The organism is Novosphingobium sp. PhB55 (genome assembly GCF_004368805.1).
Taxonomy (GTDB): domain Bacteria; phylum Pseudomonadota; class Alphaproteobacteria; order Sphingomonadales; family Sphingomonadaceae; genus Novosphingobium.
The window spans coordinates 502,613-553,587 of the sequence record NZ_SODQ01000003.1; the positions used below are offsets into that span (position 1 = coordinate 502,613).

72 protein-coding genes and 1 tRNA gene (2 of these 73 running past the window's edge) are annotated in these 50,975 nt (G+C 64.6%); 28 read left to right on the forward strand and 45 right to left on the reverse strand.

Features of this window, described 5'->3' with window-relative positions; genetic code table 11:
* The 8 genes from EDF57_RS09905 to EDF57_RS09940 form a co-directional block, all read left to right on the forward strand.
* Window positions 1–697 carry the 3' portion of a flagellar motor switch protein FliG gene (locus tag EDF57_RS09905; RefSeq protein ID WP_132268655.1) on the forward strand. 338 nt of this gene lie to the left of the window's left edge, so the window shows 697 of its 1,035 coding nt (coding positions 339–1,035); the start codon falls outside the window, past its left edge; its stop codon occupies window positions 695–697.
* 121 nt (window positions 698–818) lie between these two features.
* Window positions 819–1,607 carry a FliH/SctL family protein gene (locus tag EDF57_RS09910; protein WP_243840985.1) on the forward strand — a complete coding sequence of 263 codons (789 nt, stop codon included), beginning with the start codon at window positions 819–821 and terminating at the stop codon, window positions 1,605–1,607.
* Between the two features lie 380 nt (window positions 1,608–1,987).
* A complete protein-coding gene (gene fliF / locus EDF57_RS09915) occupies window positions 1,988–3,544 on the forward strand; it encodes a flagellar basal-body MS-ring/collar protein FliF (protein ID WP_207913063.1) in 1,557 nt (518 codons plus the stop codon).
* An 11-nt stretch (window positions 3,545–3,555) separates the two neighbouring features.
* Window positions 3,556–3,921, forward strand: a complete 366-nt coding sequence (gene fliN, locus EDF57_RS09920) for a flagellar motor switch protein FliN (protein WP_207913050.1) — start codon at window positions 3,556–3,558, stop codon at window positions 3,919–3,921.
* Entirely contained in the window at window positions 3,921–4,361 is a 441-nt protein-coding gene (locus EDF57_RS26205; RefSeq protein ID WP_134094049.1) for a helix-turn-helix domain-containing protein, read from the forward strand. The genes fliN and EDF57_RS26205 overlap by 1 nt, the downstream gene beginning before the upstream one ends.
* Before the next feature lie 23 nt (window positions 4,362–4,384).
* Entirely contained in the window at window positions 4,385–6,484 is a 2,100-nt protein-coding gene (flhA, locus tag EDF57_RS09930) for a flagellar biosynthesis protein FlhA (RefSeq protein ID WP_132268663.1), read from the forward strand.
* Window positions 6,485–6,603: 119 nt separating this feature from the next.
* Window positions 6,604–8,040, forward strand: coding sequence for a flagellar hook-length control protein FliK (locus tag EDF57_RS09935; protein ID WP_134094050.1), 1,437 nt, complete (start codon window positions 6,604–6,606; stop codon window positions 8,038–8,040).
* Between the two features lie 12 nt (window positions 8,041–8,052).
* Window positions 8,053–8,727 carry a flagellar hook capping FlgD N-terminal domain-containing protein gene (locus EDF57_RS09940; RefSeq protein WP_134094051.1) on the forward strand — a complete coding sequence of 225 codons (675 nt, stop codon included), beginning with the start codon at window positions 8,053–8,055 and terminating at the stop codon, window positions 8,725–8,727.
* 196 nt (window positions 8,728–8,923) lie between these two features.
* Here EDF57_RS09940 and EDF57_RS09945 read toward each other — a convergent pair whose 3' ends face one another.
* The 3 genes from EDF57_RS09945 to EDF57_RS09955 form a co-directional block, all read right to left on the reverse strand.
* Window positions 8,924–9,136 (reverse strand): hypothetical protein, encoded by a 213-nt coding sequence (locus EDF57_RS09945; protein WP_132268669.1) that lies wholly within the window; start codon window positions 9,134–9,136, stop codon window positions 8,924–8,926.
* Window positions 9,137–9,624: 488 nt separating this feature from the next.
* Window positions 9,625–10,242 carry a peptidylprolyl isomerase gene (locus EDF57_RS09950; protein ID WP_243840994.1) on the reverse strand — a complete coding sequence of 206 codons (618 nt, stop codon included), beginning with the start codon at window positions 10,240–10,242 and terminating at the stop codon, window positions 9,625–9,627.
* A 106-nt stretch (window positions 10,243–10,348) separates the two neighbouring features.
* Complete coding sequence (locus EDF57_RS09955; RefSeq protein ID WP_132268672.1) at window positions 10,349–11,053, reverse strand: GcrA family cell cycle regulator; 705 nt, start codon at window positions 11,051–11,053, stop codon at window positions 10,349–10,351.
* Between the two features lie 93 nt (window positions 11,054–11,146).
* On the opposite strand from EDF57_RS09955, the gene EDF57_RS09960 reads away from it, so the two are divergent.
* Entirely contained in the window at window positions 11,147–12,037 is an 891-nt protein-coding gene (locus tag EDF57_RS09960) for an ABC transporter permease (RefSeq protein ID WP_132268674.1), read from the forward strand.
* Between the two features lie 87 nt (window positions 12,038–12,124).
* Here EDF57_RS09960 and hspQ read toward each other — a convergent pair whose 3' ends face one another.
* Window positions 12,125–12,505, reverse strand: coding sequence for a heat shock protein HspQ (gene hspQ, locus EDF57_RS09965; RefSeq protein WP_132268793.1), 381 nt, complete (start codon window positions 12,503–12,505; stop codon window positions 12,125–12,127).
* A 152-nt stretch (window positions 12,506–12,657) separates the two neighbouring features.
* On the opposite strand from hspQ, the gene EDF57_RS09970 reads away from it, so the two are divergent.
* The 3 genes from EDF57_RS09970 to EDF57_RS09980 all read left to right on the forward strand — a co-directional run bounded on the left by EDF57_RS09970 (window position 12,658) and on the right by EDF57_RS09980 (window position 14,525).
* Window positions 12,658–12,747, forward strand: a tRNA-Ser gene (locus EDF57_RS09970).
* A gap of 169 nt (window positions 12,748–12,916) precedes the next feature.
* Complete coding sequence (locus EDF57_RS09975; protein ID WP_134094053.1) at window positions 12,917–14,218, forward strand: integrase arm-type DNA-binding domain-containing protein; 1,302 nt, start codon at window positions 12,917–12,919, stop codon at window positions 14,216–14,218.
* A gap of 73 nt (window positions 14,219–14,291) precedes the next feature.
* Window positions 14,292–14,525, forward strand: a complete 234-nt coding sequence (locus tag EDF57_RS09980) for a hypothetical protein (protein WP_134094054.1) — start codon at window positions 14,292–14,294, stop codon at window positions 14,523–14,525.
* 737 nt (window positions 14,526–15,262) lie between these two features.
* Here the strand turns inward: EDF57_RS09980 and EDF57_RS09985 are convergent.
* From EDF57_RS09985 to EDF57_RS10015, 7 genes are read right to left on the reverse strand one after another with little or no spacing between them, the layout of a single operon-like run.
* Window positions 15,263–15,667 (reverse strand): hypothetical protein, encoded by a 405-nt coding sequence (locus tag EDF57_RS09985; RefSeq protein WP_134094055.1) that lies wholly within the window; start codon window positions 15,665–15,667, stop codon window positions 15,263–15,265.
* Window positions 15,664–15,990, reverse strand: coding sequence for a hypothetical protein (locus tag EDF57_RS09990; protein ID WP_134094056.1), 327 nt, complete (start codon window positions 15,988–15,990; stop codon window positions 15,664–15,666). The genes EDF57_RS09985 and EDF57_RS09990 overlap by 4 nt, the downstream gene beginning before the upstream one ends.
* On the reverse strand, window positions 15,987–16,637 hold the full coding sequence (locus EDF57_RS09995; protein ID WP_134094057.1) for an N-acetylmuramidase domain-containing protein: 651 nt from the start codon (window positions 16,635–16,637) through the stop codon (window positions 15,987–15,989). Before EDF57_RS09995 ends, EDF57_RS09990 begins: the two co-directional genes overlap by 4 nt.
* A gap of 2 nt (window positions 16,638–16,639) precedes the next feature.
* Window positions 16,640–17,098 carry a hypothetical protein gene (locus EDF57_RS10000; protein WP_134094058.1) on the reverse strand — a complete coding sequence of 153 codons (459 nt, stop codon included), beginning with the start codon at window positions 17,096–17,098 and terminating at the stop codon, window positions 16,640–16,642.
* 2 nt (window positions 17,099–17,100) lie between these two features.
* Window positions 17,101–17,526, reverse strand: a complete 426-nt coding sequence (locus tag EDF57_RS10005; protein ID WP_134094059.1) for a hypothetical protein — start codon at window positions 17,524–17,526, stop codon at window positions 17,101–17,103.
* 4 nt (window positions 17,527–17,530) lie between these two features.
* On the reverse strand, window positions 17,531–17,827 hold the full coding sequence (locus EDF57_RS10010; protein WP_134094060.1) for a hypothetical protein: 297 nt from the start codon (window positions 17,825–17,827) through the stop codon (window positions 17,531–17,533).
* 2 nt (window positions 17,828–17,829) lie between these two features.
* Window positions 17,830–18,303, reverse strand: a complete 474-nt coding sequence (locus tag EDF57_RS10015) for a hypothetical protein (protein WP_134094061.1) — start codon at window positions 18,301–18,303, stop codon at window positions 17,830–17,832.
* Between the two features lie 142 nt (window positions 18,304–18,445).
* Here EDF57_RS10015 and EDF57_RS10020 point away from each other — a divergent pair, with 142 nt between their 5' ends.
* The gene (locus EDF57_RS10020; protein WP_134094062.1) at window positions 18,446–18,628 is read left to right on the forward strand and encodes a hypothetical protein; all 183 of its coding nucleotides are present in this window, start codon (window positions 18,446–18,448) and stop codon (window positions 18,626–18,628) included.
* Between the two features lie 8 nt (window positions 18,629–18,636).
* On the opposite strand, the gene EDF57_RS10025 is transcribed toward EDF57_RS10020, so the two are convergent.
* The 33 genes from EDF57_RS10025 to EDF57_RS25435 all read right to left on the reverse strand — a co-directional run bounded on the left by EDF57_RS10025 (window position 18,637) and on the right by EDF57_RS25435 (window position 43,575).
* Window positions 18,637–19,323 carry a hypothetical protein gene (locus EDF57_RS10025; protein WP_134094063.1) on the reverse strand — a complete coding sequence of 229 codons (687 nt, stop codon included), beginning with the start codon at window positions 19,321–19,323 and terminating at the stop codon, window positions 18,637–18,639.
* Window positions 19,323–19,628: a hypothetical protein gene (locus tag EDF57_RS10030; RefSeq protein ID WP_134094064.1), complete on the reverse strand. Its 306-nt coding sequence runs from the start codon at window positions 19,626–19,628 to the stop codon at window positions 19,323–19,325. Before EDF57_RS10030 ends, EDF57_RS10025 begins: the two co-directional genes overlap by 1 nt.
* Window positions 19,628–23,614 (reverse strand): phage tail protein, encoded by a 3,987-nt coding sequence (locus tag EDF57_RS10035; RefSeq protein WP_134094065.1) that lies wholly within the window; start codon window positions 23,612–23,614, stop codon window positions 19,628–19,630. Before EDF57_RS10035 ends, EDF57_RS10030 begins: the two co-directional genes overlap by 1 nt.
* A complete protein-coding gene (locus EDF57_RS10040) occupies window positions 23,614–24,039 on the reverse strand; it encodes a hypothetical protein (RefSeq protein ID WP_134094066.1) in 426 nt (141 codons plus the stop codon). The genes EDF57_RS10035 and EDF57_RS10040 overlap by 1 nt, the downstream gene beginning before the upstream one ends.
* Window positions 24,036–24,674, reverse strand: coding sequence for a hypothetical protein (locus tag EDF57_RS10045; protein ID WP_134094067.1), 639 nt, complete (start codon window positions 24,672–24,674; stop codon window positions 24,036–24,038). The genes EDF57_RS10040 and EDF57_RS10045 overlap by 4 nt, the downstream gene beginning before the upstream one ends.
* Window positions 24,675–24,676: 2 nt before the next feature.
* Window positions 24,677–25,279, reverse strand: coding sequence for a hypothetical protein (locus EDF57_RS10050; protein ID WP_134094068.1), 603 nt, complete (start codon window positions 25,277–25,279; stop codon window positions 24,677–24,679).
* Between the two features lie 2 nt (window positions 25,280–25,281).
* Window positions 25,282–28,107: a phage tail tape measure C-terminal domain-containing protein gene (locus EDF57_RS10055; protein WP_134094069.1), complete on the reverse strand. Its 2,826-nt coding sequence runs from the start codon at window positions 28,105–28,107 to the stop codon at window positions 25,282–25,284.
* Entirely contained in the window at window positions 28,094–28,315 is a 222-nt protein-coding gene (locus EDF57_RS10060) for a hypothetical protein (RefSeq protein WP_134094070.1), read from the reverse strand. The genes EDF57_RS10055 and EDF57_RS10060 overlap by 14 nt, the downstream gene beginning before the upstream one ends.
* A gap of 17 nt (window positions 28,316–28,332) precedes the next feature.
* Window positions 28,333–28,740 carry a hypothetical protein gene (locus EDF57_RS10065; RefSeq protein ID WP_134094071.1) on the reverse strand — a complete coding sequence of 136 codons (408 nt, stop codon included), beginning with the start codon at window positions 28,738–28,740 and terminating at the stop codon, window positions 28,333–28,335.
* Complete coding sequence (locus tag EDF57_RS10070) at window positions 28,740–29,195, reverse strand: phage tail tube protein (protein WP_134094072.1); 456 nt, start codon at window positions 29,193–29,195, stop codon at window positions 28,740–28,742. The genes EDF57_RS10065 and EDF57_RS10070 overlap by 1 nt, the downstream gene beginning before the upstream one ends.
* Window positions 29,196–29,212: 17 nt before the next feature.
* Entirely contained in the window at window positions 29,213–29,599 is a 387-nt protein-coding gene (locus tag EDF57_RS10075) for a DUF3168 domain-containing protein (protein ID WP_134094073.1), read from the reverse strand.
* Between the two features lie 2 nt (window positions 29,600–29,601).
* Entirely contained in the window at window positions 29,602–30,060 is a 459-nt protein-coding gene (locus EDF57_RS10080; RefSeq protein WP_134094074.1) for an HK97-gp10 family putative phage morphogenesis protein, read from the reverse strand.
* On the reverse strand, window positions 30,057–30,359 hold the full coding sequence (locus tag EDF57_RS10085; protein WP_166675227.1) for a head-tail adaptor protein: 303 nt from the start codon (window positions 30,357–30,359) through the stop codon (window positions 30,057–30,059). The genes EDF57_RS10080 and EDF57_RS10085 overlap by 4 nt, the downstream gene beginning before the upstream one ends.
* A gap of 26 nt (window positions 30,360–30,385) precedes the next feature.
* Window positions 30,386–30,958, reverse strand: coding sequence for a head-tail connector protein (locus tag EDF57_RS10090; RefSeq protein ID WP_134094076.1), 573 nt, complete (start codon window positions 30,956–30,958; stop codon window positions 30,386–30,388).
* A gap of 3 nt (window positions 30,959–30,961) precedes the next feature.
* On the reverse strand, window positions 30,962–31,210 hold the full coding sequence (locus EDF57_RS10095) for a hypothetical protein (RefSeq protein ID WP_134094077.1): 249 nt from the start codon (window positions 31,208–31,210) through the stop codon (window positions 30,962–30,964).
* An 86-nt stretch (window positions 31,211–31,296) separates the two neighbouring features.
* A complete protein-coding gene (locus tag EDF57_RS10100) occupies window positions 31,297–32,610 on the reverse strand; it encodes a phage major capsid protein (protein ID WP_208324829.1) in 1,314 nt (437 codons plus the stop codon).
* 25 nt (window positions 32,611–32,635) lie between these two features.
* Window positions 32,636–33,277 (reverse strand): HK97 family phage prohead protease, encoded by a 642-nt coding sequence (locus tag EDF57_RS10105; protein WP_134094078.1) that lies wholly within the window; start codon window positions 33,275–33,277, stop codon window positions 32,636–32,638.
* Window positions 33,274–34,548 (reverse strand): phage portal protein, encoded by a 1,275-nt coding sequence (locus EDF57_RS10110; protein ID WP_208324830.1) that lies wholly within the window; start codon window positions 34,546–34,548, stop codon window positions 33,274–33,276. The genes EDF57_RS10105 and EDF57_RS10110 overlap by 4 nt, the downstream gene beginning before the upstream one ends.
* Window positions 34,545–36,149 carry a terminase TerL endonuclease subunit gene (locus EDF57_RS10115; RefSeq protein ID WP_243840986.1) on the reverse strand — a complete coding sequence of 535 codons (1,605 nt, stop codon included), beginning with the start codon at window positions 36,147–36,149 and terminating at the stop codon, window positions 34,545–34,547. Before EDF57_RS10115 ends, EDF57_RS10110 begins: the two co-directional genes overlap by 4 nt.
* Before the next feature lie 105 nt (window positions 36,150–36,254).
* Window positions 36,255–36,815 (reverse strand): hypothetical protein, encoded by a 561-nt coding sequence (locus tag EDF57_RS25965; protein ID WP_243840987.1) that lies wholly within the window; start codon window positions 36,813–36,815, stop codon window positions 36,255–36,257.
* A gap of 119 nt (window positions 36,816–36,934) precedes the next feature.
* Window positions 36,935–37,120: a hypothetical protein gene (locus EDF57_RS10125; RefSeq protein WP_134094081.1), complete on the reverse strand. Its 186-nt coding sequence runs from the start codon at window positions 37,118–37,120 to the stop codon at window positions 36,935–36,937.
* Between the two features lie 6 nt (window positions 37,121–37,126).
* Window positions 37,127–37,498: an HNH endonuclease signature motif containing protein gene (locus EDF57_RS10130; protein WP_134094082.1), complete on the reverse strand. Its 372-nt coding sequence runs from the start codon at window positions 37,496–37,498 to the stop codon at window positions 37,127–37,129.
* A gap of 153 nt (window positions 37,499–37,651) precedes the next feature.
* A complete protein-coding gene (locus EDF57_RS10135) occupies window positions 37,652–38,206 on the reverse strand; it encodes a hypothetical protein (RefSeq protein WP_134094083.1) in 555 nt (184 codons plus the stop codon).
* A 226-nt stretch (window positions 38,207–38,432) separates the two neighbouring features.
* Window positions 38,433–38,759, reverse strand: coding sequence for a hypothetical protein (locus EDF57_RS10140; RefSeq protein ID WP_134094084.1), 327 nt, complete (start codon window positions 38,757–38,759; stop codon window positions 38,433–38,435).
* A complete protein-coding gene (locus tag EDF57_RS10145; protein WP_134094085.1) occupies window positions 38,756–39,244 on the reverse strand; it encodes a hypothetical protein in 489 nt (162 codons plus the stop codon). Before EDF57_RS10145 ends, EDF57_RS10140 begins: the two co-directional genes overlap by 4 nt.
* Window positions 39,245–39,260: 16 nt before the next feature.
* Entirely contained in the window at window positions 39,261–40,013 is a 753-nt protein-coding gene (locus EDF57_RS10150) for a hypothetical protein (protein ID WP_134094086.1), read from the reverse strand.
* Window positions 40,010–40,408, reverse strand: a complete 399-nt coding sequence (locus tag EDF57_RS10155) for a DUF1064 domain-containing protein (RefSeq protein ID WP_134094187.1) — start codon at window positions 40,406–40,408, stop codon at window positions 40,010–40,012. The genes EDF57_RS10150 and EDF57_RS10155 overlap by 4 nt, the downstream gene beginning before the upstream one ends.
* A gap of 169 nt (window positions 40,409–40,577) precedes the next feature.
* Window positions 40,578–41,615 (reverse strand): DUF2303 family protein, encoded by a 1,038-nt coding sequence (locus tag EDF57_RS10160; RefSeq protein WP_134094087.1) that lies wholly within the window; start codon window positions 41,613–41,615, stop codon window positions 40,578–40,580.
* An 18-nt stretch (window positions 41,616–41,633) separates the two neighbouring features.
* Window positions 41,634–42,056, reverse strand: coding sequence for a hypothetical protein (locus EDF57_RS10165; RefSeq protein ID WP_134094088.1), 423 nt, complete (start codon window positions 42,054–42,056; stop codon window positions 41,634–41,636).
* Window positions 42,057–42,126: 70 nt separating this feature from the next.
* Window positions 42,127–42,576, reverse strand: coding sequence for a hypothetical protein (locus EDF57_RS10170; RefSeq protein WP_134094089.1), 450 nt, complete (start codon window positions 42,574–42,576; stop codon window positions 42,127–42,129).
* On the reverse strand, window positions 42,573–43,067 hold the full coding sequence (locus EDF57_RS10175; protein WP_134094090.1) for a MarR family winged helix-turn-helix transcriptional regulator: 495 nt from the start codon (window positions 43,065–43,067) through the stop codon (window positions 42,573–42,575). The genes EDF57_RS10170 and EDF57_RS10175 overlap by 4 nt, the downstream gene beginning before the upstream one ends.
* Window positions 43,064–43,372, reverse strand: a complete 309-nt coding sequence (locus EDF57_RS10180; RefSeq protein WP_134094091.1) for a hypothetical protein — start codon at window positions 43,370–43,372, stop codon at window positions 43,064–43,066. The genes EDF57_RS10175 and EDF57_RS10180 overlap by 4 nt, the downstream gene beginning before the upstream one ends.
* Complete coding sequence (locus EDF57_RS25435; protein WP_166675228.1) at window positions 43,369–43,575, reverse strand: hypothetical protein; 207 nt, start codon at window positions 43,573–43,575, stop codon at window positions 43,369–43,371. The genes EDF57_RS10180 and EDF57_RS25435 overlap by 4 nt, the downstream gene beginning before the upstream one ends.
* On the opposite strand from EDF57_RS25435, the gene EDF57_RS10185 reads away from it, so the two are divergent.
* On the forward strand, window positions 43,574–44,263 hold the full coding sequence (locus EDF57_RS10185) for a LexA family transcriptional regulator (protein WP_166675229.1): 690 nt from the start codon (window positions 43,574–43,576) through the stop codon (window positions 44,261–44,263). The genes EDF57_RS25435 and EDF57_RS10185 overlap by 2 nt on opposite strands.
* On the opposite strand, the gene EDF57_RS10190 is transcribed toward EDF57_RS10185, so the two are convergent.
* Window positions 44,264–44,449, reverse strand: coding sequence for a hypothetical protein (locus tag EDF57_RS10190; RefSeq protein WP_134094093.1), 186 nt, complete (start codon window positions 44,447–44,449; stop codon window positions 44,264–44,266).
* Window positions 44,450–44,652: 203 nt separating this feature from the next.
* On the opposite strand from EDF57_RS10190, the gene EDF57_RS10195 reads away from it, so the two are divergent.
* The 14 genes from EDF57_RS10195 to EDF57_RS10260 form a co-directional block, all read left to right on the forward strand.
* Window positions 44,653–44,874 carry a hypothetical protein gene (locus EDF57_RS10195; RefSeq protein WP_134094094.1) on the forward strand — a complete coding sequence of 74 codons (222 nt, stop codon included), beginning with the start codon at window positions 44,653–44,655 and terminating at the stop codon, window positions 44,872–44,874.
* A 97-nt stretch (window positions 44,875–44,971) separates the two neighbouring features.
* Complete coding sequence (locus tag EDF57_RS10200) at window positions 44,972–45,235, forward strand: hypothetical protein (protein WP_134094095.1); 264 nt, start codon at window positions 44,972–44,974, stop codon at window positions 45,233–45,235.
* The gene (locus EDF57_RS10205) at window positions 45,232–45,510 is read left to right on the forward strand and encodes a hypothetical protein (protein WP_243840988.1); all 279 of its coding nucleotides are present in this window, start codon (window positions 45,232–45,234) and stop codon (window positions 45,508–45,510) included. The genes EDF57_RS10200 and EDF57_RS10205 overlap by 4 nt, the downstream gene beginning before the upstream one ends.
* Window positions 45,511–45,654: 144 nt before the next feature.
* A complete protein-coding gene (locus tag EDF57_RS10210) occupies window positions 45,655–46,707 on the forward strand; it encodes a hypothetical protein (protein WP_134094096.1) in 1,053 nt (350 codons plus the stop codon).
* A 58-nt stretch (window positions 46,708–46,765) separates the two neighbouring features.
* A complete protein-coding gene (locus EDF57_RS10215; RefSeq protein WP_134094097.1) occupies window positions 46,766–47,449 on the forward strand; it encodes a hypothetical protein in 684 nt (227 codons plus the stop codon).
* Window positions 47,446–47,628 carry a hypothetical protein gene (locus EDF57_RS10220; protein ID WP_134094098.1) on the forward strand — a complete coding sequence of 61 codons (183 nt, stop codon included), beginning with the start codon at window positions 47,446–47,448 and terminating at the stop codon, window positions 47,626–47,628. Before EDF57_RS10215 ends, EDF57_RS10220 begins: the two co-directional genes overlap by 4 nt.
* Window positions 47,625–48,854, forward strand: coding sequence for a DNA methyltransferase (locus EDF57_RS10225; protein WP_134094099.1), 1,230 nt, complete (start codon window positions 47,625–47,627; stop codon window positions 48,852–48,854). The genes EDF57_RS10220 and EDF57_RS10225 overlap by 4 nt, the downstream gene beginning before the upstream one ends.
* The gene (locus EDF57_RS10230; protein WP_134094100.1) at window positions 48,851–49,174 is read left to right on the forward strand and encodes a hypothetical protein; all 324 of its coding nucleotides are present in this window, start codon (window positions 48,851–48,853) and stop codon (window positions 49,172–49,174) included. The genes EDF57_RS10225 and EDF57_RS10230 overlap by 4 nt, the downstream gene beginning before the upstream one ends.
* A complete protein-coding gene (locus EDF57_RS10235; protein WP_134094101.1) occupies window positions 49,174–49,917 on the forward strand; it encodes a hypothetical protein in 744 nt (247 codons plus the stop codon). The genes EDF57_RS10230 and EDF57_RS10235 overlap by 1 nt, the downstream gene beginning before the upstream one ends.
* Window positions 49,914–50,225, forward strand: a complete 312-nt coding sequence (locus tag EDF57_RS10240; protein ID WP_134094102.1) for a hypothetical protein — start codon at window positions 49,914–49,916, stop codon at window positions 50,223–50,225. Before EDF57_RS10235 ends, EDF57_RS10240 begins: the two co-directional genes overlap by 4 nt.
* Complete coding sequence (locus tag EDF57_RS10245; RefSeq protein ID WP_134094103.1) at window positions 50,225–50,494, forward strand: hypothetical protein; 270 nt, start codon at window positions 50,225–50,227, stop codon at window positions 50,492–50,494. The genes EDF57_RS10240 and EDF57_RS10245 overlap by 1 nt, the downstream gene beginning before the upstream one ends.
* Window positions 50,491–50,706: an AlpA family phage regulatory protein gene (locus tag EDF57_RS10250; protein ID WP_134094104.1), complete on the forward strand. Its 216-nt coding sequence runs from the start codon at window positions 50,491–50,493 to the stop codon at window positions 50,704–50,706. Before EDF57_RS10245 ends, EDF57_RS10250 begins: the two co-directional genes overlap by 4 nt.
* A 10-nt stretch (window positions 50,707–50,716) precedes the next feature.
* Window positions 50,717–50,920: an AlpA family phage regulatory protein gene (locus tag EDF57_RS10255; RefSeq protein ID WP_134094105.1), complete on the forward strand. Its 204-nt coding sequence runs from the start codon at window positions 50,717–50,719 to the stop codon at window positions 50,918–50,920.
* Window positions 50,917–50,975: the 5' end (the start) of a hypothetical protein gene (locus EDF57_RS10260; protein WP_134094106.1), read on the forward strand. Its footprint extends 262 nt past the window's final position; 59 of the gene's 321 nt are visible here — the first part of the coding sequence; the start codon lies at window positions 50,917–50,919; its stop codon lies off the right edge, out of view. The genes EDF57_RS10255 and EDF57_RS10260 overlap by 4 nt, the downstream gene beginning before the upstream one ends.

Consider the following 50,975-nt stretch of genomic DNA (forward strand, 5'->3'; position numbering starts at 1 on the left):
CCGCACGATGTGGGACAAGCTGTCCAACGTCAGCGAGGCCGTGCTCGCGGGTTACCTCAAGAACGAATATCCGCAGACCGTCGCGGTGATCCTGCACAAGCTGCGCCCGGACCATGCCGCGCGCGTGCTGTCCGAACTGCCGCGCGATTTCGCGACCGACGTGGTCATGCGCATGCTGCGGATGGATACCGTGCAGAAGGACGTGATCGTCCAGGTGGAGCAGACGCTCAAGAGCGAGTTCATGACCAACCTGTCGCGCGCCCAGCGCCGCGATCCGCACGAGACCATGGCGGAACTGTTCAACGCGCTGGACCGCTCGACCGAAGAGGCCATGCTGGGCGCGCTGGACGAGAAGGCGCCGGAATCGGCCGAACGTATCCGCGCGCTCATGTTCACCTTCGAGGATCTCGGCAATCTGCTGCCGGGGGCGATCCAGACGATCGTGCGCAATTGCAACAAGCGCGAACTGGCGCTGGCGCTCAAGGGTGCGCCGGACGAGATGAAGAAGCTGTTCTTCGGCGCCATGACCGAACGTGCCGCCAAGCTGATGCGCGACGACATGTCGGCCATGGGTCCGGTGCGCGCGCGCGAGTGCGAGGAAGCGCAGACGGCTCTGGTGCGTCTTGCCAAGTCGCTTGGGGATCGGGGCGAGATCATGCTCGTCGATCCCAAGAGCGACGACGCCATGATCTATTGATCGGTGCGATGACCTGTTTGATATCCTGCTCGTCCGGGTTAACGTACGGAACGAGCAGGGAAGATTCCGGTATCCGGTGCGCTCGCGGCTTGTGTCGCGAGCTTGCCATTTGGGGAAGCCAATGGCGTATCGGCCGAACGATTTCGAACTGTTTCATGCCTCGCGGGACCATGTCCGCGATGCGCGACCGGAAGGTCGTCCGAATTCCGAGGGTGCGGCGATGATGGAGGATCCCATGACCATTCAGCCATTCGGTTTCGACAGGATATTTCGTTTTCCGTCCAGTGAGCAGGTCGACGAACGACGACACGATGAACTGCGCGAGCACGTCGAGGAACTCCAGGCCCGTATAGAGCGCCTGCACGAGGACCACGTCGCCGAGCTGGCGCGGGCGCGGGTCGATGGCTTCGAGGCGGGCCTGGAGCAGGCGCGGGGCGAGCGGGCGGAAGCCATGCTGGCCGCCACCGATGCGCTTCATGCCTCGATCGACGATGTCGAGAGCCGTTTCGATGCAGTGATGGATCAGGTCATTGCCGAGGCCGGGGCGATTGCGCTCCAGGCCGCCGAACTGCTGGCCGGACATGCCATTGCCGCCGAGCCCGCGCGCGCCATCGACGAAGCGCTGACCCGCGCGCTCGATCAGGTTTCCCGCGATACCGCGCTGTCGATCCGCGCGAATCCGGCCATGCGTGAAGATATCGAGCGCCTTGTCGAGGAACGCCGCGCGCGCGAGCGGCGGGCGATCTCCATCGTCGTGGTCGACGACGACACGCTCCCTTCCGGCGATGCCCATATCGGCTGGGCCGAAGGCGGCCTGAACATCGACGCGGCCTCGCGCCGGGCCGCGGTCATGGCCGAACTCGCCGGTGTTCTGGGGCAGGAACCCGAAAGCGACGCCGTCTCGGCGTGAGCCGGTCCGGCGCTTGGCCGGCTTTCCGGCGCGCCGCAGACCGTCACGTTCCCGATCGGCCGGGAGCCGCTTCCACCGAAAAGAACGGGGCGCAGACAGCGTGGCAATGGCCAGCGGGACTGCGGCCTCGCTGACGGCGGCGCGCCGGTTGCGCCCCTGACTCCCCAGCCCGTCCGGCATCTGCACGGGGCCGTGTCCAGGTTCGACTACCGGCCCGGAAATTCCTGCATAAACTTTTCCTGTTCCCGGCAAGAGTTGCCTAGCGTTTATCCTATAATGTCAGGGGCGACACCAGGGGGTGACGCCGCTGACGTAAGAGGCGACTTTTGAACCCGTTGCGGAACTTTATCGAGCAGGTCGGTCCCCGCCGTGCCCTGCTGATGGGCGGCGTGGCCCTTGCCCTGCTGGCCGGGCTCGGATGGATGGCGTTTCGCAGTCCTGCGACTGAGATGGGCTATCTCTATACCGATCTCGATCCTTCGGCGGCCCAGTCGATCAGCGAGAAGCTCAAGGGCCAGAACGTGCCCTTCCAGCTCTCCGCTGACGGCTCTGCGGTCATGGCCCCGGTCGACAAGCTGGCGGAGCTTCGCATGTCGATGGCCTCCGAGCAGCTTGGCGGCAAGATCGGCTACGAAGTGCTCGATGCGGAGGAGCCTTTCGGCATCTCTTCCTCGCGCGCGAAGCTGAACGAGACCCGCGCCATCGAAGGCGAACTGGTCCGCTCGATCGAGAGCCTCGAAAAGGTCAGCAAGGCCCGCGTCCATGTCGTCATGCCGGACCACGCGATGTTCGAGACCGAACCGCGCAAGGCCAGCGCCGCGGTGACGGTGAAGACCAACGGGCGCCTTTCCAGCGAGCAGGTCCAGGCGATCCGCTACCTCGTCTCCTCGGCCGTTCCCGATCTCAATCCCGAGGCGGTTTCCATCGTCGACCAGACCGGCGCGCTGCTGGCGCGGGCGGGCGAGGGCGGCGACGCCGGTGCGGGCAATCTCGAAGACCGCCAGAACGCCGTCGAAGCGCGCCTGCGCACCGAGATCGAGGCGATGATCGAACCGATCGTGGGCCAGGGCAAAGTGCGCGCCGAAGTGGCCGCCGTGCTCGAACGCGACCAGGTGCGCGAGGAATCGGAAGTCTTCGATCCCGATACCCAGGTCGTGGCCCACACGGTCACCGTGGAATCGAACAACCAGAGCGACGAGAATTCCGCCGGAGCCGAGGGCGTGACGGTCGGCTCGCAGCTTCCCGACAACCAGGGCAACGTCAACGGCAATGGCGGCGACGCCCGCCGCTCGGCGCAGAACGAGACCTCGGAAGACACCACCTACCAGAACAGCCGCACCCAGAAGGTCGCGGTCCGCACTCCCGGCCAGGTCAAGCGCCTGACCGTGGCGGTCATGGTGGACGGTGGGCCGCAGGGCCTTCCCGCGCCGCAGGTCCAGCGCCTGCAGCGGCTGGTCGAGAATGCCGTAGGCTTCGATGCCGACCGCGGCGACAGCGTGGTGGTCGAGAACATGGCCTTCAACGCGCCGACCGATCTCGACGGCGCCGAAGGCGGCCTGCCTTTCGGCCTGACCATGGACCGCATCTTCGACGTGCTGAAGATCCTGATCGTGGGCGGCATCATCCTCTTCGCCATCCGCATGCTCAAGCCCAAGCTGGCCGAGCCGCCGCTGGTCGAAGGCGTGGTGGAGCGCCGCCTGACCGCCGAGGATGCCGAAATGATGGCCCTCAACGAGCGGGCCGCGGCCGGCGACGAGGAGGCCATCCGCCAGCTCGACGAAATGCGCGCCAACGAAGGCGAGATGCTCGACCAGGAAATTGCCCTGGCGCAAGTGGACGGGCGCATCAAGCTCTCCGCCCTGCGCCGCATCGGTGACGCCATCTCGGCCAGTCCCGGAGAATCCGCATCCGTAATCCGTCAGTGGATGAACAGTTGAAAGGTATGACCATGAGCGACGAGCTCGAGCCGCGCCAGCTGGCGCCTGCTCACCTGTCCGACGAAAACCCGAACGGCGAAGCGAGCGAGGATGCCGCAGCCGCCTGGTCTCCTCGCCCCACCACGCCGCCCACGCCCGACGACCTGCAGGCCGTGTTCGACGTGCCGGTCAAGGTCCAGGCCGTCCTGGGCCGGTCGCGGATGGACATCGGCGACCTGCTGCGCCTGAAGCCCGGCATGGTGGTGGAACTGGACCGCCGCGTCGGCGAGCCGGTGGACATCTTCGTCAACAACCGCCTGATCGCGCGCGGCGAAGTCGTGTTGATCGACAGCACGCTGGGCATCACGCTCACCGAAATCGTCCGGCAGGAGGCATGATGCCTTACTCCGAACACGATCCGACCCGGCTGATGCTGGTCGGCGACCTCGGCAACGCGATGGGCCTGGCGGTGGAGATGGTGCGCGGTTCGCCCGCCAGCATCGCCGTGGGCACCGCCAGCTCCACCGTGCTGGAGGACTGGCAGCGCGCCAAGGACGATCTCGTGGTCGTGGACATCGCGGTGAACCTGCAGGACGTGCTCTCGCGGCTGCGCGGCGAGCGGGCGAACCAGCCCGTGGCCATGGCCGTCTCCGAGCTGGTCGGGCAGAACATCGCCGATGTCGAGCGCGAGCTGATCCTCAAGACCCTGGAACATTGCCGGGGAAATCGCACTTCCGCCGCCTCGATGCTGGGCATTTCGGTCCGGACCATGCGCAACAAGCTGCGCACGTTCCTGTCCGACGGTGTCGCGGTGCCGCCCGGCCTGATCCGTCATTGACCTCCTGAAAGCCCGGTGAAGCGATGAACGCACTCGTCTCTGCAAGGCTGGACCAGTTCCTGGCCCGCCTCGGCCCCAGCCGCGATCTCGCGCTGGCGCTGGGGGTCAGCGCTATTATCGGCATGCTGATCCTGCCGATGCCCGGCTGGATGCTCGACATGGGCCTGGCCCTGTCGATCACCGCCTCGGTGCTGATCCTGATGACGGCGCTGTTCATCGAGAAGCCGCTGCAACTGTCGAGCTTCCCGACGATCCTGCTGATCGTGACGATGCTGCGCCTGGGCCTCAACCTGGCCTCGACCCGCCTGATCCTCGGTCACGGGCACGAGGGGCATCATGCGGCGGGCGGCGTGATCGCGGCCTTCGGCGAGTTCCTGATGGGCGGCGAGACCGTCATCGGCCTCACCATCTTCGCGATCCTGATCGTCATCAACTTCGTGGTCATCACCAAGGGCGCGGGCCGCATTGCCGAAGTGGCGGCGCGCTTCAGCCTCGATGCCATGCCCGGCAAGCAGATGGCGATCGACGCCGATCTCAACGCCGGCACCATCACCGAGAGCCAGGCGCGTGAGCGCCGCGCCGAGATCGAGGCCGAGAGCGGCTTCTACGGTGCGATGGACGGTGCCTCGAAGTTCGTGAAGGGCGATGCCGTTGCCGGCCTGCTGATCACGGCGATCAACATCGTCGTCGGCCTCATCATCGGCGTTGCCATCCACGGCGTGCCGTTCGGCGAGGCTTTCACCACATACACCATCCTCACGGTGGGCGACGGCCTCGTCAGCCAGATCCCGGCGCTGATCGTCTCCACGGCGGCGGGCCTGCTCGTTTCCAAGGGCGGCGTGGTCGGCAAGACCGGCGCCGCGCTGGGCGACCAGCTCGGCCGCTATCCCAAGGCCTTCGGCATCGTCGGCGTGCTGATGACGGTTCTGGCGCTGATGCCGGGCCTGCCGTTCATTCCCTTTGCCGCGATGGGCGGCATGTGCGGGTGGATGGCCTGGTCGATGTCGCGCAAGGCGCAGGCCAGCGCCGCGCAGGAGCGCATGCAGGAGGCGATGGCGCAGCAGCAGCAGATGGAAGCGCAGGCCGAGGAACCGATCTCGCGCACGCTGGCCATCGACGCGCTGCGCATCGAACTCGGCTACGGGCTGCTGCCGCTGATCAACGATTCCCAGGCCGAGCCGCGCCTCGACGACCAGGTCCGCGCGCTGCGCCGGCAGATGGCGATCGATTACGGCTTCGTGCTGCCTTCGGTCCGCATTCTCGACAATATGGCGCTTCAGCCGAACGAATATATCGTATTCGTCAAGGAAACCGAGATCGCGCGCGGCGAACTGCGCATCGGCAAGTTGCTGGTGATCAACGCCGCCGGGCAGGACATCGGCATTCGCGGCGAGCCCACCAAGGAGCCGGTGTTCCAGTTGCCGGCGCTCTGGATCGACCGCGACATGCGCCAGGAAGCCGGTTTCCGCGGGCTGACCGTGGTGGACTGCGGCACCGTGGTGACGACGCACCTGACCGAGATCGTCAAGGACAACATCGCCGACCTGCTCTCCTATACCGAGACGCAGAAGCTGCTGAACGAAGTCCACAAGGACACCGAGAAGCTGATCGCGGACCTGATCCCCAGCAAGATCTCCATCTCCGGCGTGCAGCGCGTGCTGCAGAACCTGCTGGCCGAAGGCATCTCGATCCGCGACGTGCCCACGATCCTCGAAGGCGTGGCCGAGGCGACGGCGATGACCGGCAACCTGACGCAAGTGACCGAACATGTCCGCGCGCGCCTGGCCCGCCAGATTTCGGCGCAGCAGACCTTCGACGGCGCGATCCCCATCGTCACGCTTGGCGGCGAATGGGACGAGGCGTTCGGCGAGGCCATCGTCGGCCTCGGCGACGACCGCCACCTGGCCATGGCGCCTTCGCAGCTCCAGGCGTTCATCGCCTCGGTCCGCGACACTTACGACCGGCTGGCCGGGCAGGGCGAAATCCCCTGCCTGCTGACCAGTCCGCCGCTGCGGCCCTTCGTGCGCTCGATCATCGAGCGCGTGCGCCCGGCGACCGTCGTGCTCTCGCAGAACGAGATCCATCCGCGCGCGCGGCTGCGCAGCCTCGGCACGGTCGGTTGAGCGGTCCCGTGCCAGGGGCCTGAATATAGGATCGCACGACCGGGCAGGCTGCAATCCCTCTATGATGAAGTGTTGGCCGCGGATCGTCGGCCGGGAGACGTCCTCTAATGCCGGTTTCCGTGAATTCCCTGTTCCCCATGGCCGCCGCGACGGGCGGCAGCACCTCGGGCGCCGCCGTCACCGGAGTTGCAGCCGCTGACAGCCTTGCCGGCGCGCTTGCCGGCGGGGGGGCTTTCAAGAGCGCGGAACAGGCTACCGGTTCCTTCCAGTCGCTGCTCGGCGCAGCGCAGGCGGCGCCCGCGGGTGCAGCCTCCGGCACGGTCCAGGCAGGCGCGCCAGCGACCGCAGCGACGGGCGAGGCACCGGCTGCTGCCGAGCTGATCCCGGCACCTGTCATTTCCGCCGATACGCTTGCTCAGGACGCGGCAGCCGTTGCGGGCGCCTTGCCGGCCGAGAACCTGCTGGCGAAGCCGGCGACGTCCACGCCGGGGGCCAAGCCCGCCGATGGGAGCCACGCGGCGAAAGCCGACCATATCAAGCCGCCTGTCGCGAAAGCCGAGGCAGTTCTGCCGCAGCTCTTCGCCGAGGCGGCAGCTTCGGCAGATGCAGCCCCGACCGGCGAGGCCGGCGAAGCCGCAGGTGATGCCGACCCCGCGGCGGAGGATGCCGATGCCCCGGAGGCGAAGCACCTTGACGCCGACGCTTCCGCATTGATCCCGGCCGGTCAGGCGCAAGTCCCGCAGACGCCGACGACTGCGGTGCAGCCGCAACTCGCGGTCGCGCCGCAGGCCGTGCCGGCGCCGTCCGAGGATGTGCCAGGTGAGCCCGCCAAGATCGCCACCGACGGTGAGGGCAAGGCTTCGGTGAAGCTGGCCAAAACGGGAAATGCCGGGACGTTCGCGGGGGCCGAGCGCGCAGCCGCGGAACCGGCAGGCGCTCGCAGCCAGGGCGCGGCGGCCAATGCCGCAAGCCCGGTCGATACTGCGCAGGCGCCCGATCAGGCCGCCGCCACGCCCGATGGCAATCTTTCCGCACCGCTGTTCAGCCAGACGCTGAACGCCGCCGCCAGCCGCCCCGCCGCGCTGCCTTACGCGCCCACCGCGCAGTCCGCGCCGCAGAGCGCGACCGTCGCCGTGCAGCAGGGGCAGTTCGGCAACGACATCGGGGTCGAGATCGCCCGCGCGCTCGACAAGGGCAGCGATGACCTGCTGATCCGCCTCGACCCGCGCCACATGGGCCGGATCGACGTGCGGCTCTCATTCGACCACGACGGCGTCCTGCGCGCGGTGGTCTCGGCCGACAGCGCGTCCTCGCTGGACATGTTGCGCCGCGAAAGCACCGATCTCAACCGTGCCCTGGCCGATGCCGGTGTGCGGTCCGACGGGCAGTCCCTGCGCTTCGACAGCCGTTCTGGCGGGCAGGGCGGCGGGCAGCGCTGGCAGGGCGAACAGAACCAGCGTCAGGCCCAAAGCGGCCTGTCCGACGGCTTCGGCGGGAGCGACGACCCGATCTACCGGCCTCTGCGCAGCAGCGGCCATGTCGATCTCATGGCATAAGGCACAAGAGCAATGACCACCGTTTCAGGCACCTCGTCCACCGCGACGACCGACACGACCGCGGCCTCCACTTCGGGCCTGCTGACCGATTACAACCTGTTCCTCAAGCTGCTGACCACGCAGATGACGAACCAGGATCCGCTCGATCCGATGGACACTTCGGAATATACGCAGCAGCTCGTGCAGTATTCGCAGGTGGAGCAGTCGATCCAGCAGACCGGCTCGCTCAAGGACATCCTCAGCCAGCTTTCCTCGCAGCAGATGTCGCAGGCTTCCAGCTACATCGGCCGCGAAGCGCGCTTCGATTCCCCGGTGTCCGGTCTCGGCGATGCTCCGGCGCACTGGACTTATTACGTGGACGGCACGCCCGCCGCGATGACCGCCACGATCAAGGACTCCTCGGGCGCGGTCGTCAACACCGTCACGCTCGATCCCGAAACGCAGGGTTCCTACTCGTGGGACGGTACCAAGGCGGACGGCAGCAAGGCTGCGGACGGCGCCTATACCTTCGCGGTCACGGCCACGGACAGCGCCGGCAATGCACTGGACACCACCATCAACTCGGTGGCGATCGTCAACGACGTGGTGACGGACGGCACGAACATCATGCTCGGCGTGAACGGCATCCGCATGTCGGCATCGGGCCTCGTCGCGATTGCCGCGGCCGGGACCAATATCGACAACTGAGGCCTTCCACCGGGGCTTCACGGCGCCCCGGTCCGTAAAAGAAGAACACCCCTGAACCACGCGGTTCAGGGGTGTTCTTCGTTCGGCCGGCCAAAGTCTTTTCCCATCAGGTGGAATGACCCGATGCCCCGGAAAAACGCGACAAACCGGAAACCTGAAGCACTCGATCCGACGCAGTGGGATCGAGTGCTCCGGTTCAGGCCTGGCCCACCGTGGAGCGACAATCGCTGCTGCCGATCGTGGCCGCCAGGCTGGGGCTTTCCGAGGCCTGAAGGGCCACGTCCAGCCGCGTGCAGCCCGGAATACGGTCCGGCAGCGCCAGGATCATCAGGCAATCGGCGATCGAGGGATCCTCGATCGGACCGATCAGTTCGTCCACGTCCTCATAGGACATGTCCGCATGGCTCATGCAGCGAAGCGCGGCCGCCTGCCAAAGCTGAGAAGTTGAATCAACCCTCAGTTTCAGCGAGAACCAGAACTCTTCGTGCGAAACGACATTTGGACCGGCCTCGCCGGCGCAATTCCAAGGTAAATTTTCTACCATCGCACTCTCAATAGTACAGCGAACCGAATAGATGCAGTCCGTGCCCCCGGACCTGAGAGGGAATTCCACAACCCCCGCCAGAGCAATGGCTGTAGGGGTCGACAGGACCAACTAAGGGATTTCCCGTATTCGATCGGAATTAAAGTAAATCATCTCTTACCGCGGAAAACCGGCGAGATTCCGAGAGCGATAGCGGTGTGATGCGACGTTGAAATTACAAGATAATCGATTCGCCGAGGGGGCGTGCGAGGGCGGCGTTGCGCATAGCAGCTAACGCTCCGCGAGGCGGTGAATTCTTGGTAATCGGAGGGTGGGGAGCCTTCACGAGGCTCCCGCAGGAGCTTTTCCTGCCTTCAGGGGGGCGTCGGCGGGCCTGCGAGGCGGCGGGCGCTGACGATTTTCACCATCGGCTCCAGCATCTGGCCTTTCATCACACCGTCACCCTTGGTGGCGGAGCGCGGCTCGTCCCAGATCTTGCGCACCACGTCCATGCCCGACACGACGTGGCCGAAAGCGGCGAAGCCGGCGCGGGTGTCCGGGTTGTCGGAATCCGGCTTGGCGTCGAGGGAAGGTATGTCCCCCAGCATGATCGTGAAATCGGCGGTGGCGCTGCCCGGCGCAAAGCGGGCCATGGAGATCGTCCCGGCCTTGTGGCTGATGCCGGTTATGTTGGTTGGTTCATGGGCGACGGGCGGCAGGACATTGACGCCCTGAAGCCCGCCCTGCAGCAGCCCGTTGGGCTGTTCGCCCCAGTCGATGTGCATGGCACGGTAGAAGTTCGCGCCGTCGAAGCGCTTGCTGTCTACGTATTTCAGGAAATTGGCGACGGTCAGCGGGGCGTGGGTCTTGTCGAGATCCAGCACGATGACGCCCGCGCTCGTGGTGAGTGCCACATAGACATGCTCGACAGGCGCTGCCGCCACGGGCGGTGCGGCAACCGGCGCTTCCTGGGCCAGGGCAGGGGGCACCATGGCACCCGCCGCGAAGGCCGCCACAAGAGCGAGCGATGCCCTTGCGGAAAGAGGCGCGGCCAGGAGCCGGAATGCCGGGTTCACGGGCCGCGCCTTCATCATCGGATCAGCGTACCCGCGGGCCGCCGAAGGGCAGGGGCGGAGGGGGACGGCGCGCGCCGCGCGGCAGCTGGGCCTGATAGGCCCGGCCGCAGTGCTCGACGCAATAAGGGAACCCGGGGTTCACCTTGTCTCCGCAGAAGTGGAAGTCGGGCTCGCCCGGGTGACCCATCGGCCAACGGCAGACGCGGTCGTTGAGGTCGAGCAGGCTGGTCTTGTCGGCGATTTCCGCGCTCGGCTTGGCCGGTACCAGGCGGCGCGGCGGCGCCGGCGGGATCGGCTGCTGCTGGTCGCCAGGGCCCTGACGCAGGAAGCCGCCAGGACCGACCGAGACCACGCGCGGGCCCTTGGGGGCAGGCGCGGGAGCGGCATCGTCGGCGGCAACCGGCGGCGCGGCGGGTTCCGGCGCGCGCGGAGCAGGCGCGGCGGCCGGCTGCGGCGCCGCAGCGCGTACCACCGGGGCTTCGGCCTGAGGCTCGGGCGCAGCGGGCGCTGCTTCCACCGGCTTCGGCTTCTTGGGGGCAGGCGCCGGGCGCGCGGGCTTCTCGTTGGCCTTCACCGGCGAAGGGCGTGCCTTGAGGCCGAGGCGGTGGGCCTTGCCGATCACTGCATTGCGGCTCACGCCGCCAAGCTCGTCCGCGATCTGGCTGGCGGTGGCACCACCTTCCCACATCTTGGTCAGCTTCTCGATCCGCTCGTCCGTCCAGCTCATTCGTGTTCCATCTCTTCATCGGGCGACCTGAGAATCGCCAAAATTCCGTGGCGCGGCTTGCCTTGGAAAGCCGCAGCCGATACTCGCCGGTCCATGCCCGATCAAACGAATTCGACCGAACTGCCGACGTCCGACGGGATCGCGCCCGCCGCAATTTCGGCGCGCCATTTCCCGGCGAAGGGAGAAGCCCTGATCCACCAGGTGAACTGGGAGGGGCTCAAGACGCTTTATATGAAGGAGGTGCGGCGCTTCTTCAAGGTCCAGACCCAGACGATCTGGGCACCGGCGATCACGACGATGCTGTTCCTCGTCATCTTCACGGTCGCGCTGGGGCGCGGAGGCCGGGAAGTGCTCGGAGTCAACTTCGCCACTTTCGTGGCACCGGGCCTCATCGTCATGGGGATGATGCAGAACGCCTTCGCCAATGCCAGCTTCTCTTTCCTGGCCGGGAAGATCCAGGGCACCATCATCGACTACCTGATGCCGCCGCTGACCGAAGGCGAACTGATGCTGGCCATGACCGGCGCCGCCGTGACCCGCGCCTTGCTCGTCGGCCTGGCGCTGACCGCGGCGATGATGCTGTGGCCCGGCGTCGACTTGTCCATGGCGCACCCCTGGGCTGTCGTATGGTTCGGCCTCACCGGCTCGATCTTCCTCTCGCTGCTGGGCCTGCTGTCCTCGATCTGGGCGGAGAAGTTCGACCACAACGCGGCCGTCACCAATTTCGTGATCGCCCCGCTCTCGCTGCTGTCCGGCACGTTCTACGTGATCGACAACCTGGCCCCCGCCTTCCAGGTGGTCAGCCGTCTCAACCCGTTCTTCTATGTGATCTCGGGCTTCCGCTTCGGCTTCCTGGGTGTCAGCGACATTGGCGACACCAACATGGCAGTGCTGCACAGCGCGCTGGGCATGGGCCTGCTCGACGCGGTGCTGGCAGCGATCGTCTACATGGTCCTGCGGTCGGGCTGGAAGATCAAGGGCTGACCGCCTGGCGCTTCAAGGTCTTCGAAAACCCCGGTCGGACCCTCCGGCCGGGGTTTTCTGCGTCTGGAGAGACGGCCCGTCAGGCCCTCAATGCGTCAGCCCGCGCCGCAAGTGATAGCGGCCGTTGTCGAAGTCATCGAAGATCTGCGAGAGCGAGGGGTGGTCCACCGGGCCGCCATCGGAATCCGTGATCAGGTTCTGCTGGCTGACATAGGCGACGTAGCTGGAATCCTCGTTCTCGGCGAGCAGGTGGTAATACGGCTGATCGCGTCGCGGACGGACGTTCAGGGGAATGGACTCGTACCATTCATCGCTGTTGGCGAAGACGGGATCGATATCGAAAACCACACCCCTGAAGTCGTGGTTCCGGTGGCGAACGACATCCCCGATCGCGAATCGCGCACGCGTTTCACGCGGTGCGTCGATGACGCGGCCCGCTGTCGGAGAAAAAAATGACGCCTTGTTCATAGGAGAAATATAGGTTTCCTGCGGCCTGCCCACAAGCAAGCCTTGTGGACAATCCCCATTTTTTGAAAACAGGGGCTTGGCAAGTCCGATAAGCCGGGCTATCGGCGCGCTTCCTGACCCGGCGGCTCTGTCCGCTGCATCGCATCTCTAGCGGAGAGGTGGCAGAGTGGTCGAATGCGCTGCACTCGAAATGCAGTGTACGGGAAACCGTACCGTGGGTTCGAATCCCACCCTCTCCGCCACTTACCTATCCAGATCAGCCCAAAACAGTCCCGCAAGGGGCTGATTTCCTGCGTTCTGTCGGCTATACCCTGTCCCAATCGGTCCCGTTTTGTTCCTTCCCTGCAAGGGGTATCGTGGGGTACAAGCGGGGGTATGGCTGAAAGGAGGGGGTACGATACCCCGAGGCGCATGCTGACAGACAAGGAAGCGAAAAACGCCGAGCCGCGCGAGAAGGCTTATAAGCTATCCGATGCGGGCGGTCTCTATCTCTACGTGGCCAAGACCGGTCTGAAGTCCTGGCGGATGAAGTTTCGCCTTCACGGGCAGGAAAAGCTGCTCACCTTCGGACCCTATCCCGACGTCAAGCTGAGCGAGGCGCGCGCGAAACGCGACGAGGCGCGCCAGCGCATCCGCAACGGAGAGGATCCGTCCGGCGCGCGCAAGCGTGCGCAGGAGGCGAAAGAGCAGGCCCGGTTCGAGGAAGCCCAGGCGCTCAGCTTCGAAACCATCGCCCGCGGCTGGCACGATCTGCAGAAGGATCGCTGGACGCCCGTCCACCAGGCCGACGTGATCACCAGCCTCGAGCGGGACGTGTTCCCCCACATCGGGAAGCTGCCCCTGGTCGGCATTGATTCGCCGACCGTCCTCAAGATGCTCCGCAAGGTGGAGGCCCGCGGCTCGATCGAGACGGCGCGGCGCCTGCGCCAGCGAGTGTCGGCAGTGTTCGTCTACGCTATCGGCGAGGGCATCGCGAAGGATGACCCCGCCGCCGTGGTGCTCAAGGCGCTCCAGCCGATGCGGAAGAAGGGCAGGCAGCCCGCGATCACCGATCCGGCCGAGGCACGGAAGGTGCTGGTGGCTGCCGAGGACAGCGGCGCGTCGCCGGTGACCAAGTTCGCCTCGCGGCTCCTCGCGCTCACACAGGCCCGCCCGGGCATGGTCCGGGCGGCGGAGTGGACCGAATTCGAGGGTGTGGACTGGACGGGGGATGCCTTCGGGCCGTTCCAGCCGATCTGGCGCATTCCCGCGGCGCGAATGAAGCTGATCCTCGATCTGAAGGACGAGGAGAGCTTTGAGCACGTCGTGCCGCTCTGCTGGCAGGCCGTCGACGTACTGCGCGCGGTGCGCCGGCTCAGCGGGCGCGGGCGGCTGGTATTTCCCGGCCAGCGGCACAGCCATCGCCCAATCAGCGAGAACGCAATCGGCTACCTCTACAACCGCGTGGGCTTCTTCGGGCGCCATGTGCCGCACGGCTGGCGCTCGTCTTTCTCCACCACGATGAACGCCCTGGCGGTGAAGCGCGGCCGGACGGAAGATCCGGCGATCGTCGAGCTGATGCTGGCCCACGTTCCGGAGAATAAGGTGAAGGCAGCCTATGACCGCGCGGGCCACATGGAGCGCCGGCGCGAACTGTCCCAGGAGTGGGCCGACCTGCTCATGAAGGGCATGTGCCCGGCCAACGATCTCCTGGAGGGCCGCCGACGGAATTGAGCCAGCCCCTTTCCAAAACGGAACAAATGTGGAACACATGCGGACGTCTTGGGACGATTCGGGACTGTTTTACATGATCATTGAGGAAATCAGCGCTGCCGCCGTCATTCCGTTCGGCACATGGTTGGTGGCCCAGCAGGGCCGGGGTGGCTTCATCGGCGGCTTGGCCGACGCTGCGGCTGAAGACCGGACGTTCCCGCGCGCCGGCGACGTCGAGGACGCGCGGAAATGGCTTCAGCGCCGGATGGCGAGCGGCGATGACTGGGAAGCGCTCGAGGATGCCGAACTGGACTATCTCTCGCTATGAGCGCGGCTGTCCACGCCTACCCTCGCGAGGGGTTTCTGCTCAACTCGGGACAATGTCGGGAGCCGAGCGAGGATCGGCTATCGCTCTGCCTGCGTCCGAAGGGGCATGAAGGTGGTCACGAGATGGTGTGTTGGGAAGGATTTCGCGTGCGGGCGCCCTGGGGGCGCGGAGAGACTATCCCTTTCCGAGGTTTCGTTGGCTGAAACTAAAAGAGGCCGCCCCCCGCAAAAGGGGCGACCTCGAAACGGTGTGGCCGGGGGAGGGTCCGCCACCGTGGCACCATCGCGAGATGCACCGGGATAATACCCCGAAAGGGGTAGTTGTTCCAGATCGTTGGAATGGTACCGTCCCTTAGCCGCGGCAGCACGGAAGGTCGTGCCCGTCTTGAGAACCGCTTAGGCGGTCGGGTCAGGTAGTGAAGAGCCCTATCTGATAGCCGGTATCAAGCCCGGCCCGCGGCTACTCCTCCGCCGGTGGGCACTTAACGCCCGGCATCCCCACCCTTTCGAAGTATCGGCATACGCGAGAACCTGAATCGCTGATCGACTTCCCCCAAGCGCGGTCGGCCGACTGGTAGTTTGCCGCAGCGGTCGGATTACCCGGGTCGAGCGCGGCCGGCGGGATCTTCGGGCGGGGTGCGGTGAGAGCCGCCACGTCCGCCGCCCGGGGGAATGCCGGATCGGGACAGGTCTTGCACCCGGCTGCAAGCAGGGCGAGCGAGAGGGCGGCGAGACGTATCATCGGCAGTGCTCCTGATATTCGGGCATCTTCGCCAGCTCGGCGGGCGTGTAATCCTCGCGCGCGATGGCGCAGTTGAGCGCGAGGCCCTGCGGCGCCGTCGTCGCGCGAGCTTCGGGCGGCTTGGCCGATTCGGTGGCGGCGGCCTGCGATATGACGGTGTCTCGTTGGTCCCGGAGGCGCTGGTTCTGGAAGGCGTCTGCGACAGCCTCCTCTGCCGACTGCTCGCGGCCAGCCGCGCCGGCTGCCTCCCGCGCCTGATCGTGCTGCTCGATCGCCGCCGCGTTGTCGAAGTGGTTCCAGATCAGGAACCCAGCCAACAGCACCACGGAACCGATGAGGATCCACGCTTCGGGTGGGAGGCCTCTGACTTTGCCCAAGGCGGCCTTCGCCAGCGCGATCATGTCTGGCCCTCCACCGGCACGGGCGTGTCCGGCCCGTTGACTACCTGCACCGGCTGGGGCTCGCCGATCGGCGTGGACTGCGACAGCTGGTCGGTCAGCTTTTCGCGCTCCCGGCTGCCGGACAGGGTGACCAGAGCCGAAAGCACGTCCGCCAGCTTCACCAGCGCGCCGCCGACGATCGCGGACTGCACGCTTTCAGCCCAGTCCGGCATGTGCCGGGCGAAGGCCAATGAGGCGATGATGGCGAGGATGATGGCGATGATCCCCCCGCCGATCAGCATGAGGACGAGGCGGTCCCCGTCGCGGTCGCACTTCGTCGTCATGCCATCGCCGCCGCGAGCTTGGTGTGATAGCCGCCTGCCGCATAGGCTGGGCCGTTGTATCCCTTCGCAAACGCGCGGCAGGTTTCCGGATCCGTGCTCAGGGTGCGCAAGGCGCCAGACAGCCCGAAGACCTCGATGTAGCGGGCCAGCAGCTCGTAATGCGCCGCCTCGCTTTCAACCGTCGAGAAGGCCAGCTCGTAGGGGCCAAGGAAGCCAAATTCCTTCCACCACTTCCCCAGCACCTGGAACTTTCCCCAGGAGCACGAGGAGAAGGCCGCATCAGGATCCTTTCCGCAGGCCAGCCCGAGCTTATCCCAGCTGTCCTCGCTGTAACCGCCCGCGCTCAGATTGCTGAACGACGCGACCGACCACTTGCCGCCGGTCTGCCGGTGGAACAGGTGCCGCTCGAACAAGATCTTGGGACGACCGTTTCTGTCGTACCCGCCACCCGAGCTTTCGACCTGGGCGACGGCCTCGAGCTGCTTCACGGTGCAACCCAGCCGCGCGGCGAAGGCGGCGATCTCTCCGGCCGTGACGGCTGGGGCGTGGGCGTTCGTGAAGCGCGATCGCAGCGCCTCGCGGCTGATAGGGCCGAAAATGCCATCGGCAGTGACGCCGAGGACGCGCTGTAGGGAACGGGGGTCCATGTTCAATCCTCCTTGAGGCCCAGCCGGGCCCGGTCTGCCTTGGTGTTTTCGGAAAGCATGCGCTGCGCCTTGGCGCGCTCGCGGCCGATCTTCTCGGCGTCGTCGGCCAAGTTGCTGATAACCCATCTCACGGCGGTGAATGCGGCGCCGGAGAGCGCCTTGATCGCTTTCACGCCGCCGAACGCGATGGTGAAGGCCGCGATGGCCGCGCCCAGCGGGTCGAGGTGCATCTTGATGACGGCCGCCATGGCGAAGAGCGCGCCGGCGCCGCCGATCAGAAGCGAGGTGACCATGGCCCGCCGTATCTCGCGGAACGGCTTTCCCTGTTCGTGCATCACGCCAGCGATCGCGAGCCAGCCGGTCACCATGCCGAACGCGATGCTGCCGATTATTGGGTCCAGTGCTCCGATGGGAGCCATGACGAGGGCGGGGGCGTACTTCGCAACTGCATCTGCCCGCATGCTCACCCCGCTGTTGCAACCGTGACGAAGCTCACCGCCACGAACCAGGTGGCCGCCGCGCCGGCCATGAACCATCGCCCGCGAGCAAAGGCGACGGCTGAGAGCCACGAGGCGATGCCAGCCATGGTCCAGGCGCCGGCCATGACCGCGCGGAAGATGATGCTCTGCATGTCGAAGCCCGGCAGGCGGTTGGTGAAGGGGATCACCAGTCCGGCCACGAAGCTGAAGCAGAGGAAACAGAGGAGGGCGCCGCCGGCGAGCAACAGCACCTTGAGGGGCACGGTCACAGGCTCGCGGAGGCCGATGTGCCACAGAGTGGCCATTTCCCGTAGCTTGCGGGCGAGGGGCACCGCGCCGAGCGGTGCCCCCACGAATGCCCACCAGCGCATGACGTCTGCCCAGTAGTCGGGCGCGCTGAGCGTGGCCAACGGCCTAACCGGCGGCCTGGTCGGCTTGGGCGTCGACCAACGCCTGAATGCGCGCGATCTCGCCGTTGATGAGATTGCGGCCGCCCGTAAGGACGCTGATAATATTCGCCGCCTGCTGATATGCCGTGCTGGCCGGGGAAAGGTCGGCGATGAGGGCCTCCAGATCCTCGGCGAGGGTAGCAACCTTGCCCGACTTGAGGGCAGCGGCCACGGCTTGCGAGCCTTCGAGGGATTTGATGTCGCGCTGGCGCTGGAGGTCGGCAATCTGGGCGTCGATTTCGGAAACAGTCGGATCGGCCATGGTCAGGCTCCTTGGGGCGGCAGTGGCATGGGAACTGGCGGCGCGATCGGAGCGTGATCCGCTTCCACGCCGTCCAGCTCGTCGAGGGTGTCCGCGACGTTGATGCGCATGGTCTGGCCAGTGAGGTTCACGAACAGCCCGGCGCGGATGCCGTTGGGATCGCCGATCACTTCGCGGCGGCCTTCGATGCGGGACCGGGCAAAGATCATGCGGCCCTGTTGGAGAGCCGTGGCCGCTTCCTCACCTTCACCGAGGGTGACGGCCTCCACGATCTTGACCTCGATCGGATTGATGATCCCGGCTGCGTCGAGCACGGTTTTCTTCACGCAGCCGTACTGGTCGGAAAGCTGGTCGATCGCAGGGCCAGCGCCCATGTCGTAGATGATGGCACTCGGGTTGATGCCATCGCAGGGACGCATGACAGCGATAATGCAGCCAGCAGGGATCTCCAGCCGCTCGCCCGCGGCTGTCTTCAAGTGAAGCATAAATTTTCCTTCGGAGATTGTGTTGGGGGAGGCGCGGATTAACGTTCCGGCAAGCCGTCATCTTTAAATTGAAAGCTTAGTGACTTGCTTGGCGCTTTCGCTATTTACCGGCTCGCAAAATTGAGAGGGGCAAATGATCAAGTTCATTCTGGTAGTGGCCGTTTACCACACGCTGGGCGGCAACGCGGTTGTCGAGCACACCGAGATCCTGGACGATAAGGCGGCTTGCATTACCGCAGGCAAGGATTACGTCGTGCAAGCCAAAGCCAAGTATGCTGATGCAGATTACACCTGCTACCGCCGTAAGGTCCGCTAAGGCTTCGGCTACCAACCGGTCACATCGAGTATGAGCCAATCCGACCCCGTCTGCGTAGGCGGGTTTGTCGGTGGAGGGTTGGTGCTTGGGTTGTACTCCTGAGCATCGGTAGAGATCTGAGCGATCTTAACGCCGCCAGAAATTGCCTGCGTAGCCGAAACCGTGGTGACCACCAGCACCGAACTGCCCCCAGGCCCTGGCCCTTGGTTGTATGTAAAGCCGCTTCTCATAGGCGCATAAGCGAACTTCTGCGCGGAGCTGCCGATAGCATAGTTCCCGAGACCCGGTTCCATGAGCACGCCTGCTACCCGCATCGGCCGATATCCAAGGGAGAACGTGACCTCGCTGGCCGCGTTCATTAGCTCCATGCCCATATTGAGCGGGGGCGGGTTAGTATCGAACAGGTAATATTCGAATGTTCCGCTGTTTCCAGAAGAAAAAACCCTCCAGGCCCACGTCGTTCCATTAAAGCTATATCGATACCAAGCCACCGGAAGCGTGGGGTTGTAGATGGCCAGCAATGGACTTTTGCAGTTGTTGAAGGTCAGGTCGACATATTTTAATCCCTGATTGCCTCCGGCGTTTAACGTCGCCTCTGCAGTCCCCTTCGTTATCAAATGAAGGTTCTTGAACGTCTGATCAATCTGCCGCTTTCCAGTGACGGGATTGTCGAAGAATACCTGAGCCTCGGCCATTACTGGGTGTAAACTCCATAAAGCACGATGGTCTCAAATCGCCACGTCGAATAGATTTGCTGCCAATCCCAGCTCAGAGTTGTCCCAGAGACCCGTATCCTTGGGGTGATGTTGATACCCCCGGGCCCGACCATTCCTCTGAGCGGATACCACCATGGGGTCCCCAGCGATAAGTTCGCATCGACGAACGAACCGGTCTGAGGGTTTTGCGGGATCGTGAATTGCCCAAGGTACCGGCTGACAATCCAGTCGGTGCTGAATATGAGATTGCCGCCGCCATCCCAGCCTTCGACGCCGACGCCCATCACCAAATACCCCAGCGGCCGCGCAGAACCCCGTTGGAATCATAAACGCGCCAGTTGCCACCGCTGTATTCGGTTCGCATTCCTCCACCGGGCTTCAAGATTGCGAAGTTGTCGGCATTGACCACGAAGCTGCCGGCGTTGCCGTTATTGTTCAGCGCCCAGCCCGTCATGTACCCGTTGACGTCGACGGTGACGCCAGCCTTGCCGAGAAGCGCGGTGACATTCCCGTTGATCGTCGTGATCGCCGTCTGCTGGCTCGTGATCGTCACGCCCTGGGTGCTGACGGTGGTGGATAGGGAGGCGTATTGGGTGGTCAGGGTGGAGAGAGCCTGGAAGCTCTGGATGACGCTCGCCTCATTGCTGTACGGCGTCCACTGGCTTCCGATCTCCAGCTTCATTTGGCGGAATCCGCACGTCGTTCCGGCAAGCACGTTGCAGACAAAGCGGCACCGAATTGTCGCTACGTCAGAGGGTATCGTGAAGGTGATTGCAATTTGGCTTCGGCGGCCGGTTGTCGTGTCGAAATCGAAGGGGCCGGTTAGCGTCGACTGGGGGCCATCATAAACCAGAGTGCCGCTGGAATTGTAGCCGACGACGTCGACGTATCCGGTGCTTGCTCCACCGAAGAGGATCGGATCGCACGAAAGGGTGTAAGTGCCGCCGGCAGCGACAGCTACAGGCCCAAGGTGGAAGGCTTGCGTACCTGTGGCTGTGACTTGCGCATATCGCCCCCATCTGGCGCTGTTTACCAACGTGAAGTTCCCGGCGTTGGCCACGCCGCTATTGAAGCCGTCCTCAAGTCCCCCGTTCGGCAGCAGGTTCACCCCACCAGCGCTGACACGGGTCGTTAGCGTGGCGACGTTGGATTGCAGTGTGGTGATAGCCATCGCCTGCGTCGCGATGGCAGACCCTTGGGTCGAAACCGTCGTGCTCAGGCTGGCGTACTGTGTGTTTAGGGTCGCGAGCGCCGTGAAAGACTGCACGATAGAGGCGTTCGCGGTGAATGGAGTCCACTGGCTGCCGCGCTCCAGCTTCACAAGGCGGAACGAAATCGTCTTGCCCGCCCCGAGCGATGTCACCTGCCCTCGGCATCTAACACGTAAGGTTGCGGTGTTAGCTGGAACGATGCCGGTGTTGGCAAGCTGGCCTCGTTGAGCGTTGCTATCGTCAAACCCGAATACGCCGCTCTTGCTGTTAAGATTGCTGCTGCCAATCTGAGCGCCGGACGCATCGAGGAAGAGAATGTCGACGCGAGCATTCCCGTCCAATGCACCAGATCTTGCATCAGCTGAAACTACAATCGCTGCCCCAGCACCCGGGATCGATCCCGAAATATCCTGATAAGCCGCCCGGTTCGTCGTTCCAGCGGAGAAGTCCATAAACAGGAGCGTGCCATAGGTGCTGTCGCCCGTAGCGACCGTGTTGTCTGGCAAGACCCAGCCCGCAGAGCCGTTTTCGAAGCCGCCGTTCGGCAACAGATTGACGTTTCCGCTGGCGGTAACCGACGTGGTCAAATTGGCGATCTGCCCTGCCTGTGTCGAAGAGGCGGTCTGAAGCTGCGTAATCGACGAGCCTTGCGCGGACACCGTAGAGCTCAGGCTGGCATAGTTGCCCTGAAGTGTAGTGATCGCCGTCGAGTTCTGGCTGATCGTGGAGCCTTGGGTAGACACCGTCTGAGACAGGGACGAAACGCTTCCCTGCAGGTTCGTGATTGCGGTGGCGTTGCTGCTGATCGAGCCTCCGTGTGTGGAGACCGTCTGCTGCAACGTCGAGATCTGTCCGGCCTGCCCGCTAGCCGTCTGCTGGAGGCTGGTGATGCTGGCGCCTTGCGAGGACACGGTACCGGAGACTGTCGAGATTGCCGTGGCGTTTGCGATAATGTCGCCTTGCGCGGCCTGGATCTCCGCGCCTTGAGCCAGAATGTCATCCTGCGCTTGGGTGAGCGCCGTTTCGGTCGCTGCTGCGTCGGCCTGAAGGCCCGCAATGGTCTGCTGCGCGGCGGCGATGTTGATCTCGGCTTGGGCGATGTCCTCGTCGAGCTGGGCAAGCGCTTCATCTTGATCCTGAAGCTGGCCTTCGATGATCGTGATCTTGCCGACGCCGGTGACCACCTGCTCGAAGATCGTGGTGTCGCCGTCGATCGTGCCGACACGGTAGCTGATCCGCACATCGTAGGCGGTCTGGCTTTCCAGGGGCGCGATGACGTGCCGGACGGTGTCCACCGCCGAGAGAATGGCCGAGTTGGTCCAACCATCGCCAGCACTCTCGCCGGTGGTGTGCAGGCGGTAGTCGATCACGATGGCGTCGGCCGACGGCATTTCGCTGTCGCCAGCAACCAGCAGCGCGGGGAAGCCTTCGCCGGACGTCGTCCCCGAAACGCTCCATTCCGTCGCGACAGGCGCCGGAGGCTTCAGGTCGGGCGCGGCAAGCGTGAAAGGATCCGGCGGCGTGGTGGATTCGCCGAGCGCATAGGCATGCTTCGAATAGGTCTCGGTTTCGACCGCGAAGGAGACCTTGCCGGTGGACGGATCGATCGCGCGGCGCGTGATCATCACCGGCTGGTTGACCAAGCCCTCTTCCGGGACGTTGAGGTAGACGACGTCCCCGGTCTTGAGGCCGATCCACTCCGGCCCGGTCGTGAAGGTCCACGGCCCGGCCTCGCGGCTGTTGACGATCTCGTAGGCAGCGAGCTGGCCCGGCTGCTTCGCCTCTTCGCCAGAGAAGACCTGCACCAGCGGGAAGTCGATTTCCTTGCTGCGCTTGCCCTTGTCGGCGGTGATGTACTGCGCCACCGAAACGGCGGTGCCGGTGATCACCGACCAGTCGCTGTTTTCGTCTACGTACCGGGGAAGGACGGTGTTTATCCGTTCCCGGCGGCTCTTCGTCGCGGCGAGCGAGAGGCCATCGTGTAGATGCCGGCTCTCGATCGTCGCGATGGCGGTGCGAGGCATGTTGACCAGGCAGCCGACCATGGCCGCAGTTTGCGTGGGGCGGGCGCCGCCAGCCTGAAGGATCCGCTTCAGCGTGTCCCACTTGCTGTCCGTGGTCCATTCGACGCCCCCGACCTTCCAGCCGTTGGCATCGCAGACATTCGCGCACTCGACGAACTCAGCCATCCGGATCGTTTCGACCGGCGCGCCGATGCCGCAGGTGCGGTTTCCGTTCTGCCAGCGCCCCAGCGCCCAGGTGAGCGCGTGGAGGCCCGGATTGTCCGACCAGACGTATGTCGATTCCTGAAGCGCGCGGCAGGCGCCGGAGCCGCCGGGGTAGGTGCTGTCGAGGCGGGGATCATAGACCTTGACCCACTTGCCGATCCAGGCGGGTTCGGGCGCGCCGGCGCCGTACATCTCGCCCTGCTTGTTGTAGCGCAGGCACCACATGGCATGCGTGATGCCGGACAGCTTGTGCGCCGTGGTCCAGCCGGGCGCGGTACCGCCGCCAAGCGACAGGTTAAGCGCGGTCGCCATCGGCCCACCGAGGTGGACCTTCTGGGCCATGTAGTCGCGGAATTCGCCAACCGCGTTCCCGCTGGCATCGAAGGCCACGACCTCGCCGTCAGCCGTGAACTTCTCGATGCTGTCGATCTGCCCGCCGATGCTCAGCAGCGCGCCGAACCAGAGCAGGTCGTTGAACTTGGTGTAACCGGGGCGGGTGTTGGTCCCAGCGAAGAAGCGCAAGCCCGACATGCGGGTGCGGCCCATCGCGTAGGGCAGGCCGCTATCCGGATTGGTGACGAACTTCGTGGCCGTTCCCTGGGCGGAAACGCCGGGCGCCGTCGCAGCAGCGGCAGCCGTTAGCGCGGCTGAAGCAAGGCCGCCATAGGCCCCGATTGCGCCAAGGGTTGCAGCAGAGACACCGGCGACACCGCCCGCACTAGCTGCCGTGGTTGCAGTCGCCGCCACGGCGGGGGCTGCAGCACCCGCCGTCATCGCTACCAGCGCGACGGCCGCCACAACTATGCCGGCGGTCTTGAGCATTTTCGCCATTACAGAACGCTCCAGGCACGCAGGATCGAGGCGGCATGCGGCGCGGCCGTGACCAGGCCGGGGTGATCCTCGTGGAAGGCAAAGACGTTGCCGGATCCAGCGTACAGCGCGATCGTGCCGACCGGGCTGTCTCCCTCCACTTCAGCGACGTCCCCGAGCAGCATGCGGGCGGGAGTGATCGGCATCAAGCCGAGGCCATCGGCCATTTCTGCGAGGCTCGAATAACCGAGGCGGCCCAGCGCCTTTGCAGCGCCGAGCGCCGTTCGGTACCGGCCGGCCTTGCTGATCGCGATCTTGTAGCCAAGCTGCCTGAGGTGGAAGGCAGCGATGCGAGCGCAATCGACTTGGCCCCACTGGAACGGCTGGTCGCGGAATTTGGCCATAGTCGCTTCGATCGCGGCGTGCCGGCGCTCAAGCGGCATCATGCGAACGCTACACTCGCAGTCGCGGGAGACCAGAGCGATCCGCCCTTGGCAGTGTTGCTGCCCTTCGGTGGTTTGACGCCCCAGTACAGATTGACGTCGGTTGCCGTCATGAAGACCAGACCAAGCTCCCCGGGCCAGATGGATTGATGCCAGCCGTTCGAGGCGCGCTGGCCTTCTTCGACCTCAAACAGCCGCTCGAAGACGCTGACTGCGGTGTATTCCAGGGTGCGGAGCCCTGAAGCGTCGACCTCGATCTTCGGCACGTCGATCTCGCCGAGGAACAGGGTCTCGGGCTGCCCGATAGAAAGGCCGGTGACAGGATCGAGGGCGCCCGCGAGCAGGCGGATGACGCTGCCCTGCATCTCCGGGTGCGCGAGCGCAGCTGCGGCGCTCAGGTCAGGCGGGTTGAGCGTGATGGTGATCTCGGGGGCACTGTCCCCCATCTCCTCGCTCAGCTCGGATAGCGCTGCGATGGAACCGAAGGTCGCATCCAAGCCGGAGTAGCTCTCCCCTGCGACGACAACCGTTGCAGCGCCGTCGAGCAAGCGGAGATCATAGTCCGGAAGCTCGATGCGAACCGCGCCGAACATCCAGACCGACGGCTGAGCCAAGGCGTTTTTGAGGGTCGGATCCATGGTCAGGCGGCCTCTGCTACTGTGAAATTGAAGTCGGCCACGCGCTGGACGGCGATCTGCCAGCTCAACTCGTCGCCGGGGTTAACGAGGCCCTCGATCATCGGGCGTGCAATCTCAACGACGTCGCCCGCAGAGAGCGGGGTGCGGATCATCGGCCACATCGACACAGTCACCGCGCCCCCGGCAGACGCGACGGCATCTGCGGCGAACATGTGCATGTACCGGCGGCCCGCATGGATGATGGAAGCGAATTGCCCTTCCTTGATCGCGTATCCGGCGGTGAGGCCTGACAGCGGGAGGACGGTGCCGCTGGCAACCGCCGCCGCGAGCTTCGGCGCACCGGGATTGCCGGTGTCGAAATCGGGCTGAGGCCATTCCATCAAGAGCCGATCCTCGCGAGCGCGCAGCAGTCGCGAGTGGATCGCCATGGCCTCGTCCTTGGTCGGCTTGGGCGGGAGGGTCACTCGGAGACCAAAGCGAGCACCGGGGCGGTTTATCCGTTGCTCTGGGCCGCCCAGGAATGGGGTGAGTACCCCACCGAAGTCGCGAAGGTAGGGCGTGACCGAATTTGGAATGGCCGTGTCCGGCAGGCTGATGACGGCCAAGTTTACCTCCCGGGGATACGACGGCGCTGCGCGCGCGCGAGGTCGGTGCCTGCCGAGGCGCGGGCCTGCGCTCCGGCCGCCGAGGCGGCTGGAACTGCGACTTTTGCGGCTTGTTCGCGAACCACGACATCGAAGTAGGCGGAAGGAACGACCTGAACCTGTGCACCGCGCCCGCCCAGAAGCTGCGAGGTGTCGGCGTTGTTGTAGACCCGCTGCCCGCCAGAGAAGTTGACCAGCTCCGGCCCGCGCTCTCCAACGAGGGCGAGCCCGCGCGGAGCGTAGTTTGTCCCAGTGGCGAAGCCGGGGAGCTTGATCTGCGAAGCCCAGCTCTGGATTTGGCTGCCGAGGCCCGAGGAAAACGACGAGGCGCTGACGCCGTTGATCGAGCTTCCGCCACCGAATAGGCCGCCGAGTGCATTGGAGAGCGAGCCGACAATCGCCTTCTGCAGCTGGATCTTGACGAGATCGGCGATTATCTGCTGCGCCACGTTCTTGAATACGGCGCCCAGTTTCTGAGTACCTGTGATCGCGCCGGCGAGACCATCGGTCAGGCTGTCGAGCGCCGAGACCTGAATGTTCTCCATGGCCTCGTTCATATCAGCGACTGCGTTCGACAGGTCGAACTTGTAGCGCTGAAGCGGCGACATGTTCTGCTGGTCGAACCGCTGGCGCTCCGCGGCCTGCTGACTGGCGAGCAAAGCCCGCGCCCGGTCGGCATCGGCCTTGGCGATATCGCCAGAGGCAATCTGCTGTTCGAGCAAGTTGGTCTGGATCTGCTGCTGAAGCGTCAGCGCCTCGCCTTCCAGCTTCGCGCGTTCCTTCGTCGTGGTGGCGATGTCAGCCCATGACTGGAGCGTGTCCGCCTGCCGGCCGAGCATATCGTTCGCCTGGCGGGCCTGTTCCTCGGCGATCTCGCGGTTGAGCTTCGCCGTGTAGAGCGAGTTGTTGACTACGATGTCCCCGGTGGACGAATCCGTGCCGTACAGCCGCTCGATGTAGGCCATCTGGGCCTTCTTCTGCTCATCGGTGAACTTGTCGTTTGCCGCGATCTCGGCAAGGCGCTGCGCCTTCTCCGAAGCGAGCAGCTGGCGCGAGAGGTCAGCGCGCTCGTCGGCGTCCGTAGCAAGCGCCAGCTTGGCGTTGATCTCTTCAGTAGCGAGGCGGTCGAGTTCGCGGTCCTGATCCGCCGCCGTCGCCATCTTGGGGGCCTTCGGCGTCCGCTTCTTCTTTTCCTTGCTCGGGATTGCCGGGTTGACGTTGGGCCTGGGAGCCGCGGGCGGCTCAGGTGCGGCGGGCGGCTCACTGGGAAGTTTCCCGCCGGGGGCTTGAACCTTCGCCCCCTTGATGAGGCCGGCGCGCTCAAGCAGTTCGATAAGCAGCCCCAGGGGCGGGAACAGGCGGCCGATCGACTTGATGATAGTCCGCACCGAGTCCTCGACACTCGTGCCCATGATCGACCAAGCCGACTTCCAATCGCCGTTGATCGCTGCCTTCACTGCCGCCGTCGTCTTGATGATGACATCGAACAGCGCATTCACGAAGTCTATGGCTTCGCTGATCGCCTGGATGACGGCGGCTCCGCCGATCTCGATTAGCTGCCCGATGAGGTCGCCGAGAAACTGGACCACCGCGCTCTTCGACAGAGCTTCGAGCGCCTCGAAAAGCAAGCCGATGACCTGCACCGCCTGGTCGAACAGCACGGTCAGCTTAGGACCGATCGTGTCGACCGCGGTGCGGAACACCTTGCCCAGCGCCGCCACGGTCTGCTCGCGGAACAAAAGGAAAGCGGCGGTGAGCGCTGCGATCGGAACGGCCAGAGCGCCCAGTGGGGCCACCAGCGCGGCGAGGGCGGCGCGCAGTGCTGCCCAAGCCACAGTCAACGCGCCGGTCGCCGTGCCGGTGGAAGCCATCGACCCACCGATTGAACCCAGCGCGGCAAAGACCGTCGATCCCGCCGAAATGATTGTGCCCAGGGCTACCAGGAGCGGTCCGAGCGCGAGGGCGAACGCGCCGAGTGCGACGCCGACCTGCTGAACCTGCGGCGGCAGTGCGGCGAACCAATCGACGAGCCCGGCGAACTTGTCGACCATCTGGGTTACCAGGTCGACGATTCCCGTGTTGGCGATCGCTACCTTCAGTTTGGTGAAGGCGTTCGCCAGCGCCGTCTGCGCGGCCGTGTAGTCTTCCAGGCTCTTGGCGTCGGCGTCCGAGATGATCGCGGCGTTCCCGCCGAGTTCCTTCAGCGCCTTGCCGTTGTCCCGCAGGATCGGGATCAGCGCCGATCCCTCGTCCGCGATGCTCTCCATGTAGAAGACCATCTGCTGCTGCGGGATGTTCGCCTTGACCAGGCTGTCGTAATAGAGCTGCAAGGCCTGCGAGCCCGACAGATCCTTGAACATGTCGATCGTCACGCCAACCTTCGGCGCCACGTTCGTGAAGAAGTCGGCCAGCTCGCCGCCGCCGTTCGCCGCGAAGTCGCCCAGCTTTTCGCGGGTGTCCTTCAGGATGTCGCCGAACTTCTCGTAATCGACGCCGATCGTCTTGGCCGCCGCCGCGCCGCGCTGGAAGCCCTCGAACGTCTCGCCCGCGAGCTGCGCGGCGTTCTTGAGCCCGCGCGCGTCGTCCGCCAGCGCTACGAGCGCGGCGAATGGCGCGGTGAAGCTGAGCGTGAGCTTTTCGCCCACGCTCTTCATCTTCTGGCCCAGCTTGTTAAGATTGCTCGCGGTCTTCGCGATGCGCTTTTCGGCAACGCTGGCGCCCGCTTCGAGCCCCGCCGTCTCCATCGTCAGGTTTACGGCAAGGCGCGCGATCACATCACCCAGGGACATGCGATTTCTTCTCCTGGTTGAGCTTCATGGCGCGGAACATGGCGAGCACCTTGCCGGTACCGGCATTCCGCTTCTCTTCGGGGGTGAGCGCTGGTTCGAGCAGCTTATCGAGCGGCTTGAGCCGTTTGGTGCGGGCGAAGGCCTCTGCGTGCCAGCCGGTGGCGAGAGCCTGCGCGGCGGCGCCCTTCATCCGGGCGCCGACAATCATCAGGAAGTTGCGGGGCGTTACCCGCCAGAACGCTTCCGGGTCGAGCTGCGCTTCGCACCACTGCCGCCAGAGGTCCTCCCAGGTCGGAGGGCGGGCGGGGCGTTTCCCTCCGCGCCAGCCTTTGCCGGATCGGGCATGGACTGGTCGAGGGCGTTGGTCAGGGCCACGGTGACGCTATGGGTGTCCTCGCGCAGGATGTCGGACACGTCGGCCAGCGTCACACTGGGATGGCGGGCACGCATCGCGCCGAAGAGCATGGCGCGCAGCGCACCGAGGAAGCCCGCGCTGGCGTCAGCGGCGAGCGCGTGCATCGGTTTCCCGTAAGCGCCCTCCGCCTCGATCAGCGCATCCATGTCGAACACGAGGGTAAATGCCCGCTTGTCCTTCAAAACCAGCGGGACTTCGCCTTTCAGCAGGTTCGCCATTATGCGACCTCGTACTCTTCGACGTCGTCGACGGTGACGACCCGGAAGGTTGCGGTCGCTTCGGTGACGCCGTCGGCCGACAGCGTGCCGCGGCTGTAGCCGATGCAGCGGGCGGTGCCGGTGATCTGAGCAACGGGCTCGCCGTCTTCCGGAAGCACGCACTTGAACGGACGCGTGTCGCCCGCCTTGTTTGCCGCTTCCAGCATCTTGTCGGTATCGGAAAGCGGGCGGCTGTTGAGTGTCACCTCGAAGTCAGAATCCTCGTAGAAGCCGCTGAGGTATTCCCGGCGCCAGCCGGGCGACTTGAGGTGCGTCTTCTCGATCTGCTCGCGGTTGCCCTCGCTGGGGATGTCGAAGCCCGTAACCTGCTGGCATTCCTTCAAGACGAGGGGACTGCCATCGCCAAGGTGGAATTCGCCCATGTAGCCGGTCGAGGCGTCCTGCGTTTCGGCCATTTCTATTACTCCGGGACCTATACCGATCTATGCCAGACGAGCAGGTCCAAGCTCATCCGGTGAACGAAACCGGCCGCAGTATCCTCGCCGAGGTCCTGCGGACCTTCGGCCTTGGTGCGGCCAAACTTGACGCCGTCGATGGTGGTGGGGACGGCGAGAAGGGGAACGAGCGCATCCGACATGGCCTTAGCCTCGGCGTAGCTCTCGGCTTTGCAATCCGCCTGCACGCGGGTGTGACGCCCGCCGTTGTAGCCCTTGAGGTGCCCAGGGCGCGGATCGCTCACAACGATCAACTGGAGATAGGGAAGTGCCGTGCCTTGCGGTACTTTCCGACCCCAAACGACGCGTGGCGCTGCGCCGGACGCAAGGATGCGCTTGCGCATGGCGGTCTGCATATCGGCCATGATCAGGCCCTATTGCGCGCCGCGCGCTTGGCGATCCGGGCCTTCGCCTTCTCGATCTGCGTCGTCAGCTCTTCCCGGACGTCCTCGATCACGCGAGGACCTTCCTCGTCGGCGGTGGGCCGGGCATATGGGTGAGCGGGCATCTTTTCCGTGCCGAATTCCTGCCATGCTGGGTTGCCGCCTTCCTGCGATGCGGTGCTTGGGCCGGTGTTGACCGAGACGCCCGACGAGCGTTCGAAACGGGTGCGCGACTGGCGCTTGGCCTTCACGACTTGAGTTTTCATGCCCTTCGCCAACTCTTCGCTGTCCTTGGGCGCCCGGCGGGCCATGCCCTCGCGGACCGGCTCCATGACCTTCTTCGCGGTGCGCAACAGCACGGCGCGCGCCGTGGCCTTGGGCAATTCTTCGGCCAGAGCGCGCTCCAACTCGCGAAATCCGGTCAGCTTGAACTTGATCGTCACGACGTGGCCGCCGTCGCAGTGAATTCCAGCTCGCCGCGAGTGATCGGCAAGCCCGGTGCGGCGATGTCGAAGTTCAGCTCGCCGAGAACGATGCGGTCGCGGGCGCGCATGCTGCGGGTGTTTCCGTTGTCGAGCACCTGGATGGTGGCCGCCTGCTGGGATTGCATCTGCGCCGCCTCGCGGCGCTCCGATCCACGTCCCCAGAAGAACCGCGCCCATTCTTGGCTCACATCGGAGTAGGATGCGGGCACATCCTCGCCGTATTCGTCCTGGCCGGATGAACGCCGCTGCAGCGTCACCAGCTTGTCCCGGGGCCCGGCTGACATCAGGTGAACACCCGGAGGGGCGACAGCAGGGTTTCAACTGTCGTCGACATTGGAATAGGCGCGGACCCTGATCCAACGGCCGCTGTCTCGCGGTTGGCATACAGGTCACCTACCATCAGAAGGATGGCTGCCTGGATGGCAGGCGGTAGGTCGGCGTAGCCTGCTTTCCAACGGATGCGGACCGTTTCACCAGCCGCCCCGCGCCAAGCGGCGACAGGGAACGACGTCGGCCACGCCGGGCGCAGTACGCCGCCGGAAAGTTCATACTGGTCGCTGGCCAGTTCGACGCTGTCACCGAGCGCGTTGACGTATGCGACACTCTCAATATCGACAGCCGGTGGGTAAGGCAGCGTGATAGCACCGCAATTTCCGAAGGTCGGAAGTCGCATTTCCAGCGTCTGGATACCGATCGCACGCCCCAGCCAGCCATCTGGCCCGTCGATGTGGGCGGTGGCGGCCGCGATATACGTCGCGATCAGCGCGTCCTCGTCAGCGTGTAACACCCGAAGGTGAGCCTTCGCGTCCGGGACCGATACTACGGGTTCCGGTGGTGTGAGGACGAAAGCGCTCATAGATCAGGCCGCCTCGCGCTTTGCCTTGATGGCAGCGATGATGTCGGCCTTCTTGGTGGCTCCATCGAGATCAATCTGCTCGCGTTCCGCCACTGCTTTAAGTTCGTCCAGCTTCATGCTGTCGAGATCTTCGAGCTTGGCTGGCAGGAGCTGGCCGTCCGAGATTGCACCCATCTGGAGCAGGCCTGCGGCGTCTGCTTCGGATAGGTCGATCTCATCGCCGCGCGCGTAATCGTGGCCATTGTCGGTCATGGCGCGCAGGCAGCGAAATGTCTTGAGAGAGCTCATCATCATTCTCCGGAGATGGAGGGCCGCCTTTCGACGGCCCTCTGTTGGGATCAACCGGTCGGGAAAGCGCCGTCGACGAAGGCTTCCGGTCGGTACACGGTGAATGCCAGCCGCTCCTCGGAGAGCAGGGTGACCATGTTCTTGCGGAAGTTGTCGCTGTCTTCGGTCGACACGAGCACCTGGCTTTGCATGCGATCGAACAGCTGCGCGGCGCGGGCCCATGCGCCCACCGTGAACTCGCCCAAGGTCTGAGCGACAGTGGTCACGACGGGGCGCCCCCAGAGGGTAGGCGCCAGGCCGCCCTGCGGGTTGCCGATGATGTAGCGGCCCAGGGTATCCTTCAGCAGCTCGATCTCTGCCCAGTCCGTCGGGTGCAGCACATGGCCATCAGCCGAGTACTCTGCGAGCTCGACCTGCAGCAGAGCGAGGCGCAGAACGTCGATCTTGGTTGCATCCGCAATCGTGATCGGCGCGGCGTAGTCGGCCGCCTGGGGCTTGACGCCCAGCAGGTTCTGGCCGGTGCCGTTGCCCTTCAGCAGCTGTGTGTCTTCGACGATCGCAAGGCCGTAGCGCAGGCGATAGTCGATCATCGACCGGAGGGCAGGCGCGTCGGCCAGGATTTCCGCCGAGGCGAGCATCCAGTGCGCGATCTTGCGCACCGGAGCCTGCTTCAGATCGAACTTCAGGCTGGATTCCGGCTTGGCGGTGGTTTCCGCGGTCATACCGGCACCATTGGTGAAGCCCGTTTCCTGAACGTATTCGATCGAGCTCGAGCTGGTCTGGCCGGGTGCGACAAGACTGCGGATCGTCAGGCGTCGATCGGGCATCATCGCCATCGGCGACTGCACCCGCTCGGTGCGGACGAGGTCGCCCGCCGAGCCGTCTGCATCGGTGGTCAGCGACGTGATCGCCTTCACCTCGATCGCCACATTCCTGCCGGGCTGCGCGCCGTTGGGGAATGCCTGCTTGTACTCCTCGCTGTCGATGAACTGCTGGCCCGGGGAGGGCTGCTGCTCATTGCCGGATCCGCTGCGGTCGGCCTTCTGCTCCAGCTCAGTCATGGAAGCCTTGAGACCAGCGATCGCGGTCAGCGCTTCGTCGGCGCGTTCCTTCAGGCTGGTGGTGAGGGCTTCGCCGGCAGTCGCCTTCCCGAGGGCTTCCTCGGCAATCGCTTTCACCTCGTTGGTTGCCTTCTCGAAGGCGGCCTTCGTTTCGGCGGCGATCTCGGCGGTCGTGCGGCCCGGCGGGTGACCGGTGGGGTCACGCAGAAGCCTGCCGAGGCGGCGCTCGTTGATGGTGAGGCGGCCGATAAGGGACGCGCCCATGATCCCGCGGGCAAGGCCCACGAAAGCAATCCTGCTCATACTCGTTTCCTTCTAGGGGGTGCCGTCAGGCGGCGCTGTTCATCGCCGCCCAGAAAGCGGCGTCGGGGTCTGCCGTGTAGTCAGGATCCCCCTGACCCTTGAGGTTGATACGCACGGCGCGCTCAGCCTCCGTATTGGAGAGACCAAAGCCCTTCTTGAGCAGGGTCTCCCATTGCCGCTCGGTAAGCCGGTCCCCGGCTACCAGACGAGCCTGCAAATCTTCGATGTCCTTGACGTTCGTCACACGGGTCCGGTCATTCATCGGGATGGTGACCAGCGAGATCTCGTGCAGCGCTACTTCCAACAGGTGGCGGGCCTTGCCTTCCATCCGGTGGCGGATCGTCTTGTAGCCCATCGACAGCCCGCCTAGCGCGCCGCTCTTGGCGTCCTCACGAGCTTCGTTCGCGGCGGACGTGTTCGAGAACTTGCCCTTCACCAGCAGGCCGTCGGAGACCTCTTCGAAGCTGGTCCACGATCCAACCGGCCGGCGCTGGTCGTGGTAGAGCAGCATGGGGATAGACTTCCGCCCCGCGATCGAAGCTGAAATTGCCCCGCGCGCGACGATGTCGCCGCCGGCGTCCAGATTGCCATAGCCAATGGCCAGACCCTCGATGGCGCCGTTGTCATTCAGGCTCTTCAGGTCGAGCGCGAAGTCGAACTCGTTCATTGCTGGTTCCTCGTTCCGGCGATCGCCGCAGATAGGGGGATGTCCTGCATCTGGGTCATCAGCACGTCGCCGCCAGCAACTGGCGGGAGGCCTTCCAGCGCCCGGATCTCGTTGCGCGTCATGAATTCCTTCATGATGCTGTAGTACGTTGCTCGGCCCTGGCTGTCGGCGCGCAGGAAGCCCTCGACGTTGAATTCGATGCTCACCCCAGCCGCACGGTCTTCGGGAGTGAGCAACTGCTTCTCAAGCGAGCCCTCGATGCGCTTCAAACGCTTTCGCAGCTTGAATTTCATCACCGAGTTGGTCTGCTCGGTCATGCTGCTGCCAAGCGAGGTGTTGCCTTCGGTCGAGCCGACAAGGTGCGGGTCGACCTCGAAAATGCGGCAGATTTCCTCGACACTGAATTTCAGGTTGAGGATCAGTTCGGCGTCTTTCGGGGACAGCGACAACTGCTCCCACTTGAGACCGCCATCGATGACCATTGGCCGGCCGGCGTTGGCGGCACCGACAAACTTCTCCTGAAGCAGCGTCTCGAGCTTTGTGCGCTGGTCGGAGCTGAGCGGGGTCCCCTCTTTGGTCATAATGCCGCTCGGTCGCACGCCGTTTGCAAAGAGGCTCGACGATGCGCGGTTAGCGGCGAAAGCGTTCGAGAACGATTCTGCGCAGGCAGCGATCGGCGATACACCGCCAAGGGGGCCTCCCAAGGGGCCGCGGATGTGTAGGACGTCCTGCTGGGTCACGCGATAGGCGCGGGCCTCGTCGGTCCACGCGTATTCGATTTCACCGCTGGGTAGGCGCCGCACCGACACGGCCTGCGGCGGAATAGGTGTGAGGGATGTGATTCTCCCACCGGCTCCGCGGCGGATGTGTGCGTAGGCGTTACCTTGCAGCTCAATCGAGGCCGCAATGAATTCCCAGAAATCGAAGGCGGACTGGTCGTAGTTGGGACTGCTGTGCAGCAGCCAATACAGCCAGTGTCCTCGATCTTCGACCGGGACGCCCCCGGGCCCGGCGCGGTAGATGGTCAGCGGCAGGGATGCGATGTTACCAGCCCAGAAGTTGACGCAGGCCCAGGTCGCGGCCAGGCCCATAACTGACGCTGCGGTTACGCGTTCGCCGAAGGAATACCTCTCCGGAAGCCATCCATTCGGATCGGTAAGCGAAAGCTCTTTGCTCGCGTACGCTGCCGCCTTGCGCTCCATAGCAGCGCCTTGGCGCCTATCCTCCTGAGCGGCAGCCGCAGCCGACAGCTTATAGTGCGATACGGTCATGCGTAGCTCTCGATCCACTCGTCGACATTGCCAACGCCCTCCGGGTTGCGGGTCATCAGCATCACGGCATCGAACGCCGCGACAAGCGGATCGATCTTCGCCTTGCCGGCCACCTGTTTCGTGATCAGCACCGCGTTGCCGCGCTGCTCAGATTTTGCATTTCCGGCGCACCAGGCCATGAGCCGCTGCCCGGCATGGACGAGTGTGCCGTCCTTCAGCTTCCGTTCCGTGCCCCAGACGGCCGCTGAGAGGCGGAAGCCTTGGCTGATCGCGAGCATTTGTTCAGCGGTGAAGCCGCGCCCGGACAGTTCATCGACCAGGGCGGTGATCCCCTGAGGGTCGAGACCGATCGCCGCCTGTTCCGGGAACAATCCGGCATCGCGAACCCGCTCAAGAATGTCGGCGACCTCCACAAGATCCTGCGTCGGGCTGGTGCATCTCACCAACGTGCCCTCGGCGATGAAGTCGTTCAGGTTGCTTACGATGTCCTTGCGACGCTCGAATACGTCCAGTTGCGCCCATGCCCGGCACCAGAGCAGCCACTGCTTCGTGATCCGGTGACGCCCCAGCAGGGCCAGCCCCAGAAGGTCGTCGAGGCCGCCGCCGTCGCCGCCCGCCACCATGACTTCGCAAATTTCGAGCATATGCTCGAGCGTACCGTCCCAGAGGGCGGCTGGAGCCTTTGCCTGCTCCCAGTATGTGGCGCCGATCCACGCATCGTGGCGAAGGCCGACGCCGATTTCCACATTTAGGTGTTTTGCAAAAAATACTTGTTTGGTGCCGTCTTCGGCGTTTTCTACCTGCCGAAACTCGCTAAGCAACCATTTCTGGCTAACAGAGCGCCCCAGGTTGGGGTTCGTGATGTAGAAATTTTCCGGGTCGAGGTGCTCGTCCGCGGCCATCATCTCCTCGGGGTACTCGTAGAGCACGGCCAAGAATTCGGGGTCTTCGATCACGCCATCGCGCACGTCGCGAGCATAGTTCAGCATGTCCTTGAACACGCCTGCGGGTGGCGCGTCCGACTGCGTCGTCAGGTAGAGCGTGTAGCCTTCCGGCCTTGACACTTGGCCGCCGGTGGCTTCCCGAAACATACCATCAGCGTTGGCCTTCTTCCCGAACAACCACAGCTCGTCGATCAGAACGCGGCTGGCCTTCTTGCCCGAAACGGTGGCGCTGTCGGCGGCGACGACTTTTAGGGTGGCCTTGGTGTTCCGGTTGGTGATGAGCCGGACATGTTCCTGGATGTGAAGAAGCGCGTCGAGTTCTTCGTCGTTTCGGATCATGTCGCAGGCCGGCTTAAAGCTGTTGCCAGCCACTTCGATCGTGGGAGCGAGGATCAGATTTTCGTCGGATGGGCGCCACCCGGCAATGAGCTCGGTGAGCATGATGCCCGCGGCGATCGTCGACTTCGTGTTCTTCTTCGAGACGAGAAGGAGGCCCTTGCGGATTTTCTGCTCACCCGTTTCCGGGTCGTACGCCCCGAAAATGGCAGCTGCGAAGTCCAACAGCCACTCCCCGGCCGTCTCGCCTATCGTGAAGTGCTCGCCAGTCGCAGGGTTAATGCCCAGATCGACGATCTTGAGAGACGTGAAGATCGCCATCTTGGCCTCGGCAGAGGCCGGAAACAGAGGGGAAAATGGTATCAGAGACCTGCGTTCGCGGATCCGGCGCTTCCAATCGAGGCACGCCGTGGACCATGCGACCACTTATTTCACCGCTTTCAGCGTCGGCGGACCCAGCGCGGCGAAACGGCTGCCGCCGCCAATGGCCTTCGCTTTCTCTTGCTGGGCCGCTTTCTTGCCCAAGGGGGCGGAAGCCTCGTTCAAGGTTTTCAGAGCAAGGGCCAGGGTCTTCATCGTGTTCGCCCGGCTGGGCAGGCTGAGCGCCTTCATCATGGCTGTCCGCCGACTGTCGTCCGAATCATCTTCGGTGGCTGAAACGATCATGTCCTCGAGCTCTCCGCGGCGGCTGGTGACCGCGTCCAGCTCGTCCAACATCCTTCCGACGAGGTTGCGGCCGTCGTCGGCAATGGCTGTCGGCTCGCGAGGATTTTCCGGGTCGGAAGGCGGCGGAGGGGGAGACGCCTGATCCGGTTCGCGCCGGTTCGCACTGCGAACTGCGCGTTTCCATCCCTCCGCCTTCGCCTTCTTTCTAATCGCTGTATCTGAGACTTCGTATCGGTCAGCTATTTCCCGGATCGAACATTCACCGGCCAAGTATTCGCGCTCGATAGCGGGCCAATTGATAGAAGAATTACGTTTCGCCATCGGGCGTTACCTCCGGCGAAAGTTCGCACCCCTGCTCGTCCACCAGGATTTTTTCTCTGCGTGAGAGGGACGGCGGTCTGGAGCGCTAGGGCAGATCTGATTTTTGACCCACCCCCCGGTCAGGGGTGCTCGGGAGCCTCGGTGGGGTCGGCGATGTCGATTTCGACCTGGCAGCCCGCGACCCATGCGCCGAGGCGGATGATCGGGGCCGCGATGCGGAGGCGGGCGCGGGTGATGGCGATGAAGCGAACCCGCAGCGTGATGGTGGAGACAAGCGACGGGGCGGAGACGGTGGCGATGGCCATGCTGGGTCAGGTCCTTCTGCGGCTCAGATCGCGCAGCTCCTGTTGCTGCTTGCGGCTGTCGTGGCAGGGCTTGCACAGGGTCCAGAGGTTGTGCTCGTCCCAGAACAGCGCCTCGTCGCCGCGGTGCGGCTTGCGGTGGTCAGCCACCAGCTGGGAGGTGTTGCCTTCCAGCTTGCCGCATCCGGGCCACTGGCAGGTGAACATGTCACGGGTGAAGATGGAGAGGCGCAGCGCCTTCCATCTCGCAGTGTTGTACCACTTGCGCCACGGTGAGTAGACGCTCCGCTGCGCGTTTTCACTGCGCTCCACAGGCGGGAGCGACCCCAAACCAGGCTTCAACGTTGATAGGCGAGCGCCCAATGTCTTGAGCTTCGCCATTATGTTCTTGCTTCAAAGATGCGCTTCGCGCGTCCCCCCGAAAGCGAGGTGCTTCCGTGAGGTGAGGCGTAGGAGAACCAGTCTCTAGGGCGAACGCCTTGCTGCTCCTGGCAGCGGTGATGGCGGAACAGTACGTGAACCATCCTCATCTCGTCAAGCAGCCACGCGTGCAGGCAGGAGGCTGTGTGCCGAGATCTTCACAGGTACGGAAAAGCCTGGGAAATCGACGAGCGCGTAGCGTCCCTGCATACCTGCGACACGGCCCATCAACCCTTCGAACCCAGCATCAGCGAACGTAACTGCGGTACCGGTCGCGAACGTCCGCGCCGTGTCGCGCGGGCGCTCTCGCTGCTCGGCCAACCGAACAGCATCAAGAGCTCGGTCGGCGACGCGCGGATATAGGTCGGCATGGCGGAAGACGTGGAAGTTCGGAACGGCTCGCTGCACATAGCACTGCATCGTGTCATCCCACACGCTACACGTCGGCGACGGCATCCTCGAAAGAGCAACAAGCAGGGGTAGGCGCTCGTATTCGGCGAAGACGATCGTCGGCATCATGGGAGCTGAGATCGCCTTCGGCACGCGGGCATGGCCTACGCGAACGGTGCGCGTCTCCTGCGGCGTCCAGGCGCGATAGCCAGCCGCTTCCAGCGCCGCCGCAAGCGGCAGTGTCCGGCTGGGCGCGGTGCGCAGGATGCACCATTGCATCAGTATCTTCCTCGTGAATTGGGGTTGCAGGCCTGAAGCTGCCTGAGCAGGCCCATGATCGGAGACATGTGGTAGCTCTGCGCGTTCGAGTGGCGCATGACCGCTTGAAGGGCCATCGCGAGATCTCGTGCCTGATCGCCGCTGATGTATAGGCCGGGCCGATCGTGACCGAGCTGGATAGGGCCGGTCTCGATGGGCCCGGCTTGGCAAGAACAGTTGCGAACCGTCACGATTCCGCCTCCGCCTCGCCGCGAGCGTAGTCCGCACGCGCAAGCTCTATCGCTCGCAGGATAATTCCTCTCTGCGCTTCCCGGTAAGCCTGCTGGACGTATGGCGCGACCTTATCAGCATCGGTGGTTCCGCTGGCGACGACGGTGAGGCGATCCTGTAGAACACCGTTGCTCAATGGAACGCGCGGGCCACTGGTTTTTGACAGAGCATGGTCAGAGAACCATGCCAGCGCCAAGCCGCCGTTGGACCGCTGCCGCAGCACAGCTTGCTCTTTCGCGATGCGAGCGAGTTCCTCGCGGACAGGGACAGGGTCGATGCTCATGCCGCATCCTCCCGGCGAACTCGTGCCGTGTACGAGCCATCGCTGTGCCGCCACAAATAGCTGCGCGTCTCGCCCACGCTCTTCCACTGTTCTGGCATCGCATCGATCTCGGCTTGCGTCGCAGCGCCCTCGTCCAGGCGGGCCATGGCGTCATCAAACCGGGCCTGCCGCTCGCGGTGGGCAGCGGTCGATGCCGCGAGCTTGGCGCGTGATGCGTCATCGTCACGGCGCCAACGAGCCAAGATCTCAACGCACTCGGTGGTGCTGGGATAGAACTTGCAGCTGCACAGCGCTTCCGTTGCGAGGAATTCCAGCGCTTGGCGCGGGTATCGCCCGATCACCAGTTCGTAGGCGCGGTGCCGCAGCTTGCCGCCCACGCTGTCGTCGGGGCGCCTCGGCAGCATGTCCATCATGCGCAGGATCTGGGCCAGGAACACCTCGTCGGCCATCTCGAGCACGGGCAGCGGCGCGGCGGCAACGACCATCGCTGCGGCTAGCTCGTCATTGGAGAGGCGCACCGCCGGCACGGCCCCGGGCGATGGTTTCGTCGAGGGAACGAGTGAACCCGTCTCGCCTATCGGGTTGGTGATTGCCGGCAAAACCTCGCCCAGCTGTCGTGCTTCGTATCCCATTTCGTTCGGTCCTGTTTCGGTCGGCTTTCGCGATCCAAGTGCGGAATGCCGCCTGCCAATCCTTGGTCACGCGGTCGTTGCTGGCGGCGTGTGCCTCGAAGGCCATCCGCTCCCGTTCCAGCATGCCGGGCGGCCAGCCATCGACGATCTGCTGGGCCGCCGCCGTCAGCACGGGTTCCCAGGCATCGGGCATCGGCAGGGGCTTGGAGACAGTGCGTTTCGGCTTCGCCGGCTGCTCGCCAGCGGCTGGTTCGGGGTCGGCGCCAGGGGCGGGGAGAACCGGATCGGTCCCGGCCGCCTCGTGCGTGCCCGCATCGCTCGCGCGTGATTTCTCTTCCGGGTGGGTAGGGGTGGAGGGGTTAGAATTATTTTCATTGGGGAGGCGGGGAAGGGAGGGTTCACCGTCACCTTCGTCACAACCGTCACCAGCCGTCACATGTGACGTTTGTGACGCGTTGAGACGCTTGTTTTCCCGCCATCTTTGCGTGCGAGCGGCACCCGCGCTGCGCGGTTTCGGCTCGGCGCGCACTTGTGTTTCGAGTTCGGCAATGGCCGCCAGCAAAGCGTCACCAGTGACGCCAGCGGCGATCAGATGCTTCACAGCGGTTGCGATGAGGCTCACACCACGATCCATTCGATATCGGGCCAGAAGGCGCGCGCAAACGACATGCGCAGCACCGATGCCTCGGTTTGGGTGGCCTTGTTCCCCTTCACGTCCTCGCAGACCTTCCGGCCGCGCTCTTTGTAGGAGAAGTCGGGCTTGTAGACGGCCTTCCGGCCATTCGGATGCAGGACGGGCTTGCCATTGACCATGAAGGTGAACGTCGGCTCAACCTCGAGGCCGCAGATCTGACCGCCGCGCTGCAGGAGGTGCAGTTCAGCGCAGCGTGCAGCTTCCTTCTTGCTGGCATGCTTATGGCCGTGGCCACACACCGCCTTCTGCGCGCCGAACTTGTTCCCCGCCGCCTTTGCGGGCGGCAGGGAAAGGAAGTCGGCGAGACTGATGCGTTTCGGCATCTCGCTCACAGCTTGGGCCACTCCGCAGGAGGCAACCCTGCGTTCTGCCGCATCTGGTCGGCCTGGGCGCGGATCAGCGCCCGGCGCTGCACTTGGCCGATCTTGGCCAAGGCAGCGCCGGGAGCAACCGGCTCGGGCTTACGCTTGCGGGTGAGCCAGCCGAGCATGGTTAGAACGGCTGGCCGTCGTAGCTGGACCTGCCAGCCGAACCTTCCGGCGCGCCGGCGAAGACCGGAAGACCGGTTTCGTTCTTCACCTTCTCGAGCGCCTGATTGAACGCGGTTTCGAAAGTGAGGTCGGGGCGCCACAGTTCGTACCAGAACACCGGCTTGCCATCCTTCAGGCGGTAACGAAGGCGCGCGATGATCCGATAGACGTCCGCCGAGCGTGCGAAGATCGGGATGGCGATCGAGAACAGCTTGGGGAAGTCGACGGGCTTTCCGTCCGACTGCTTGTGCTCGGATACGAAGGCAAATTGGGTCTCGCCGGTCGTCAGGTTCACCGCTTCGCAGGATTCCGCCGTCTCATAGATGCGGAACTTGAGCGACATGTCGACCAGCCGCGTGGGCGTGGCTATCGAGCTAGGCGTTGTCGCCCGGTTCGCCTTTGCGAAGTCCTGAGCCTGCTTCGACCATTCGCTCACCGGATCCTCGGACACGTCGACAATCTGTGTTTCGAGGAAGGCCGCGAACTCGCCCATGGACATCGGCGTGGCGTTCCTGCCGAACCAGGCCTTCCATTCTTCGGAAAGCGGGAAGGCATAGTTAGCCTTGTGGCGCATGGGCTCGACCGGATGAGCGGGAATGACGCCGTCTTCGTCGATGTTGGCAGGGTGGTAGTCAAAAATGGCCGTCAGCGAGGGCTTCTTGAAATCGTCTACGGCGAAGATCGCGGAATTGGCGAACTTAAAGCGGTTCACCAGATCGATGAACGAGGGAAGCTGGGTCAGCACGGCGGTGCCGCTACGGAACAGCGGGTGCGAGCGATACTCGTCCCACAGGTTGGGGCTGAGCGGATGAGCTCCGCTAGCCGTGAGGGCGACGGGAGCTTCGGTACCGGTGCGAGGATCGGTAACCGTTACGACCTGCGCGCGCAGATGCTGCTCGGCCAAGTTGAAGGCCTTGTCCATCAGCTCGCCGGTGCGGTCTGCGACGGTGTCGGCGGCGGCGAGCGCGAGGGCGCTGGTGTCGGTAGTGGCTTGGGTCATGTGGTCGATGTCCTTCGATCAGCCGTGCAGGGTGCGCGGTTCGGTGGTGGAGACTTCGCGGATGGTGCCGAACAGATTGCCCTGACGCGGTTTGTTGGGGCTCAGGCGGCCATCGCGGGTGAACCAGGCAACGGTGGCACCGTGCTTTGCTGACGGCAGCTTGAAGGCGAGCGACGGCGTAAGGACTGAGAATTCCTTGTCCGGGTCGAAGTCGACGTCGATGGTGAGGGTGATCTTGCCCTTCACCTTCTTGTTGCTGTCGATCCCAGCCGCCTCGAGCTTCTGCGCGAACTCCTGGAGCGGCTCGCTGCTGTCGGCGTTGAAGGCCCCATCCTTGAGCATCATCAGCAGGTCGGTGAGGGTCGACGCGGCGGGATAGCGGCGCCCGCCATCGGCGGCGTTCTCCTCTATGATTTCGCCGGTCTCGGGATTATGATCCATCTTGCATCACTCCGGCGCGCATTCAGGTCATCAGGCCGGGGTGCGCGCCATCCCCCCGACCCGAAACTTGTCAGGCCGCTCGAACGAGCTTCGCGAGCTGGGCGTCGATGGCGTCGCGAGCGCTTTCGAGGGTGCTGCGGTTTGCGCGCACTTCCTCGGGGTCCACTTCGCCATCTTGCAGAGCGACAGAGATCGCGAGGGCGGCCTTCAGGATTGCCGACTGCCCAGCGTGGTCGCAGTGCGCGCCGCCGGGGCGGCTGCCCTCCACCAGCGTGCGCAGCGGGCCGACGAAGCGGCCATTCCACTCGCGCCAGGCGGCGAGCAGCGAGAACCCTGACATGTCCGAGAAGTCGCCGTTGCAGTACGCCTCGGCGCGGTCGCCGCTCTTGCCCATGACGCGGCCCATGTCCGCATAGGTGAGGCTGTCCTCTTCCTTGATGGAAGCCAGGGTCTCAGCGATCGTGTCACGGACGGAAGACGCGGAAAACACGGGCTTATTGCCGGTGGATGTGCGGTTCATGGCTGGATTACCTCGGCGGCATGAAGAGAAACGGGGACAAACAGGAAGGGCTGGGCCGCGCGAGTGTGGCGGCAGCCGATATCGCCGCGGATCCCGCAGCAGGGGCAGGGATCGCGATTGACGCTAAGGGGCTCCGGCTTGGTCAGCACGCGGGCGGCGTCGCTCTGCGGCTGGTTATCGGCGCGGGCGGGGCGATCAGCGTTCACGCGGTGGCGGCACGTCCGCTTCCAGCCGCCGGGAGTGCCGGCGGTGCTCTTGCCGGTCGACCGGATGGTGACGATGCGCGTGTTGCTGAAACGCTCGACGGTGACCTCGCCCAGCGCTTCCAGCCGCTTGAGGGCGGCGGAGGCGTTGTTCTGATGCTGGAGCCCGAGAAGCTCGGCCAGTTCAGCATTCGTCGGAGCGGGACGGCCGGCGTCGGCGCACTTGGTGAGCAGGACGAGGAGCTTGGCTGTGCGCTGGCGGCCGTCGATGCGGTTGTTCGTGCTCATGCTCGAGCGTCCCATGAATACCCACGGTTCGAGGCGCCGCGCACAGGCAGGCGGTCGCCGAACGTGCGGCGGAGCGCGCGGATATGAGCGGCCAGCGTGTTCGGCGAGCTGTTCGGCAGGTCGTGATGCGTGATCGGTTCGCCATTGGCGCGGGCGATCGCATAGAGCGTGCGGGCATGCGCGCGGGGCAGGGCGATCTGCTCACCGTCGTGATAGGTGAGCGACGGCCCGAGCGACCACTTGCCGCGACGGACGATCGCGTTCTCGTCGGTGTTGCCACCGCAGTGAGGGCAACGGGCGCTCATGCTGCGGCCTGCCGAACGGGAAAGTTCGCTTCCTTGAGCGGTTTGCGGAGCCGCCTGGCCATCTTGACCAACGCGGGAATGCGCCAGCTGGGGATGAACCCCGTCCGCTTCCAAGTGTGAACCGTGGTGATCGGGATGCCGGTTTCTTTGGAAACAGCGGAGACGCCACCAAGACTTTCGAGGATTTCTGCTACCGTGTTCATGCAGTCGAATTACGATAACCGTAACTCAAGCGCAAGCGAAAATACGAACTTCGTCATCGACGGCGGAATACGAAATTCGCAATGTCGCGCGATGGTGACACACGACGAAATTCTCGCGGAACTCCGCCGCTGGATCAGCTCTGGCAAGGTCCTGCAAAAGGAAGTTGCCGCTGAGCTGGGCATAGCGCCGGCGCGTATCACCGAGATGCTGAAGGGCACCCGCAAGGTGCAGCAGCGCGAGATGCCGATCCTGGCGCACTACTTCGGTATGGATGAGGGGCCGGATCCGTCGGTCCGGAAGATCGCCCGTATCGGGATGGTGCCGGCTGGCTCGCTGCGCGAAGCGCTGGCCGACACACCCAACAGCGTAGAGGTCCCGGCGAACCTGCCGAAGGGCGTCTTCGCGCTCGAGGTCGACGGCGAGAGCATGAACAAGATCGCGCCCCTGGGGTGCGATGTGATCGTGGACCCGAACGATAAGAAGCTGTTTTCCGGCGATCTTTACGTGGTGGGCAACGAGGCGGGCGAGTTCACCTTCAAAAGGTTTATGCAAGAGCCCGCCCGCCTGGTGCCGCTGTCGACTGACCCGGCGCATAAGGAAATTGAGATCGGATCCGAGCCGATCAACATCATCGGGCGGGTGGTGTCTGTGTCGATCGGCGCGGAGTTCCTGCGCCGAATGGCCTAATCAGGCCGCGACCTCGCAGTCTACGGGCACCCAGCGCAGGTCTGCGCCGACGTCCAGGAAGAAGCGGCCATCCTCGTCGTAGGAGCCGAGTTTCAGGCGCGCCGCGTCCTGCTGTGCCTCGTCCAGATTATCCCTGATCGGCCCTCTGGCCTTCCCGAAATACTCAATCCGACAGCCCCGACGCATTCCAACCTCGCTTGATTCGTTGATGGGTATAATGGAACATATTGAGAACATCGGCTCAAGAGGGAAATCCCAGCAAATCCCAATCGATACGGAATTACGAAAAGCGTATTGACTTTGAAGTTACGATAACCGTAAGTTACATCCAACAGCCCAGCAGTGAGCCGCAAGCGCAGACCTGCCGGGATCCTCGTTGGAGACCGCCGATGCACCGCGCATCCTATCTCGGAAATTCCCAGCCGTCCGCGCCGCAGAGCGCCTCGCTGATCTCGTTCGTGGATCGCGACGCCGCGGCGGACGTGATCTGCAAGTTCCTCGACGCAATTGATGCCGAGGGCGGCCCCAAGACGGCCTTCATGCAGTACGCTCAGGCGAACGCCGCGCGCTCGCTGCGCCTCTGGGGCGTGGCGCGGGAGCCGGCGGCATGATCCGCCTCCACCTCATCACCGGCCCGGTGGTCACCTTCACCAACTTCATCGACCTGTTCGACTACGTGGTCGAGCGCATGGTCGCGCGAGGTGAGCTGTGAATCGCTCAAGCCTGCCCTTCGTTGGCATCATCGCCGCGACGCTCGCCGTCGGTACCGGCCTCCTCTACGCCCTGGACGACGGCGCGCGTCTCATCAACGAGAACGCCGCCGCCCGGGCCTTCATCCTGTCGGACCTGTTCTGGCCTGCCGTCGTCGGCCTGATCTGCGTCATGCTGATCCTGCTGGTCGGCGTCGTCTCGTCCTACGAATTCCACCCCGACCGCCTGTCGGGTCGCAACGTGCCGGAGCGCGGCGAATGACCGCGCCCGGCACACCCCTCTCCCAAAGCACCGGCCGGAAGAGCACGCCCCCCGCCTTTCCGGAAGTTCCCTCCCTCATGCCCGCGGCCTCCGGTGCTGCCGCGGGCAACCTCCACCTGACGCCCGAGCAGGAGGAGGCGGTCGCCGCCTACCTCGCTCGCGTCTGGCGCGGCGCCACGGGCCTCTCGGAGGTCCCGCCGCCCGAAATGCTCAGCACCCTGGTGGACGTGACGATGCGCAAGGCGCGCGACGTCGCCGCCAGCCGGACTGGCTGAGCCGAGATCGCAGGGAATGCGTCACGGAAAGGAAGACTTTGGTCCCCCGCATTCCCTCCCCAGCCGCAATCCTGCGGACTTTCAGGACGCGCCGAGGGCCGCGTGGGGACGCCCTCCCAGTTTCACCTCACAAGGATTTGCCCGATGTCGCATTTCACAGTGCTCGTCATCACCGACGAGGCTCCTACCGAAGACAAGCTAAGCGAAATCCTCCAGCCGTGGCACGAGTTCGAATGCACCGGCACGGAGGATCAGTATGTGAAGCTGGTCGATGAAACCGCAGAGGTTCGTGAACTGATGACCGATCGCGGCCCCGCATATGAAGGCGGTTCCGATCGTCCCGCTCTCACGCTCTACGACGCGCTCTCCTACTATGGTCGCGAAGAGCGGATCTATCTCACCTCGGCCACCGAGCTTTCCCTGGAGGAAGCTCAGGAAATTATGGAATCAGACCGCGAAAGCTACAAGCACGGCTTTGCCGCTGTGCGGGCGCCATCTGGACATTCCGGGCCTCCGCCGAGCGACGACGAAGAGGCCTTCGAGGCGTTCGTCAACAGTTGCTCGCTGGTCGGTTCATACAACCGCACCAACCCGGAAAAGAAGTGGGACTGGTGGGTAGTCGGTGGGCGCTGGGGCGGCATGCTTCGACTTAAGTCTGGCGCTACCGGGACCTTGGGGCGGCCGGGTACTTTTGGCCGGATGCGCGATGAACCGGGCACCGCCGATTCCGCGCAACTCGCGGCAATCGACGTCGAAGGTATGCGCAGCGAGGCGAGATCCCGCCATGGGGTTCGTTGGGACCGGGTCGACAGTGCTATGCAAGGGCTTCCCCAGATCGTCTCTTGGGATGAGATCCGCGAACAGCATAAGCCTGACTTTGATGCGGCTCGTACCGCATACCGTACCCAGCCGGGTGTCGAGGCGATCCGCAAGGCGTTCCCCGACCACTTCGATATCGATGAAGAAGTGCGCGCGTCGAAGATGTCGCGAGATGACTATGTCGCCGCAGGCGCAGCATCGGCTCTCACCACATTTGCCGTCGTCAAGGACGGCAAGTGGTTTGAGCGCGGCCGGATGGGCTGGTGGGCTGTCGTCCAAGACGAGAAGGGCGAAGATGCGTGGGATGCGGAGTTCGCAGCTCTACTCGATGGCCTTCCCGATACGGCGCACCTGACCGTCGTCGATTGCCACATCTGATCCAATTTCAACAGGGACTGAGAGGGCCAACCCTCTCAGTCCTCACGGAGCATTTTCAATGGGTCGAGTTCTCGTAGCCTGCGAGCGGTCCGGCGTGGTCCGCAACGCGTTTATCGCTGCCGGGCACGACGCTTGGTCCTGCGACATCGAGGCGGCTGACGATGGCAGCAACCGCCACATCCGGGGCGATGTCCGGGACCACCTGGATGACGGCTGGGACCTCCTCGCTGTCATGCATCCGCCGTGCACTGTCCTGTGCAATTCCGGCGCGAAGTGGCTCTACATCGGCGGCAAGAAGGTCAACGGCCGCGATCCGTCGCGCTGGGAAGATCTCGACACCGCCGCCGCCTTTTATCGCTACCTTCGTGACGCGAAGAGCATTCGCCGCAAGGCGGTGGAGAACCCTGTCATGCATCGTCACGCCATCCGGCTCACCCGGCGCGGCAAAGTCCAGTTCGTGCAGCCTTGGCACCACGGCGACCCATTCTTCAAGGCGACGGGCCTGGAGCTGATCGAGCTCCCCAAACTGCGCGACACAAATCGCCTTTCGCCGCCTCGGACAGGCACCGCCGAGCACAAGGCTTGGAGTGCCGTGCACAGGGCGCCACCGGGGCCGGACAGGGCCCGCATACGCAGCCAGACATTCCCCGGCATCGCTCTCGCGATGGCCAGCCAGTGGGGATCGCTTCTGCCGGGCCATGTCGAGCCCGAGCAGATGGAAATGTTCAGGGAGGCAGCATGAACCTGCTCGACAAGGCCACCGACTGGACCAACCAGACGAACGAGGAGCGCGCCGAGATGTGCGCGATCTTCCTCCACACCTTCAACCTCATGACGGCCGGTGAACAGTACCGCACGCGCCATCGCATCCGGGTCTGCGCCGACTCCCAGCGCGAGTGCCGCGCAAGGGTGAAGCCATGAACGCGCGCGTCATCCACGGCGATTGCACCGTCATTTTGCGCCAGCTTTTCCTTGCTGGCGTGAGGGTGGATGCGGTGTGCACCGACGCCCCCTATCACCTCGCTAGTATCGTGGCGCGCTTGGGCCAGCCGGACAGCGCTCCGATCCAGTCCGGTACGACCGGCGTGTACGCTCGCTCCTCGCAGGGCTTCATGGGCCAGCAGTGGGACGGTGGCGATGTCGCTTTTCGGCCAGAAACCTGGCGGCGTGTGTTCGAAGTGATAAAGCCGGGCGCTTACCTCGTCGCCTTCGCCGCAACCAAGGGCTACCACCGGATGGCCTGCGCGATCGAAGATGCCGGGTTCGAAATCCGGGACATGCTCTCATGGCTGTATGGCACCGGCTTCCCCAAGTCGCACAACCTGGACGGCGAGCACGAGGGCAAGGGCACGGCGCTGAAACCAGCCGTCGAGCCGATCGTCTTCGCGCAGAAGCCAATCAGCGAGGGCAGCGTACTCGCGAACACCGCACGCTGGGGCGTGGGCGCGATCAACATCGACGCCTGCCGGATCCCTACTGATGAGGAGCTGAAGGCGGGAGCGGGTAAGCTCTGGTCTCATTATCGGGCCGGTACGGAGCCGGAGGGTCAGGACCCACAAGGCGGAAAGCCCGGCCGCTGGCCTGCCAACCTGCTGCACGACGGCAGCGTGGAAGTGCTTGAGGCCTTCGCCGCCTACGGCGAGCGCGGAGCCCTGGCGCCGGTGGGCGAGCGGGCGGCCGACAAGTGCCGCAACGTCTACAACGGATCGTTCAAGGGCAATGGCGACAACGGTGCGTCCTTCCAGGGCGATTCCGGTACCGCGGCGCGGTTCTTCTATTCGTCGAAAGCGACCCAAGGCGAGCGCATCTTCGAATGCCGCGAGTGCGGGGCGCACACGATCGGCAAGCCGAGCTGCGGCCACACCGACCTGCGCACCCATCCGACCGTCAAGCCGATCTCGCTGATGGAATGGCTGGTCAAGCTGGTGTGCCCAGCCGGCGGCCTGGTGCTCGATCCGTTCGCGGGTACCGGCACCACCGCAGCGGCCGCGCGCGCCGCCGGCATGCAATCGCTCTCGATCGAGGCGGACGAGAACCACGTCCGAGACATCGCGGTTCGGCTTGGGCTGGACCTCTCCCAGATCACCACCGCCGAGGTCGCCGCGCTGCCGGTCGAAAACGGCTCACAGATGGACATGTTCGCATGACAGGCATCTACATCCAATTCGCTAACGATGGCCGCTCGATCGAGAAGTGCTCACCGGAGCGCTTCGACGGCGTCAACGGCTACGCCTTCCGCTTCCCTGACGCTGATGCGCCGGTCGATCCCGATCCCGTCGAGATCGGCGCGCGGTCCGCCGCCGCCGCCATGGGCTTCGATTTCGACGAACAGTGTGGATACGAGACCGACGCAGATCACTGCGACAGCAGCAAGTGCATCGGCGGCTTGAACGAGGATCATCACCCGGAGGACTGCCGGGAAATGATGCGCCACATCGCGCGCGCCGTTCTGGCGGGAGCAGCATAATGGGCTGGAAATCGGTCAAAGAGTACTACCGCATCACGCACGACGTCGCGGTGTATCCCGAGAAGGGCATCTGCATCGGCTCGCCCTACATCCACGACATCATCGTGATCTCGATGGCCACCGGCGCCATCGTGCGCCGCTGGGGCGGGCCGCATCGCGATCCCATCAGCCGATACCTCGCGGAAATGGACGCTGACCCGGCCAAGCTGGCGGAACTCGTCGCGCAGCAGGACACGTTCGAGCGCTCGATCCCGGTCTACACCTACGAGGGCGCCGACATCGTCGAGTGCTTCTGCGAGGAACTCGGATGGCCGAACGTTACGCACGACGGCCGCATGATGTACGAGAACACCTTCTCGGCCGACCGCGACCAGGTCGTGAAATGGGCACTGCGGAATGCCCGAGCGTCTGTCGAGGCGTGGGGCGACCAGCTGCAGGATGCGAAGCGCCGCTTTGATGAAGTAGTGGGCCATCAGGAAGAGGCTCGACATCGCCTGGCGGTGTTCGGGGCCATGGACGCAGAGATCGCAAAGCGGCGCCCGGCGCGCGTCATCAAAGCCCTCGGCCAGAGGATCTCCAACCTGGGCGACATGCATATCCCCGTCTCCCGGCGCACCATGAAGGTGCTGCTGGACACGCTGGGGTTGGGGGACTGGGATCCCGGTTGCGACGATGTCCGGGAAGTCGACGCGCTTGCGCTCGATATCCTGCGGGAGCTTGCTGAGAGGGCGATCAAGGCATGAGCATCGAAGAACGCCTGGCGGATTGGACCCCGGTCCGCCTGATCGAACACATCGCCGCAGCCTCGGAGGCCATGGCGTGGCAGGCTGGCGTTGGCGGCCGAGAGACGGCCGGCGCCATCATCTCCTATCTCGCGCTCAAGCCCGAGCACATCGAGCCGTTCCTGAATGGTGGGATCTCGGAGCTGCCGAGCGAGTGGATGGATGGTGGCCGCCTCACCTGGCACGGCATGAATGGGAAGATCGTGCATCCGGACGAAGTGCTGGAGGCCCGGGCGGCCCGGCGCGCCCGAGAAGAGACCGAGCTGTAATGGCTTGCGAGCACGTCAAACTGCCCGGCGGCGGCACTGCCATCGTCTGCGGCACCCGCAAGCGCCAGCGCTGCAACAGCTGCGGCGGCCGCGCGAGCCTGCTGTGCGACTGGAAGGTGGGCGAGGGCACCTGCGACCAGCCGATCTGCGCCCGTTGCACCACGTCGCCCGCGCCCGACAAGGATCTCTGCCCCAGCCACGCTGCCGCGTTCGAGCGGTGGAAGGCCAGCCGGGCGGAGGAGAAATCACAGAGGAGTACCGAACGATGACGGCCGACCGACGCCGCGAAAGCCTGCTGCGCCTCGCAGAGGTGATGGGCCGCACCGGCCTGTCCCGAACCACGATCTACAACCGCATGAAGGCGGGCACATTCCCCCACTGCCTGCGCATCTCTGCCGGGCTGGTCGCCTGGTACGAGAGCGACGTGGACGCGTGGGTGAACGACCCCATGGGCTGGCGCGCGCCGGCCATCGCGGCCTGAGGTGGCGACGATGACCGACCGCACACTCCTGCGCCTCGCTGCCGTGAAGGCCCGCACCGGCCTGAGCCGGACCACCATCTACCGCCGAATGGATGCTGGCACCTTCCCGCGCTCCATCCAGATCAGCCCCGGCCTCGTCGGCTGGTATGAGGCCGACATCGACGGGTGGGTCGCGGACCCGATGGGCTGGCGCCCAAGCGGGGCCGAAGCGTGAGCACCTGGTTCAAGGATCGCCGGCAGGAGTTCATTGCGACCACGCTGCGCCAGTT

Excerpts from the sequence above, each read along its gene's own strand:
- EDF57_RS10075 (WP_134094073.1), bottom strand. The coding sequence starts at position 29,599 with ATGGCCGATATGCAGACCGCCATGCGCAAGCGCATCCTTGCGTCCGGC.
- EDF57_RS10040 (WP_134094066.1), bottom strand. The coding sequence starts at position 24,039 with ATGATGCCGCTTGAGCGCCGGCACGCCGCGATCGAAGCGACTATGGCC.
- EDF57_RS10140 (WP_134094084.1), bottom strand. The coding sequence starts at position 38,759 with ATGAGCATCGACCCTGTCCCTGTCCGCGAGGAACTCGCTCGCATCGCG.
- EDF57_RS10235 (WP_134094101.1), top strand. The coding sequence starts at position 49,174 with ATGGGCTGGAAATCGGTCAAAGAGTACTACCGCATCACGCACGACGTC.
- EDF57_RS10155 (WP_134094187.1), bottom strand. The coding sequence starts at position 40,408 with ATGCCGAAACGCATCAGTCTCGCCGACTTCCTTTCCCTGCCGCCCGCA.
- EDF57_RS10030 (WP_134094064.1), bottom strand. The coding sequence starts at position 19,628 with ATGGGCGTCGGCGTCGAAGGCTGGGATGGCGGCGGCAATCTCATATTC.
- EDF57_RS10255 (WP_134094105.1), top strand. The coding sequence starts at position 50,717 with ATGACCGACCGCACACTCCTGCGCCTCGCTGCCGTGAAGGCCCGCACC.
- EDF57_RS10250 (WP_134094104.1), top strand. The coding sequence starts at position 50,491 with ATGACGGCCGACCGACGCCGCGAAAGCCTGCTGCGCCTCGCAGAGGTG.
- EDF57_RS09940 (WP_134094051.1), top strand. The coding sequence starts at position 8,053 with ATGACCACCGTTTCAGGCACCTCGTCCACCGCGACGACCGACACGACC.
- EDF57_RS25435 (WP_166675228.1), bottom strand. The coding sequence starts at position 43,575 with ATGAACACGGTAGCAGAAATCCTCGAAAGTCTTGGTGGCGTCTCCGCT.
- EDF57_RS25965 (WP_243840987.1), bottom strand. The coding sequence starts at position 36,815 with ATGGCGAAACGTAATTCTTCTATCAATTGGCCCGCTATCGAGCGCGAA.
- EDF57_RS10060 (WP_134094070.1), bottom strand. The coding sequence starts at position 28,315 with ATGATTGTCGGCGCCCGGATGAAGGGCGCCGCCGCGCAGGCTCTCGCC.
- EDF57_RS09945 (WP_132268669.1), bottom strand. The coding sequence starts at position 9,136 with ATGAGCCATGCGGACATGTCCTATGAGGACGTGGACGAACTGATCGGT.
- EDF57_RS10215 (WP_134094097.1), top strand. The coding sequence starts at position 46,766 with ATGGGTCGAGTTCTCGTAGCCTGCGAGCGGTCCGGCGTGGTCCGCAAC.
- EDF57_RS10020 (WP_134094062.1), top strand. The coding sequence starts at position 18,446 with ATGATCAAGTTCATTCTGGTAGTGGCCGTTTACCACACGCTGGGCGGC.
- EDF57_RS10240 (WP_134094102.1), top strand. The coding sequence starts at position 49,914 with ATGAGCATCGAAGAACGCCTGGCGGATTGGACCCCGGTCCGCCTGATC.
- EDF57_RS10010 (WP_134094060.1), bottom strand. The coding sequence starts at position 17,827 with ATGGCCGATCCGACTGTTTCCGAAATCGACGCCCAGATTGCCGACCTC.
- EDF57_RS10095 (WP_134094077.1), bottom strand. The coding sequence starts at position 31,210 with ATGACCGACAATGGCCACGATTACGCGCGCGGCGATGAGATCGACCTA.
- EDF57_RS10160 (WP_134094087.1), bottom strand. The coding sequence starts at position 41,615 with ATGACCCAAGCCACTACCGACACCAGCGCCCTCGCGCTCGCCGCCGCC.
- EDF57_RS10210 (WP_134094096.1), top strand. The coding sequence starts at position 45,655 with ATGTCGCATTTCACAGTGCTCGTCATCACCGACGAGGCTCCTACCGAA.
- EDF57_RS10165 (WP_134094088.1), bottom strand. The coding sequence starts at position 42,056 with ATGGATCATAATCCCGAGACCGGCGAAATCATAGAGGAGAACGCCGCC.
- EDF57_RS10110 (WP_208324830.1), bottom strand. The coding sequence starts at position 34,548 with ATGACCGTATCGCACTATAAGCTGTCGGCTGCGGCTGCCGCTCAGGAG.
- EDF57_RS10190 (WP_134094093.1), bottom strand. The coding sequence starts at position 44,449 with ATGCGTCGGGGCTGTCGGATTGAGTATTTCGGGAAGGCCAGAGGGCCG.
- EDF57_RS09950 (WP_243840994.1), bottom strand. The coding sequence starts at position 10,242 with ATGGTGCCCCCTGCCCTGGCCCAGGAAGCGCCGGTTGCCGCACCGCCC.
- EDF57_RS09960 (WP_132268674.1), top strand. The coding sequence starts at position 11,147 with ATGCCCGATCAAACGAATTCGACCGAACTGCCGACGTCCGACGGGATC.
- EDF57_RS09980 (WP_134094054.1), top strand. The coding sequence starts at position 14,292 with ATGATCATTGAGGAAATCAGCGCTGCCGCCGTCATTCCGTTCGGCACA.
- EDF57_RS09955 (WP_132268672.1), bottom strand. The coding sequence starts at position 11,053 with ATGAGCTGGACGGACGAGCGGATCGAGAAGCTGACCAAGATGTGGGAA.
- EDF57_RS10175 (WP_134094090.1), bottom strand. The coding sequence starts at position 43,067 with ATGAGCACGAACAACCGCATCGACGGCCGCCAGCGCACAGCCAAGCTC.
- EDF57_RS10100 (WP_208324829.1), bottom strand. The coding sequence starts at position 32,610 with ATGAGCAGGATTGCTTTCGTGGGCCTTGCCCGCGGGATCATGGGCGCG.
- EDF57_RS10070 (WP_134094072.1), bottom strand. The coding sequence starts at position 29,195 with ATGGCCGAAACGCAGGACGCCTCGACCGGCTACATGGGCGAATTCCAC.
- EDF57_RS10225 (WP_134094099.1), top strand. The coding sequence starts at position 47,625 with ATGAACGCGCGCGTCATCCACGGCGATTGCACCGTCATTTTGCGCCAG.
- EDF57_RS10125 (WP_134094081.1), bottom strand. The coding sequence starts at position 37,120 with ATGGCCATCGCCACCGTCTCCGCCCCGTCGCTTGTCTCCACCATCACG.
- EDF57_RS10025 (WP_134094063.1), bottom strand. The coding sequence starts at position 19,323 with ATGGCCGAGGCTCAGGTATTCTTCGACAATCCCGTCACTGGAAAGCGG.
- EDF57_RS10130 (WP_134094082.1), bottom strand. The coding sequence starts at position 37,498 with ATGGCGAAGCTCAAGACATTGGGCGCTCGCCTATCAACGTTGAAGCCT.
- EDF57_RS10090 (WP_134094076.1), bottom strand. The coding sequence starts at position 30,958 with ATGAGCGCTTTCGTCCTCACACCACCGGAACCCGTAGTATCGGTCCCG.
- fliF (WP_207913063.1), top strand. The coding sequence starts at position 1,988 with ATGGGCGGCGTGGCCCTTGCCCTGCTGGCCGGGCTCGGATGGATGGCG.
- EDF57_RS10105 (WP_134094078.1), bottom strand. The coding sequence starts at position 33,277 with ATGAACGAGTTCGACTTCGCGCTCGACCTGAAGAGCCTGAATGACAAC.
- EDF57_RS10185 (WP_166675229.1), top strand. The coding sequence starts at position 43,574 with ATGCAGTCGAATTACGATAACCGTAACTCAAGCGCAAGCGAAAATACG.
- EDF57_RS09990 (WP_134094056.1), bottom strand. The coding sequence starts at position 15,990 with ATGACGACGAAGTGCGACCGCGACGGGGACCGCCTCGTCCTCATGCTG.
- EDF57_RS09975 (WP_134094053.1), top strand. The coding sequence starts at position 12,917 with ATGCTGACAGACAAGGAAGCGAAAAACGCCGAGCCGCGCGAGAAGGCT.
- EDF57_RS10220 (WP_134094098.1), top strand. The coding sequence starts at position 47,446 with ATGAACCTGCTCGACAAGGCCACCGACTGGACCAACCAGACGAACGAG.
- EDF57_RS10245 (WP_134094103.1), top strand. The coding sequence starts at position 50,225 with ATGGCTTGCGAGCACGTCAAACTGCCCGGCGGCGGCACTGCCATCGTC.
- EDF57_RS10135 (WP_134094083.1), bottom strand. The coding sequence starts at position 38,206 with ATGCAATGGTGCATCCTGCGCACCGCGCCCAGCCGGACACTGCCGCTT.
- fliN (WP_207913050.1), top strand. The coding sequence starts at position 3,556 with ATGAGCGACGAGCTCGAGCCGCGCCAGCTGGCGCCTGCTCACCTGTCC.
- EDF57_RS10115 (WP_243840986.1), bottom strand. The coding sequence starts at position 36,149 with ATGGCGATCTTCACGTCTCTCAAGATCGTCGATCTGGGCATTAACCCT.
- EDF57_RS10035 (WP_134094065.1), bottom strand. The coding sequence starts at position 23,614 with ATGGCGAAAATGCTCAAGACCGCCGGCATAGTTGTGGCGGCCGTCGCG.
- hspQ (WP_132268793.1), bottom strand. The coding sequence starts at position 12,505 with ATGAACAAGGCGTCATTTTTTTCTCCGACAGCGGGCCGCGTCATCGAC.
- flhA (WP_132268663.1), top strand. The coding sequence starts at position 4,385 with ATGAACGCACTCGTCTCTGCAAGGCTGGACCAGTTCCTGGCCCGCCTC.
- EDF57_RS10205 (WP_243840988.1), top strand. The coding sequence starts at position 45,232 with ATGACCGCGCCCGGCACACCCCTCTCCCAAAGCACCGGCCGGAAGAGC.
- EDF57_RS10180 (WP_134094091.1), bottom strand. The coding sequence starts at position 43,372 with ATGAGCGCCCGTTGCCCTCACTGCGGTGGCAACACCGACGAGAACGCG.
- EDF57_RS10000 (WP_134094058.1), bottom strand. The coding sequence starts at position 17,098 with ATGCGGGCAGATGCAGTTGCGAAGTACGCCCCCGCCCTCGTCATGGCT.
- EDF57_RS09910 (WP_243840985.1), top strand. The coding sequence starts at position 819 with ATGGCGTATCGGCCGAACGATTTCGAACTGTTTCATGCCTCGCGGGAC.
- EDF57_RS10055 (WP_134094069.1), bottom strand. The coding sequence starts at position 28,107 with ATGTCCCTGGGTGATGTGATCGCGCGCCTTGCCGTAAACCTGACGATG.
- EDF57_RS10065 (WP_134094071.1), bottom strand. The coding sequence starts at position 28,740 with ATGGCGAACCTGCTGAAAGGCGAAGTCCCGCTGGTTTTGAAGGACAAG.
- EDF57_RS10195 (WP_134094094.1), top strand. The coding sequence starts at position 44,653 with ATGCACCGCGCATCCTATCTCGGAAATTCCCAGCCGTCCGCGCCGCAG.
- EDF57_RS10145 (WP_134094085.1), bottom strand. The coding sequence starts at position 39,244 with ATGGTCGTTGCCGCCGCGCCGCTGCCCGTGCTCGAGATGGCCGACGAG.
- EDF57_RS10045 (WP_134094067.1), bottom strand. The coding sequence starts at position 24,674 with ATGGATCCGACCCTCAAAAACGCCTTGGCTCAGCCGTCGGTCTGGATG.
- EDF57_RS09985 (WP_134094055.1), bottom strand. The coding sequence starts at position 15,667 with ATGATCGCGCTGGCGAAGGCCGCCTTGGGCAAAGTCAGAGGCCTCCCA.
- EDF57_RS10170 (WP_134094089.1), bottom strand. The coding sequence starts at position 42,576 with ATGAACCGCACATCCACCGGCAATAAGCCCGTGTTTTCCGCGTCTTCC.
- EDF57_RS26205 (WP_134094049.1), top strand. The coding sequence starts at position 3,921 with ATGCCTTACTCCGAACACGATCCGACCCGGCTGATGCTGGTCGGCGAC.
- EDF57_RS09995 (WP_134094057.1), bottom strand. The coding sequence starts at position 16,637 with ATGGACCCCCGTTCCCTACAGCGCGTCCTCGGCGTCACTGCCGATGGC.
- EDF57_RS10230 (WP_134094100.1), top strand. The coding sequence starts at position 48,851 with ATGACAGGCATCTACATCCAATTCGCTAACGATGGCCGCTCGATCGAG.